General features: G+C 64.8%; 43 protein-coding genes and 3 pseudogenes (1 of these 46 running past the window's edge). 19 read left to right on the top strand and 27 right to left on the bottom strand.

The features are described from left to right. From F7R02_RS11910 to F7R02_RS11900, 3 genes and pseudogenes are all read right to left on the bottom strand, one after another. Positions 1-3,086: pseudogene (locus F7R02_RS11910) on the bottom strand (efflux RND transporter permease subunit) (it extends 12 nt beyond the left edge of the window). Then, entirely contained in the window at positions 3,083-4,237 is a 1,155-nt protein-coding gene (locus tag F7R02_RS11905; RefSeq protein WP_078590199.1) for an efflux RND transporter periplasmic adaptor subunit, read from the bottom strand. The pseudogene F7R02_RS11910 and the gene F7R02_RS11905 overlap by 4 nt, the downstream one beginning before the upstream one ends. A gap of 76 nt (positions 4,238-4,313) precedes the next feature. Beyond that, complete coding sequence (locus tag F7R02_RS11900; RefSeq protein ID WP_078590200.1) at positions 4,314-4,931, bottom strand: TetR/AcrR family transcriptional regulator; 618 nt, start codon at positions 4,929-4,931, stop codon at positions 4,314-4,316. An 86-nt stretch (positions 4,932-5,017) separates the two neighbouring features. Here F7R02_RS11900 and F7R02_RS11895 point away from each other — a divergent pair. Further along, positions 5,018-6,526 (top strand): annotated as a pseudogene (locus F7R02_RS11895) (efflux transporter outer membrane subunit). Positions 6,527-6,651: 125 nt separating this feature from the next. Here F7R02_RS11895 and F7R02_RS11890 read toward each other — a convergent pair. Together F7R02_RS11890 and F7R02_RS11885 are read right to left on the bottom strand one after the other, a co-directional pair. After that, the gene (locus F7R02_RS11890) at positions 6,652-7,083 is read right to left on the bottom strand and encodes a VirK family protein (RefSeq protein WP_003486419.1); all 432 of its coding nucleotides are present in this window, start codon (positions 7,081-7,083) and stop codon (positions 6,652-6,654) included. Positions 7,084-7,311: 228 nt separating this feature from the next. Beyond that, positions 7,312-8,721: an FAD/NAD(P)-binding protein gene (locus tag F7R02_RS11885; RefSeq protein ID WP_139371006.1), complete on the bottom strand. Its 1,410-nt coding sequence runs from the start codon at positions 8,719-8,721 to the stop codon at positions 7,312-7,314. Positions 8,722-9,098: 377 nt separating this feature from the next. On the opposite strand from F7R02_RS11885, the gene F7R02_RS11880 reads away from it, so the two are divergent. Beyond that, on the top strand, positions 9,099-9,857 hold the full coding sequence (locus tag F7R02_RS11880) for an SDR family NAD(P)-dependent oxidoreductase (protein ID WP_078518402.1): 759 nt from the start codon (positions 9,099-9,101) through the stop codon (positions 9,855-9,857). Between the two features lie 577 nt (positions 9,858-10,434). Here the strand turns inward: F7R02_RS11880 and F7R02_RS11875 are convergent. The 8 genes from F7R02_RS11875 to glgA all read right to left on the bottom strand — a co-directional run bounded on the left by F7R02_RS11875 (position 10,435) and on the right by glgA (position 23,695). Continuing rightward, the gene (locus tag F7R02_RS11875) at positions 10,435-11,067 is read right to left on the bottom strand and encodes an NAD(P)H-binding protein (RefSeq protein WP_139369196.1); all 633 of its coding nucleotides are present in this window, start codon (positions 11,065-11,067) and stop codon (positions 10,435-10,437) included. 16 nt (positions 11,068-11,083) lie between these two features. After that, positions 11,084-13,246: a glycogen debranching protein GlgX gene (glgX, locus tag F7R02_RS11870; RefSeq protein WP_003486432.1), complete on the bottom strand. Its 2,163-nt coding sequence runs from the start codon at positions 13,244-13,246 to the stop codon at positions 11,084-11,086. Between the two features lie 117 nt (positions 13,247-13,363). Further along, complete coding sequence (locus F7R02_RS11865; protein ID WP_003486435.1) at positions 13,364-13,549, bottom strand: DUF2934 domain-containing protein; 186 nt, start codon at positions 13,547-13,549, stop codon at positions 13,364-13,366. A gap of 22 nt (positions 13,550-13,571) precedes the next feature. Further along, complete coding sequence (gene treY, locus F7R02_RS11860) at positions 13,572-16,181, bottom strand: malto-oligosyltrehalose synthase (RefSeq protein WP_078590202.1); 2,610 nt, start codon at positions 16,179-16,181, stop codon at positions 13,572-13,574. Then, entirely contained in the window at positions 16,178-18,127 is a 1,950-nt protein-coding gene (locus F7R02_RS11855; RefSeq protein WP_078590203.1) for a 4-alpha-glucanotransferase, read from the bottom strand. The genes treY and F7R02_RS11855 overlap by 4 nt, the downstream gene beginning before the upstream one ends. After that, the gene (gene treZ, locus F7R02_RS11850) at positions 18,124-19,881 is read right to left on the bottom strand and encodes a malto-oligosyltrehalose trehalohydrolase (RefSeq protein WP_078590204.1); all 1,758 of its coding nucleotides are present in this window, start codon (positions 19,879-19,881) and stop codon (positions 18,124-18,126) included. Before treZ ends, F7R02_RS11855 begins: the two co-directional genes overlap by 4 nt. 2 nt (positions 19,882-19,883) lie before the next feature. After that, on the bottom strand, positions 19,884-22,115 hold the full coding sequence (locus F7R02_RS11845; RefSeq protein WP_078590205.1) for a 1,4-alpha-glucan branching enzyme: 2,232 nt from the start codon (positions 22,113-22,115) through the stop codon (positions 19,884-19,886). Beyond that, entirely contained in the window at positions 22,112-23,695 is a 1,584-nt protein-coding gene (gene glgA / locus F7R02_RS11840; RefSeq protein ID WP_007967777.1) for a glycogen synthase GlgA, read from the bottom strand. The genes F7R02_RS11845 and glgA overlap by 4 nt, the downstream gene beginning before the upstream one ends. Before the next feature lie 487 nt (positions 23,696-24,182). Between glgA and F7R02_RS11835 the strand changes: the two genes are divergently transcribed. Then, a complete protein-coding gene (locus F7R02_RS11835; RefSeq protein WP_078568479.1) occupies positions 24,183-25,811 on the top strand; it encodes a GGDEF domain-containing protein in 1,629 nt (542 codons plus the stop codon). 80 nt (positions 25,812-25,891) lie between these two features. On the opposite strand, the gene F7R02_RS11830 is transcribed toward F7R02_RS11835, so the two are convergent. Further along, positions 25,892-26,833, bottom strand: a complete 942-nt coding sequence (locus F7R02_RS11830) for a DUF808 domain-containing protein (RefSeq protein ID WP_078590206.1) — start codon at positions 26,831-26,833, stop codon at positions 25,892-25,894. Positions 26,834-26,891: 58 nt separating this feature from the next. Between F7R02_RS11830 and F7R02_RS11825 the strand changes: the two genes are divergently transcribed. Both F7R02_RS11825 and F7R02_RS11815 read left to right on the top strand, forming a co-directional pair. Next, positions 26,892-28,793, top strand: coding sequence for an ABC1 kinase family protein (locus F7R02_RS11825; RefSeq protein WP_170913532.1), 1,902 nt, complete (start codon positions 26,892-26,894; stop codon positions 28,791-28,793). Between the two features lie 430 nt (positions 28,794-29,223). After that, a complete protein-coding gene (locus F7R02_RS11815) occupies positions 29,224-31,332 on the top strand; it encodes a phosphoglycerol transferase I (RefSeq protein ID WP_078583563.1) in 2,109 nt (702 codons plus the stop codon). A gap of 96 nt (positions 31,333-31,428) precedes the next feature. On the opposite strand, the gene F7R02_RS11810 is transcribed toward F7R02_RS11815, so the two are convergent. After that, entirely contained in the window at positions 31,429-33,819 is a 2,391-nt protein-coding gene (locus F7R02_RS11810) for a DUF3772 domain-containing protein (RefSeq protein ID WP_235857426.1), read from the bottom strand. Between the two features lie 351 nt (positions 33,820-34,170). Here F7R02_RS11810 and F7R02_RS11805 point away from each other — a divergent pair, with 351 nt between their 5' ends. Together F7R02_RS11805 and F7R02_RS11795 are read left to right on the top strand one after the other, a co-directional pair. Then, a complete protein-coding gene (locus F7R02_RS11805) occupies positions 34,171-34,512 on the top strand; it encodes an HPF/RaiA family ribosome-associated protein (protein WP_007974834.1) in 342 nt (113 codons plus the stop codon). A 1,667-nt stretch (positions 34,513-36,179) separates the two neighbouring features. Then, positions 36,180-37,199 carry a hypothetical protein gene (locus F7R02_RS11795; RefSeq protein WP_172397255.1) on the top strand — a complete coding sequence of 340 codons (1,020 nt, stop codon included), beginning with the start codon at positions 36,180-36,182 and terminating at the stop codon, positions 37,197-37,199. A gap of 343 nt (positions 37,200-37,542) precedes the next feature. Here the strand turns inward: F7R02_RS11795 and F7R02_RS11790 are convergent, their stop codons facing one another. Further along, entirely contained in the window at positions 37,543-38,106 is a 564-nt protein-coding gene (locus F7R02_RS11790; RefSeq protein WP_033479223.1) for a lytic transglycosylase domain-containing protein, read from the bottom strand. Between the two features lie 373 nt (positions 38,107-38,479). Between F7R02_RS11790 and xopA the strand changes: the two genes are divergently transcribed. Further along, complete coding sequence (gene xopA / locus F7R02_RS11785) at positions 38,480-38,881, top strand: XopA/Hpa1 family type III secretion system protein (RefSeq protein WP_078590215.1); 402 nt, start codon at positions 38,480-38,482, stop codon at positions 38,879-38,881. 717 nt (positions 38,882-39,598) lie between these two features. Here xopA and sctC read toward each other — a convergent pair. The 9 genes from sctC to F7R02_RS11740 all read right to left on the bottom strand — a co-directional run bounded on the left by sctC (position 39,599) and on the right by F7R02_RS11740 (position 47,118). Then, positions 39,599-41,422, bottom strand: coding sequence for a type III secretion system outer membrane ring subunit SctC (gene sctC, locus F7R02_RS11780; RefSeq protein ID WP_033481560.1), 1,824 nt, complete (start codon positions 41,420-41,422; stop codon positions 39,599-39,601). A gap of 81 nt (positions 41,423-41,503) precedes the next feature. After that, complete coding sequence (gene sctT / locus F7R02_RS11775; RefSeq protein WP_003485764.1) at positions 41,504-42,334, bottom strand: type III secretion system export apparatus subunit SctT; 831 nt, start codon at positions 42,332-42,334, stop codon at positions 41,504-41,506. Further along, a complete protein-coding gene (locus tag F7R02_RS11770; protein ID WP_003485761.1) occupies positions 42,331-42,840 on the bottom strand; it encodes a type III secretion protein HrpB7 in 510 nt (169 codons plus the stop codon). Before F7R02_RS11770 ends, sctT begins: the two co-directional genes overlap by 4 nt. Further along, positions 42,833-44,161 (bottom strand): type III secretion system ATPase SctN, encoded by a 1,329-nt coding sequence (gene sctN / locus F7R02_RS11765; protein ID WP_078590208.1) that lies wholly within the window; start codon positions 44,159-44,161, stop codon positions 42,833-42,835. The genes F7R02_RS11770 and sctN overlap by 8 nt, the downstream gene beginning before the upstream one ends. After that, positions 44,151-44,852 carry a type III secretion system stator protein SctL gene (sctL, locus tag F7R02_RS11760; protein ID WP_005928357.1) on the bottom strand — a complete coding sequence of 234 codons (702 nt, stop codon included), beginning with the start codon at positions 44,850-44,852 and terminating at the stop codon, positions 44,151-44,153. The genes sctN and sctL overlap by 11 nt, the downstream gene beginning before the upstream one ends. Further along, complete coding sequence (locus tag F7R02_RS11755) at positions 44,837-45,466, bottom strand: type III secretion protein HrpB4 (protein WP_005928355.1); 630 nt, start codon at positions 45,464-45,466, stop codon at positions 44,837-44,839. The genes sctL and F7R02_RS11755 overlap by 16 nt, the downstream gene beginning before the upstream one ends. A gap of 7 nt (positions 45,467-45,473) precedes the next feature. After that, entirely contained in the window at positions 45,474-46,235 is a 762-nt protein-coding gene (gene sctJ, locus F7R02_RS11750) for a type III secretion system inner membrane ring lipoprotein SctJ (RefSeq protein WP_078590209.1), read from the bottom strand. A gap of 1 nt (position 46,236) precedes the next feature. Beyond that, positions 46,237-46,629: a type III secretion protein HrpB2 gene (locus F7R02_RS11745; RefSeq protein WP_033480122.1), complete on the bottom strand. Its 393-nt coding sequence runs from the start codon at positions 46,627-46,629 to the stop codon at positions 46,237-46,239. Positions 46,630-46,662: 33 nt separating this feature from the next. Next, complete coding sequence (locus F7R02_RS11740; RefSeq protein WP_078568491.1) at positions 46,663-47,118, bottom strand: HrpB1 family type III secretion system apparatus protein; 456 nt, start codon at positions 47,116-47,118, stop codon at positions 46,663-46,665. Positions 47,119-47,331: 213 nt separating this feature from the next. On the opposite strand from F7R02_RS11740, the gene sctU reads away from it, so the two are divergent. The 11 genes from sctU to F7R02_RS11685 all read left to right on the top strand — a co-directional run bounded on the left by sctU (position 47,332) and on the right by F7R02_RS11685 (position 55,800). After that, complete coding sequence (sctU, locus tag F7R02_RS11735) at positions 47,332-48,405, top strand: type III secretion system export apparatus subunit SctU (RefSeq protein WP_005920048.1); 1,074 nt, start codon at positions 47,332-47,334, stop codon at positions 48,403-48,405. Beyond that, complete coding sequence (locus tag F7R02_RS11730) at positions 48,399-50,336, top strand: FHIPEP family type III secretion protein (RefSeq protein ID WP_172397253.1); 1,938 nt, start codon at positions 48,399-48,401, stop codon at positions 50,334-50,336. The genes sctU and F7R02_RS11730 overlap by 7 nt, the downstream gene beginning before the upstream one ends. Next, a complete protein-coding gene (sctP, locus tag F7R02_RS11725) occupies positions 50,336-50,974 on the top strand; it encodes a type III secretion system protein SctP (protein WP_033485417.1) in 639 nt (212 codons plus the stop codon). Before F7R02_RS11730 ends, sctP begins: the two co-directional genes overlap by 1 nt. A 92-nt stretch (positions 50,975-51,066) precedes the next feature. Next, entirely contained in the window at positions 51,067-52,020 is a 954-nt protein-coding gene (gene sctQ / locus F7R02_RS11720; protein WP_033479221.1) for a type III secretion system cytoplasmic ring protein SctQ, read from the top strand. After that, positions 52,007-52,651 carry a type III secretion system export apparatus subunit SctR gene (gene sctR, locus F7R02_RS11715; protein ID WP_003485742.1) on the top strand — a complete coding sequence of 215 codons (645 nt, stop codon included), beginning with the start codon at positions 52,007-52,009 and terminating at the stop codon, positions 52,649-52,651. The genes sctQ and sctR overlap by 14 nt, the downstream gene beginning before the upstream one ends. A gap of 4 nt (positions 52,652-52,655) precedes the next feature. Beyond that, a complete protein-coding gene (gene sctS, locus F7R02_RS11710; protein ID WP_078590211.1) occupies positions 52,656-52,916 on the top strand; it encodes a type III secretion system export apparatus subunit SctS in 261 nt (86 codons plus the stop codon). Next, positions 52,913-53,728, top strand: a complete 816-nt coding sequence (locus tag F7R02_RS11705) for a hypothetical protein (RefSeq protein ID WP_005928338.1) — start codon at positions 52,913-52,915, stop codon at positions 53,726-53,728. The genes sctS and F7R02_RS11705 overlap by 4 nt, the downstream gene beginning before the upstream one ends. Continuing rightward, positions 53,725-54,663, top strand: coding sequence for an HrpD5 family protein (gene hrpD5, locus F7R02_RS11700; protein ID WP_078590212.1), 939 nt, complete (start codon positions 53,725-53,727; stop codon positions 54,661-54,663). The genes F7R02_RS11705 and hrpD5 overlap by 4 nt, the downstream gene beginning before the upstream one ends. Before the next feature lie 9 nt (positions 54,664-54,672). Beyond that, positions 54,673-54,915, top strand: coding sequence for an Hrp regulator HrpD6 (gene hrpD6, locus F7R02_RS11695; protein ID WP_005920045.1), 243 nt, complete (start codon positions 54,673-54,675; stop codon positions 54,913-54,915). Positions 54,916-54,993: 78 nt separating this feature from the next. Further along, positions 54,994-55,275 (top strand): HrpE family protein, encoded by a 282-nt coding sequence (hrpE, locus tag F7R02_RS11690; protein ID WP_139371008.1) that lies wholly within the window; start codon positions 54,994-54,996, stop codon positions 55,273-55,275. Positions 55,276-55,329: 54 nt separating this feature from the next. Then, complete coding sequence (locus F7R02_RS11685; RefSeq protein WP_078590213.1) at positions 55,330-55,800, top strand: CesT family type III secretion system chaperone; 471 nt, start codon at positions 55,330-55,332, stop codon at positions 55,798-55,800. 600 nt (positions 55,801-56,400) lie between these two features. Here the strand turns inward: F7R02_RS11685 and F7R02_RS11680 are convergent. Further along, the gene (locus F7R02_RS11680; protein WP_139371009.1) at positions 56,401-57,348 is read right to left on the bottom strand and encodes a hypothetical protein; all 948 of its coding nucleotides are present in this window, start codon (positions 57,346-57,348) and stop codon (positions 56,401-56,403) included. A 70-nt stretch (positions 57,349-57,418) separates the two neighbouring features. Next, positions 57,419-57,671, bottom strand: a pseudogene (locus F7R02_RS11675) (integrase core domain-containing protein); the annotation flags it as partial.

Below are 57,671 nucleotides of genomic sequence, written 5' to 3'. Positions count from 1 at the left end.
TGCAACTGCCGGCGCGCTGCGGCCCTTGTCGGGATCGGGCCGGATCTTGAACCAGATCGAATACATCGCCGGCAGGAACACCAGGGTCAACACAGTGCCGGCCAACGTGCCGCCGATCAGCGTGTAGGCCAAGGTGCCCCAGAACACCGAATGGGTGAGTGGAATGAATGCCAGGATCGCCGCCAGTGCCGTCAAGATCACCGGACGCGCACGCTGCACGGTGGCTTCCACCAACGCATGGAACGGATCCAGCCCCTCGGCTTGGTTGTGATGGATCTGCCCGATCAGGATCAGCGTGTTGCGCATCAGGATGCCCGACAGCGCAATCAAGCCCACCAGCGCGTTGATGCCGAACGGCTGCTGGAACAGGAGCAAGGTCGGCACCACGCCGATCAGGCCGAGCGGGCTGGTGAGAAACACCATCACCATCGCCGCGATCGAACGCACCTGCAGGATGATGATGAGCAACGTGGCCGCCAGCATGATCGGGAACAGCGGCAGCATCGCAGTGGTGGCCTTGCCGGATTCCTCGATGGCACCTGCTTGCGTAATTTGATAACCGCTGGGCAGTGTGGCGATAAGCGGCTGCAGCTGTTTGCTGATCGCAGCCGATACGTCCGGCGGCTGCAGTTGGTCGTCGACATCGCCGCCCACCGTGATGGTCGGCACGCGGTCGCGGCGCCGCATGATCGGCTCTTCCATGCGGATATCCACCTTGCCCACCTGCGCCAATGGCACGCGTTGGCCATTACCGCCAGCCAGCGTGAATCGGCGATGCGTGCCGGATCCAGCCGGGTAGTGCCGGCCGATCGCGCCACCACCTGCACGCTGCGGATGTCCTCGCGCACCTGCGTGATCGGCACGCCACTGAGCAGGAATTGCAGCTGCTGGGCGACCGCGGTGGAACTCAGCCCCACCGCCTGCAGGCGGTCCTGGTCCAGGCTGAAATACAGCGTTGGCGTGCGCACGCCCCAATCGGTGTCGACGGTGCGCAGCATCGGACTGCCGCGCATGACCTGTTCCACCTTGCCGGCGATGCCACGCACGACCTGCGGATCGGGGCCGCTGACGCGGTAGGCCACCGGAAAGCGCTAGTACGGACCGAAGGTGAGTTGGGTCACGCGTACACGCGCTTCGGAAGCCAGGCCTTCGGCGACGGCCTGACGCAGCCGCAACTTCAAGATGTCGCGTTGGTGCTGGTCGTCGGTACGCACCACGATCTTGGCGAACGACGGGTCCGGCAATTCCGGCCCCATCGCCAGGAAGAAGCGCGGCGCACCCTGCCCGATGTAGGCGGTGACGATCCTGGCTTCGTCCTGCTTGGCCAGCCACGCTTCCACCTTGGCCGTGGCCGCGCTGGTCTGGTTGATCGAGGTGCCGTACGGCAGTTGCACTTCGACCAGCACTTCGGGGCGGTCGGAGATCGGGAAGAACTGCTTCTTGACGATGCCCATGCCACCCATTGCGAGCGTGAACAAGCCGACGACCGCGCCTGCCACCAGCCACTTGCGTGCGATGACGTGCCCCAGCACGTTGCGGAAGCGGTTGTAGCGCGGGGTGTCGTACATCGCGGCATGGCCGCCTGCGATCTTCTTCATCTCCGGCAGCATCTTCACGCCCAGGTACGGCGTGAACACGACCGCCACCACCCAGGACATGATCAACGCAATGCCCACGATCCAGAACATGTTGCTGGTGTATTCGCCGGCAGTGGAAGCGGCGAACCCGTTCGGCATGAAGCCCACCGCAGTGACCAGGGTGCCGGACAACATCGGTGCGGCGGTGTGGCTCCACGCATACGCCGAGGCGGCAACGCGGCTATAGCCTTCTTCCATCTTCACCACCATCATCTCGATGGCGATGATGGCGTCGTCCACCAACAGGCCCAGCGCCAGGATCAGCGAGCCCAGCGTGATGCGGTCGAAATTCTTGCCTGTCGCCAGCATCACCACGAACACCGCGGCCAGCGTCAGCGGCACCGCGGCCGCCACTACGATGCCCACGCGCCAGCCCATGCTGACGAAGCACACCAGCATCACCACCAGCAACGCGACGAAGAACTTGGTCATGAACTCGCCGACCGACGCATCGATGTTAACCGCCTGGTCGGTGACCTTGCTCAGACGCATGCCCAGCGGCAGTTCGGCATTGATCGCCCCCACTTCGGCGTCGAGCGATTTGCCCAGGTCCAGGCCATTCCAGCCATCGCGCATGATGATGCCCAGCAACAACGCCGGTTCGCCGCCGCTGCGGATCAGGAAGGTGGACGGATCTTCGTAGCCGCGTTTGACCGTGGCGATATCGGACAATTTCAGCGTGCGGCCCTGTACCACCAGCGGGGTGTCGCGGATCTTCTGCAGGCTGTCGAGCGCGCCATCCAGGCGTATGAAGATCTGCGGGCCGCGCGTTTCCACCGAGCCGGCCGCATTCACCGTATTTTGCGCGTTGAGCGCGGCGAACACGTCCTGCGCACTGACGCCCAACGTGGCCAGACGCGCATGCGAAAACTCCACGAAGATGCGCTCGGGCTGTTCGCCGATGATGTTGACCTTCTTGACGCCTGGCACATGCAACATGCGCTGCCGCAGCATTTCTGCATCGCGCGCAAGCAAGCGTTGCGGCTCGCCCTTGGCTTTCAGTGCGAACAACGCAAAGGTCACGTCGGCATATTCGTCGTTGACCATCGGCCCGATCACGCCTGCCGGCAGGTTGGCCACTTCATCGCCCACCTTCTTGCGCGCCTGATAGAACTGCTCCTGCACCTGGCTGGGGGGCGTGCTGTCCAGCAAGGTCAAGGTGGTGAACGCAAGACCGGGGCGCGTGTAGGTTTCGCTGCGGTCGTACCAGCGCAATTCCTGCAGGCGCTTTTCGAGTTTCTCGGCGACCTGGTCCTGCATTTCCTGCGGCGTGGCGCCCGGCCAGGCAGTGACGATCGTCATCACCTTGACGGTGAAGGCCGGGTCTTCGGCACGGCCAAGTTTGAGAAACGCAACCAGGCCGGCCAGCGAGATCAGCACGATCAGAAACAGCGTCACGGCGCGCTCGCGTACGGCGAGCGCAGAGAGATTGAAGCGGCCCTCGCTCACGGCTGCGCTCCTGCCGCCTTGGCAGTGCCGCCAGCACTGGCGGCGCTGCTAACGGCCGCGTTTTCGCCGGCAATGCGCACCTGCTCGCCTTCGCGCAACAGATGCGCCCCCAATGCCACGATGCGCTCGCCACGGGCCAGCTTGCCGGCCACGTTGGCGTGCTCATCGTCCAGGCCCAGCACCGCCACCGGCCGCCAGCTCACCTTGGCCGGGTTACCGGCAATCACCCACACGCCCGGCCCCTTGCCCGCATCGAACAAGGCAGCCAACGGCACCTGCAGGCCGGGCCGGGCGTTGATGGCGGTGTCATCGGCAATGCGCAGGCTCACTGTGGTGCCGAGCGGTGCTTGCGCCAGCGCGCCATCAAGCACGTAGCGGGCCTCGAAGGTGCGGGTGAGCCGGTCGGCACTCTCGGGCAACTGACGCAAGGTGGCCGGCACGCTGACCGCGGCATTGCCGAACAAGCTGGCCTGCGCCACCGAGCCGACCCGCGGGCGCAGCGTTTCCGGCAGCTGGATGATCGCCTCGCGGCGGCCGGCGTACGCCAGCCGCACCACCGGCTGCCCGGCCGCCACCACCTGGCCCGGCTCGACCAACGTTTCCATCACCACGCCATCGGCATCGGCCAGCAGGTCGGTGTAGCGATTGGCGTTGCGTGCGACATCGGCCTGGGCCTGGGCCTGGGCGGCGCTCAGCTGCGCCCTGGCAGCGTCGGCGGCGGCCTTGAGCTGATCGTAGGCAGACGCCGAAATGGCGCCGGTGCCGCGCAGGTCGCGGTAACGGGCCTCATCGTCGGCGGTCTGCTGGGCGCGGGCACGCGCGGCGGCCACCGCATCCTGCTGCGCGCGCGCGGCCAGTTGCAGGTCGATCGGGTCGATGCGCAGCAGCCGCTGGCCGCGCCTGACGCGCTGGCCGGCGTCGACCACCCGCTCGGACACCTTGCCGGCCACCCGGAACCCCAGGTCGCTCTGCACACGCGCCGCCACCGTGCCGGAGAAGGTGCGCACCACAGCATTGGCATCGCCAACCGTGGCAACCCGCACCAGCGGTGCAGCGGTCCGTGGATCGGTGTGCGCCTTGCCACCGCAGGCACTCAGCCCCAGCGGCAGGACACACAAGAGGGTAGAGGCGACAAGGCGGCGGCGACGCATGGCAATCCCGGAGCGATCTGATGAAGGCTCGCATCCTGGGACTTGTGACTAAGTCAGTCAATAGTCACAAAGGTTTTTACGGCGATAGGCTCCGCAATACCAGGCCGGACAACAGCAGCGGCACGTCGCCGGCATGCTCCAGGCTGTGCTGCAGCAGCACCGGATTGATGTATGGGCGCATCACCAGATAGATGGCCTGGGTCAGTTCGTCCAGCGGCGTCTTGCGCTCGAAGTCACCGTTCTGGCGCCCTTGCACCAGGATGTCCTGCAGCAGTGCCTGGATGTGGCCCTCGTACGCAATGACCGGCGGCCAGCGCTCGGTCGCGGCCGAGGTGGCGATCTCGTACAACTTGCGCTCGCGCGAGTACAGCCGCAGGCTCGCCTCGATAATCGCCCTGAAAAGGCTACGCAATTTCTCTGGCGGCGATGACGCAGCAGACACCGCGGCCAGCACCTCGGCCTCGATCCCCCCCAGACAGTGCGAGCAGATCATTTCGCCGATGGCCTGCTTGGATTCGAAGAACTTGTAGATGTAGGCCTTTGAAAAACCGATCTCCTTCGCCAGGTCGGACACGGCTGTCTTTTCGTAGCCATAGCGGCTGAAATGCTCGGTGGCGGCCACCACGATCTGGTCGCGGACATCGTGGTCGGCCGGGCCGCGGCCCGACACGGGATAGTTGGATGCTTTGCTCATCGCGACAGCTTAGCGCCGTCGCTACCGACTTACAAAAGTGACTACTTCGTATTATAGTCACTGAACTTTCTCGGTCCGGCCCCGCCATGTCGTCACTCCGCACCCTCGCAGCGCTCGTTGTCGCCAGCCTCGTCACAGGTTGCGCGGTTGGTCCCGACTACGCCCGGCCGGAGGCGCCACTGCCGAACCGCTACATCGGCCAGGCGGATGTCGCACAGCGACAGGCCGCAGTGCCAGCCGAGCTGTCGACCTGGTGGGACGGCTTCAACGATCCCGACCTAAGCCGCTACGTCAACGCGGCGCTGGCACAAAACCTGGACTTGGCCCAAGCCGGCGCGCGCGTGGCCCAGGCGCGCGCCGGGCTGAGTGCCGCCACCGCCGCGCTGCTACCGGCGGGCAATGTGAGCGGCAGCGCCACGCGTGCCTACCAATCGCTGGAAACACCGTTGGGCCAGGTGCTCAACAGCACGCCCAACTTCGACCGCCATGCCAGTGTCTACGAAGCCAACCTGGGCGCCAGCTGGGAGCTCGATCTGTTCGGGGGGCCTGCGCCGCAGCCGCCAGGCGGCCTTGGCCGACTACCAGGCCACCGAAGCAGGTGTCGCCGCCACCCGCCTGGCAGTCGCCGCGCAGACCGCCGATATCTACATCAGCGTCCGCGGCTTGCAGGCGCGGCTGGATGTGGCGCAGCGCCAGGTGGCCACCCAGCAGGGCCTGCTCTCGATGGTGACGCTCCTGCACGGCAAGGGCCTGGCCGCCGAGCTGCAACTGCAGCAGGCCCAGGGCGCGCTCGCGCAGGCGCAAGCCGGCGTGCCAGGTCTGGAAGCAGGCCTGGTTGCGGCAATGAACGCGCTGGACGTCATGCTTGGCGTGCCGCCGGGCACCCACCGCGCCGAGCTGTCGGCGATCAAACCCATTCCGCCGGCCCCGCAGATCGCCGACAGCGGCCCCCCGGCGACCTGCTACGGCGCCGGCCCGACCTGATCGTGGCCGAGCGCCGGCTGGCCGCCTCCAACGCGCGCATCGGCGTGGCGATGGCCGAGTACTACCCCAAATTTTCGCTCAGCGGCCTGCTTGGCAGCGCCACGGCCATCTCCGGTGCGAACCTGTTTACCGGCGACGCCGCGCAATCGTCCGGCGTGCTCGGCCTGCGCTGGCGGCTGTTCGACTTCGGCCGCATCAATGCACAGATCGCACAGGCCAAGGGCCAGCAAGCCGAACAACTGGCGGCTTATCGCCTGGCGGTATTGCGCGCCACCGAAGACGTCGAAAATGCGTTCACCGCACTGATCAAACGCGAGCAGCAGGCAGTGGTGCTGACGCAAGGCGTGGACGCACTCGGCAAGGCGCGCGGCGCTTCTGCGCTGGCCTACGACAAAGGCACGGTGAGCCTGATCGAAGTGCTCAACGCCGACGACAGCCTGCTAAGCGCCTCCGACGCGCTGGTGCAGGCGCGTACCGACGCGGCGCACAGCGCGGTGGCGACCTTAAAGGCGCTGGGCGGCGGTTGGCAGGCCGGCGGGGCGGGTGCGGGTGCAATCGCTGTCGCAGTGGACAGCAATCGTCGACACGACGACACGACGGCAACCGAGTGAATGACGCGGCACGCTGCCGTTGATGGGTAACTGCGCACGTGGCACCCCACTGCTGCCGATGCCGCCGCGCGCATGCAACCGCAAGAGCTGACCAACCGCGCGAGCAGATGTCTTGTCAGCCATGCTCAATCGGCGTGGAAGCGCACGCCTGCATTGATCTTGCATTGATACGCCAACACCGGCCCGCGTTGCTGCAGGCCCGGCAAGTCGTACATGTAGGTGGTGAAGCGCAGCGTGTCATCCGGGCGCAATTGGTAGCGCATGAACTGCTGGATCGGCTTGCCGTCATTGGCCACGGTGAAATGCGCATCGGAAAAGGCCACAGTACCGTCTGCGGTGATGCGATAGGCATCGATGTGGCGGCCGCCGCGGGTCTGGGTGGCCGGCGTGCCCTCTTCGGGCGTGCAACGTGCAAGGTCGGTGCTCACACTGACATCGTATCCGGCGTCCAGGGCAGCGAGAACCTCGGCGCGGTTATTCAGCGATTCGGTGGCCAGGGCAGGCAGCGCACACGCGCAAAGCGTGGCGAACAGCGCGGCAGGAACAAGACGTGGCATAGCAAACTCCAGGCAGAGAGGGATGCGGCGGCCCGGGCTTGCATGCGCCCAGGACCACCAACATGACCCAGTTCGTCCTGCATGGGCGCGCGGCACTACGCATCGCGCGGCATGAGTGCGCTTGCGGGTGGACGCCGTGCACAGATCCACATGTCGGCCACCACTGCGCATGCGCGGGCGGTGCGATACGCAGTCGAGATCGTCAAAGACCTCCCCCAATCTCTACACCTACAGGCGCGCATTGACCTCGCGCCGCACTTGCTCGGGCGTGTGCTGTAACGCTGGCGTCGCGCCCAGCAACAAGCGGTCGGCCAGCGCACGCGTGGCCACGCGCAGCTCGGGCACGGCGGTGATTTCCCAGTACCTCCCCCGCAAGAGCGGTCCGACGCAATACAGTCCCGGCACGATTTGACCGGCGTTGTCGCGAACGCGCAACTGCGCATCGGTGTCAACGCCCAGGCCCAACGGATCGGCGCGCAACAGACCCGCTTCGCGCATGCCGGCGATCAAGGGATCGCTGGTGCGATCGATGTCGGTATCCAGCCCGGTGGCGCGAATCACTGCATCGTAATGACCAGTCTGCGCATCGGCAGAGCCGCGTGGGCGAATCACCGCTTCCACGCCATCGGGCACCCAGCGCGCACGCAGCAGGCGCGCAGAGACGATCTGCAACTGGCCCGATGCCTGCAACTGCGCCAGCTGTTCGGCGGCACCGGGCGCAACGCGATGCCGCGCCACTTCCCAATACGGGCGCAGGTGCCGAAGGAAGCGCGCACGCTGGCTCAACTCCAGACGCTGCCACAGCGACTGCAGATGCGGGCGCAGCGCATCCACCACGCGACGCCAGTCATCGACCACCGCGCTGAGTTGACGCACCCCGCGCAGCAGACCGCGCAGGTCGGCGTCCTTGAGCGCACGCTGCAGATGCGGCGGCAATTCGAGCGGCGCGCCGGGCTGGCGCAGATGCGCCTGCGGGGCCAGTCCGCGCCGCGAAATCGCCAGCAAACGGCCGCGATGACCGCGCATGTGCAAGGTCAGCGCCACGTCCACCATGGTCAGCCCGGTGCCGACGATCAATACATCGTCGTCCGGCGACAAACGCGCCAACGCCTCGCCCTGCCACGGCCAGCCGATATACCGCGGATGCACGCTCAAGCGTGGGCCGATACCCGCCAGCGCCTGCGGTTGCAGGGCGCCGACTGCGAGCACCACGCGATCGCTCTGGAAGGCATCGCCATTGGCCAGAAACACGCGGAAACCCTTGCGCACGCGCTCCACCGCCACTGCTTCCTGCGACAGCCGCATGATCGAGGCCTGCGCGCCGCTCACCGCCGCATCCAGCTCGCTACGCAGATAGTCGCCATAAGCCAGCCGCGGCAGGAACTCCAACCGGCCGCTCTCGCCCAGATGCAGGGTGTCGGCGAAGGCACCGGGCGCCTGCGCGTCGATGCCCAGATCCTTGGCACGCACGTTGAGCAGATGCTCCGGCCGCGCTGCGCCATAGGCGATCCCGCTACCAAAGGTCTCGGCCACGCCGACCAGCGTGATGCGTACCTGCGCATCGGCCGTCTGCGCCAGTGCACGGACCAGCGCGGTGCCGCAGAAGCCGGCGCCGATAACGGTGATATGGGTTTCCATGTGCAAATTCCGCTTGATGACTCGCACGTTGTGCCCGCAGCGCGCCGCCGGTGTGTAAACGTTTGGTTAGCGCCAAGCAATCAAAAACGCATGAGCTGATCGCCGGCAGTGATGAGGCAGGCGGGGCAGGCAACGCCGATCGTACGTGGCAGCGATATGACAGCGGTCGCCACCGTACGCGGTGTTACTGCGTGCGTTTGCGCATGCCTGTTTTCTGCGGCGCTGCGCAATGCGGCGATGCGAACCGCTGCAGCCAATGTGCCCGTACAGCGCAAGCGTGCAGCGTGATCGTCGTCCGTGCCGCGCTGGCGATACGCGTGGCGATCCCGAAGCGCGCGGCTATCGGATAATGCGGCTTTCCAAACCGAGCAGCCGCCATGTCGAACACCGCACTCCGTCCGCAACGCGTATTGATTGCTGGCGGCAGCCGTGGCATCGGCCTGGCGATCGCCGAGGCGTTCGTGCGTCATGGCGCGCAGGTTTCGATCTGCGCGCGCAATGCCGCCGGTCTTGCACAGGCTGCAGACGCACTGGCAGCGCAGGGCGCCCCGGTGCATACACTGCCTTGCGACCTGGCAGACGCCACGCAGATCGATGCCTACGTGCACGCCGCAGCACAAGCGCTGGATGGGCTGGACGTGGTCATCAACAACGCTTCCGGCTTCGGCCATGGCAACGACGATGCAAGCTGGCAGGCCGGCCTGGAGATCGACCTGATGGCCGCAGTGCGCTGCAACCGCGCCGCGCTGCCGTATCTGCGTCGCAGCGATGCCGCGGTGATCCTCAACATCAGCTCGATCAACGCACAACGCCCCACCCCGCGCGCGATCGCCTATTCCACCGCCAAGGCCGCGCTCAACTACTACACCACCACCCTGGCTGCGGAGTTGGCGCGCGAGCGCATCCGCGTCAATGCAATCGCGCCTGGATCGATCGAGTTTCCCGAGGGGCTCTGGGACACGCGTAGCCGCGAGCAGCCGGAGCTATACGCACGCATCCGCGACAGCATCCCGTTCGGTGGCTTCGGACAGGTGCAGCATGTTGCCGACGCGGCGTTGTTTCTGGCATCGCCACAGGCAAGTTGGATCACCGGGCAAGTGTTGGCCGTGGATGGCGGGCAGTCGCTGGGGGTGTAAGCACGATCTGCTGGCGGAGATACCGATCGGCTGTACGCGGATTCGTAGGAGCGTGCCTGCGCGCGACCAAGCGTCATCGGTAACCCCTCGTCGCGTGCAGGCACGCTCCTACGTACAGCAGGCAATCAGTTCATCCATGCGCAACGTCCTCGCGACGAACGCAAATGCTGATGGATGGTGGCCAGTCGTTGGGAAAGCGAGCGCGTATTAGGGCTGGCGCGACGATGCCCCTCGGCGGCACGCGGATCCCTAGGAGCGTGCCTGCGCGCGACCAAGCGTCATCGGTAATCCCTCGTCGCGCGCAGGCACGCTCCTACATACTGCAGGCAATCAGTTCATCCATGCGCAACGTCCTCGCGACGAACGCAGATGCTGATGGATGGTGGCCAGTCGTTGGGAAAGCGAGCGCGTATTAGGACTGGCGCGACGATGCCCCTCGGCGGCACGCGGATCCCTAGGAGCGTGCCTGCGCGCGACCAAGCTCCGTCGGCAACCCGTCGTCGCGCACAGGCACGCCCCACGACACGGCGGCTTGTCGCCTGTATCCGACGTCCTTGCAACAAAAAGCGAGACAGGGTTAGCCAGCCAACTCCGCCGCCTCGACGCTGTGCTCACCCCGCGCCGGTGCCAGCGCAGCAGACACCATCGCCGCCGCGATCCGTTCGGCCGGATTGATGCGAAAACGCCGCGGCAGGAGCGGGCCGAGTGCGCCAAGGACGATACTGCCGATGTGCTCGCCGGTGCGAGGTTCTTCGCGTTCGCCGCCAATCAGCCCGGGCCGTACGAAGGTGAGCGAGGGGAAGCCGATCTGGCCCAGATCGCGTTCCAGCTCGCCCTTGACGCGGTTGTAGAAGATGCGCGACTGCGCGTTGGCGCCGGCCGCGGAGTTCAGCACGAAGACCGAGGTGCCTTGCGCGCAGGCGGCGCGTGCGATGGCGAGCGGGTAATCGTGGTCGATACGATAGAACGCGTCGCGCGAGCCGGCCTGTTTCATCGTGCTGCCCAACGCACAGATGGCCGCTTCCATGCGCGGTGCCGTCCAGTGATCGAGCCGTTCGAAATCGATCACCTGGTTGCGCAACTTGGGGTGGATCTGCGCCAACGGCCGCCGCGTGATCGCGACCACGCCGGTGCAACGCGTATCGCCCAGCAATTGCTGCAGCACGTGCCTGCCGACCAGGCCGGTCGCCCCTGCCAACAGGACATCCATCAGGCCATCCTCGCCATCAGCGCGCTCCTTCGGAGACGATCCGCGCACTGCTGACGATGCGGTCGCGCTCCACGGCCAGCAGCGTCAGCGAATGCGCCGGGGCCTTCCATTCGCTGCCACCGGCCACCACGCGGCCGCCGTGGCGTGCGGTGTCCACCAGCACGCGCCAATGTTCGTCGTGCATGGCCGGCAGCGTAAACGACACGGCGGTGGAGGCGGCATTGATCAGCATCAACAGCGTCACGTTGGCGGCAATCTCGCGCAGGCCGGTGGTCGGCGAGCGGCCATCCAGACGCAGCATCAGCGCGCGCGCTTCCGGGTCGTGCCAGCCGGCTTCATCCATCTCGGTGCCATTGGGCGCCAGCCAGGTCAGATCCTTCAGGCCTAGCGCTTCGTCGAACTTGCCGTCGAAGAAACGCGCGCGATGCAGCAGCGGGTAGCGCTGCCGGATGCGGATCAATCGGCGCACGAATGCAGCCTGGTCGGCGGCTGCGGCCTTGGTGGCGGCGGTCCAGTCGATCCAGGTCAGCTCGTTGTCCTGGCAATACGCGTTGTTGTTGCCGTTCTGGCTATGGCCGAACTCATCGCCGGCCAGCAGCATCGGCGTGCCCTGCGACAACAGCAAGGTGGCGAGCAGGTTGCGCATCTGCTGGCGACGCAGCTGCTTGATCGCCGGGTCGTTGGTCTCGCCTTCCACGCCATAGTTGGAGGAGATGTTGTGGTCGCTGCCGTCCCTGCCGTCTTCGCCATTGGCGAGGTTGTGCTTGCCTTCGTAGCTGACCAGATCGCGCAGGGTGAAGCCGTCATGCGCGGTGACGAAATTGACCGATGCGGTTGGGCGGCGGCCGCTGTGATCGAACAGGTCCGCAGAACCGGTGAGGCGCGTGGCCAACTCGGCCAGCTGGCCGCCGTCGCCGCGCCAGAACGCGCGCACGTTGTCGCGGAACTTGTCGTTCCATTCCACCCAGCCGGGCGGGAAGTTGCCTACCTGATAACCGCCGGGTCCGATATCCCACGGCTCGGCGATCAACTTGGTCTGGCTGAGCACCGGATCCTGGCGCACCGCATCCAGGAAACTGCCGGACGGATCGAAGCCATAGCGTTCGCGGCCCAGGATGCTGGCCAGGTCGAAACGGAAGCCGTCCACGTGCATTTCCTGTACCCAGTAACGCAGCGAATCCATCACCATGCGCAGCGCGCCGACATTGGTGAGGTCGAAGGTGTTACCGGTACCGGTATCGTTGATGTAGAAGCGGCGATCGTCGGCCAGGCGGTAATAGCTGGCGTTGTCGATCCCCTTGAACGAGAGCGTGGGCCCGAGCTCGTTGCCTTCGGCAGTGTGGTTGTAGACCACGTCCAGCAGCACTTCCAGGCCGGCGTGATGCAGGCGCGCCACCATTTGCTTGAACTCGGCCACGGTGCGCGTGGACATGTAACGCGCCTGCGGGGCAAAAAAGCCCAGCGTGTTGTAGCCCCAGTAATTGCGCAGGCCTTTTTCCAGCAGATACTGATCGTCGACGAATGCATGTACCGGCAGCAATTCCACTGCGGTGACGCCGAGCGAACTGATATGGTCGATCAATTCGTCGGTTTTCAGCGCCGAAAAGGTGCCGCGCTCTTCCGGCGGCACCGCCGGGTGCAGCATGCTCAGGCCGCGTACGTGCGCTTCGTAGATCACCGTGCGGTTCCACGGCGTCTGCGGCGGGCGGTCCTGGCCCCAGGTGAAAGCCGGGTCGATCACCGCAGACTTGGGCATGAACGCGGCGCTGTCGCGGCGGTCAAAGCTCAGATCCTTGTCGCGATGACCGATGGTGTAGCCGAACAGGTGCGGCGCCCATTTGAGTTCGCCAACGATCTGCTTGGCATACGGGTCCAGCAACAATTTATTGTGATTGAAGCGGTGCCCGGCATCGGGCGCATATGGGCCGTGTACGCGGTAGCCGTACAACTGGCCAGGGCGTGCATCGGGCAGGTAGCCGTGCCAGACCTCGTCGGTGTATTCGGGGAGCGCAATGCGCTCCTGTTCGCGGCCACGTTCGTCGAACAGACACAGCTCCACCCGGGTGGCATTGCGCGAATACAGCGCGAAGTTGACGCCCAACCCATCCCAGGTGGCGCCGAGCGGGTTGGGACGGCCTTCGCGAATGCGCGAGCGCTGGGTGAACTTGCGAGTGGCCATCGGTGACTCCTTAGAACGGTGAACGCAAACGGTGCGCGATTTTGCACTGGCGGAGCGATCCGCAGCACATGGCCCGGCCCGCAACAGGCCGGCCCATGCACGCTGCCAGACACGCCGTTACTGGCGTGCAGCGATCGGTGTGGCCGCGTACTCGGCGGCCTGTTCGGCGGCGCGCTCTTCAGCCTCCACCAGCCGCTCGGCCATGGCCCAATGGCGGTCCGCGTGCCCGTCCGGGCGGCCCTCCGCCTCCCAAATCTGCCGTGCCAACTGGGCAAGCCGCGCCTGCCGTTCCATGTCATTCATTGCGTACGTTTCTCTCGGGGGGTCAATTTTCTTGGGACAACAACACTGCCACCGGCGCACGTGCAAACAGCGTAGATAGCGCCACGCGGCCGCGCTGCGATTGCAGCGTGCTGCCATCGAGCACATTACGGTATGTGCCCTCGCCCAATGCCAACGACGCCTGACCCCAGGCGGCAGGCGCCACCAGCAACGGCAGATCGCCCTCGCCCTCGACGCCAGCGCCCAGCCGCGTGACGGCCACCACCAGCGACTGACCGCGGTACTGGCGGCGGAACGCCAGCACCTGCGCATCGCCGCTGACGGTCACGGTCAAGGGCCGGTAGTCGCCCTTCGCAAACAGCGCTGGAAATTCGCGCCGCAACTGCAGCAACAGCGCCGTCAGGCGCGCCTTGACCGCGCCATCGCGCCAGCTGCGCAGCAACGTGTTCCAGTCGCGCGCTTGCTGCAGCCACTGCTGGCGCTGGGCGTAGTCGACCGGGCGGCGGTTGTCCGGGTCCACCAGCGACAGATCCCAGCCTTCGGTGCCCTGGTACAGGTCGGGCACGCCGGGCACGGTCAGGCGCAAGGTGGTTTGCACCAGGCTGTTGCGCGCGCCAGCGGCAGCGATGTGGTTGCTGGCGCGCAGCAGCGCGCGCCGCAGCGGCAGCCCGGCACGGCTGCACAGCACCTGCTCCACGGTGGCCTGCACGGCGTGCTCATAGGCCGGCGAGCCGTCGGTCCAGCTGGTGTGCAGCTTGGCTTCGCGCACCGCCTTGAGCAGCCATTGCGCGATGCGCTCGGCGTAGTCGGCAAGCGGTTCGGTTTGGTCGGCGCCCAGGCCGATCGGCCACGCCGCCACCAGGGTCTGCCATAGCATCTGCTGGTCGCCACCGGCCAGGGCCGGCGATGCCAGCACGTCGGCCAGCGCATCGAACTGGGCGCTCTGCTCGATCCACCAGCGCGGTTGCTCGGACAACACCGCCAGCCGCATGCGCAGGTCTTCGCCGCGCTTGTGGTCGTGCGTGGCGGTGGCCAGCAACGCGCGCGGGTAATGCTTGGCACGCTCGAGATTCTGCGCGTGGAACTCGGCCGCTTCGTTGGCGAAATGGGTGGGGTGGCTGCCGACCTCGTTGCGCGAGAGCAGCACGCCATGCCGGTAGAACGCGGTGTCTTCCACCGCCTTGGCATTGAGCGGTGCGGACAGCTGCTCCACGCGACGGCGCAGGATGCGCCGCAAGGCGATCTGCGCACGGTCTGCGCCGGCATCGTCGAGCAGCCACCGCTCGATCGCATCCACGGCGGCCACGATCGACTCCGGCATCCCGTCGCGCGCCTTTGCAGCGGTGGCGCGCAAACGCTCCGCTTCGCTGCCGGTGATGCCCTTGGCACCGGCATAGGTGCGGTACACCGGGAACCAGCGCAGCAACACGCACAAGCCGCGCGCCAGCATCTGCGGGCTGAACTCGCGCGTGGGCGGATCCAGCCGCGCCAACGCCGACAATGCACCCACGGCGCGATTGAATTCGCTCTGCAGCGGGCCACGCAGGATTTCATCGCGGGCGGTGCGTTCTTCCTGCGCGAAGTCGCCACTGCGCCCGCTCACCTTCTGCCAGGCGCGCGCCAATGGCTTGAAGCCGGCCGCGTCGTGCAGCACGCCGCCCACCTGGTCCATGAAGTCGTAACCGGTGGTGCCATCGCACGGCCAGTCGGCCGGCAGGTGCTCGCCCGGTGCGAGGATCTTTTCCAGGTATAGGCCCAATGTGCCGGGCTTGAGCCCACGCGTGCGGCCGGCCGCATCCAGCCGGCTGCGCAACTTGCGCACATAGCCGGTGGGGTCGGTGAGCCCATCCACATGGTCGATGCGCAAGCCGTCCAGATGGCCTTCGGCCACCAGCCGCAGCGGCAACGCGTGCACCGCGTCGAACACCGCCGGCAATTCCACCCGCAAGGCCACCAGCGAGGTGATATCGAAGAAGCGGCGGTAGTTGAGCATGTCATTGCCCACGCGCCACCAGTTCAGGCGATACGGCTGGCGTTCGATCAACTTGTGCAGGCGGCCGTCGCCGCGTTTGGCGCCGTCGTTGTAGTCGCGCAGCCACTGCGCACGTGCGGCTTTTTCGGGGATGTCCAGCGTCTGCGGACGAATCGGGTAACGCTGGTCGTAATGCGCCAACGCTGCGCTGCCGTCGTCTTCGATCACCAGCGTGATCAGGCCTTCGGCCAGCGCCGTCGCATAGGGGCGATCCAGGACTGCCAGCCACAGCTTGCCGTCGCGCCCGGGCGCGCGCCAATCGATGTCGAACCAGTCGGCGTGCCTGGCGCTGCGGCCATTGCGCAGCACATCCCACCACCACCCATTCTGCGCATGCGTGGCCATGTGGTTGGGCACGATGTCGGCGATCAGGCCCATGCCGTGTTCGCGCGCGGCCTGCGAGAGCGCCACCAAGGCGTCTTCGCCGCCGAGTTCGGGATTGACCACGGTCGGGTCGATATTGTCGTAGCCGTGCGTAGAGCCCGGCACGGCCGTGCCGATCGGCGACAGGTACAGGTGACTGATGCCCAGGCCTGCGTAGTACGGCACCTGCGCGAGCGCATCGTGCAGGGTGAAGCCGGCATGCAGCTGCAGGCGGGCGGTAGCGCGGAGGTCGATCATGGATGCGGTTCCGAAACGGCCGCGACGCGACGCGCCTCGGCAAAGCCCTGCAGCGCCGAACTCAGGCGCGCATGCGGCAGGGGATCGGGCAGGCGTCGACGCCAGTTGGGATGCACTTCGACGGTGCCCGGCAGGTTGGGTTGTTCGTCCAGGGCCAGTGCGTCTTCCACCGGCAACAAGGCCAGCGGCGAGACACTGCTGGCGGTGAAGCGCAACGCGCCCAGCAGCGGGTCGCGCGCATTGCTCAGGCCGGCGTGTTCGACAGCGGCATCCAGCCGTGCCACATCCTTGTCGCGCGCGGCGGCATCGTCGCTGGCCTGTGCAGGCTGGATCAATTCCAGCTTGCGCCGCCATTCGATATCGCGGCCGGTGCGCCAGCCGGTGAGCGTGGGCAGATCGTGCGTGGTGGTGGTGGCGATCGCGTCCGGCCGCCACAGCGCCGGCGAGACGAATGCGCCATCTTCGTTGCGAGTGAACATCAACACATCGATGCCCATCACCCCACGCTGCGAGAGTTCTTCGCGGATACCCGGCGGCACCACGCCCAGATCCTCGCCGATGACGATCGCCCGGTGCCGCCACGATTCCAGCGCGAGCAGGTTGAGCAGATCGTGCAACGGGTAGGCCAGATACGCACCTTCGTTGGAGCTGGCGCCATCGGGCACCACCCATAGCCGCATCAGGCCCAGGATGTGATCGATGCGGATGCCGCCGCGGTCGCGCAGCACCGCGCGCAGCAGCGCGATATACGGCGCGTAGCCGCTGCGCCGCAGCGCGGTGGGCGAATACGCACCGATGCCCCAATGCTGACCATCGGCATTGAAGGCATCCGGCGGCGCGCCCAGTACCAGGCCGCGCAGCACGGTGTCGGCTGCTGCAGCGGCTTCGGCGCCGTTGGGGTCGAAACCCACAGCCAGATCGGCGATCAAACCGATCTTCATGCCGCGCTCGTGCGCCTCGCGTTGCGCATCGGACCAGCTGCGCGCTGCCAGCCATTGCGTGAACACATGCAGCTGCGGATCGTTGTCGCCGAAATCCTGCGCAGCAAAGCGTGCAAAGCCCTGCAGCGCTGCGCCGCCTGCGTTGCGGAAGGCGACCAGATCGGCATGATCGGGCGAAACACGCGTGTACAACTGGCGCAGCAATTCCCACTTGGCGTGCGCCGAGGCCTGCCAGTCGATCAATGCAGCGTTGTGCAAGCCATCGAAACGTTCGCGCAGGCCGGGCACCGCGTTGATTGCATCCAGCGCCAGTTCGCCAAGGATGCGCACCGGTGCGGCATGCAAGGGATCGAGAAAGCGGCGATCGCTGGGCGAATACGGGCTGTAACCGCCCGTCACCGGGCGCGAGGCGTGCACCGGACTCAATGCCAGGGCGTCGGCGCCGGCCAAGGCCGCGTACCGCAACCATTCCACCGTGCCGGCGGCATCGCCGATACCGCCGTCATCCAGGCTGCGTGCCGAGTACACCTGCAGCGCCATGCCCCAGGCACGCGGCGATGGTTGGCCACAGGCATCGGCCACGCTGAAGCAGCGTGGCGGCGCCACGGCCACCTGCTGGGTGATCGCGCCGATCTGCAGCGTCCAGTAACCGAAACGCTGCGGCGCGCGCAGGTGTCCTTGCGCATCGGCGCGTGCGTCTTCGCTGGCGCCACTGTCGTCGGTCCAGCGGCCACCGGCGTGTGCCGCCACGCGCAACGGCAGCGGCTGGCCCACCTGCACCGTCAGCAGCGGCGCCGGCTCGTCGGCCTGCGCCTGGCAGCGGCGCAGGCTATCGGCGCGTTGCGCCGCGGTGGCGGCCGGCAGTTCCAACGCGCTGAGCACTGCATGTACCGATTGCTCGCAGACCTGCCGCGGCTGGTCGCTGGCATCCACCCAATCCACCATCACCCCGGCCGCGGCGGCCAGGGTACCGAGGTCGTCCCCACCGTGATCGCGCGCACTCATGCCTGCGCCTCGTGCCAGGCGATGAAGCCATCGACCGGCAATTGCTGCGCATCGGCAGCCACGTTTTCGACATGCGCCACGCGTCCGCGCAGCGGCGGCAATGGCACCGGCTGTGTGCCGACATTGAAGGCGATATGCCACAGCCCGTCCGGCAACTCCCAGGTGGCGGTCACCGCGCCATCGGCCAGCACGCTGGCACGCACGGCGCGCGCTTGCGCCAGCCCCGGCACCAGCCACTGACGACGCACGTCCAGCAGCGCCTTGAACCAGCTTGCCCACTGCGCGCCGTCGCCATGCGCGGCATCGGCAATCGGCGAACGCGAGGCCGCGAACGTGGCATGGCTGTTCGGGTCCGGAATGGTGGCGCGCTGGGCTTCATCGGCAAACGCGGCGAAGTGCGCGAACTCGCGCCGACGCCCTTCGCGCACCGCCTCGTCCAACGGTGGGCCGAAGTCGGTGAAGAACAGGAACGGTTGCTTGGCACCCCACGGTTCGCCCATGAAGAACAGCGGAATCATCGGCGTCAATGCGGTCAGCGCCAAGGCCGCGCGCAAACGTTGCGGCGACACCAGCACGGTCAGCCGCTCGCCGCGGGCGCGGTTGCCGATCTGGTCGTGATTCTGCGCAAACACCACGAACTTGTGCGGTGGCAAGGCGCCACTGGGTTCGCCCCGCACATGGCCGCGCGGGTCTGGCTCGCCCTGATAGGCAAACCCTTCGCCCAGCACGCGCGCCAGGTGTTCAGTCGGCTTGTCGGCGAACGCAGCGTAATAGCCTTCCTCTTCGCCAGTGAGCAGCACATGCAGTGCGTTATGGAAGTCGTCGTCCCACTGCGCGGTATAGCCACGCTGCAGTTGCGAGGCCTGGTTGGCCTCGTTTTCCAGCACCAGATGCACGTGCCGCCCGGCCGGCAGGCTGGCCTCGATGGTCTCGCGCAAGGTATCCAGGAACGCGTTCGGCGATATCGCATGCACCGCATCCAGGCGCAGGCCGTCGAAACCGTATTCGTGCAGCCACATCAACGCGTTATCGAGAAAATACCGCTGCACCGGCGGCTTGCGGAAATCGATCGCCGCGCCCCACGGGGTGGGCTTGTCTTCGTTGAAGAACGGCGCGGCGTAGCTGTGCAGGTAATTGCCGTCCGGGCCGAAGTGGTTGTAGACCACATCCAGCAACACCATCAGGCCGTGTCCGTGCGCGGCATCGATCAGCGCCTTCAGTTCGTCCGGTGTGCCATAGGCTTCCACCGGTGCATACGGCAGTACGCCGTCGTAGCCCCAGTTGTGCGCGCCGGGAAACGCGCTCAACGGCATCAGTTCGACGGCGGTGATGCCCATTGCCGCCAGCTGCGGCAATTGCGCCTGCACACCGGCATAGCCGCCGCACGTGCCGACATGCACTTCATAGATCACCGCCTCGTCCCACGGCCGCCCCTGCCACTGGGTGTTTTGCCAGGCATAGCCGTCGGTTGGCTGTACCGCGCTGGGGCCGTGCACGCCTTCGGGCTGCCAGCGTGAGGCCGGGTCCGGGACCGGCTCGCCGCCGTCGACGCTGTAGCGGTAACGCGCATCGGCGGCGCAGTCGATGAGGGCGCTGAAGAAACCGTCCTGTCCCGCCTGCAGCGCGCTGCGCGCGCCGTTGGCGAAGACCACGTCCACGTTCTTGGCTTCTGGAGCCCAGAGCGCAAAGCGCACCTGTCCCTCACCCGCCGGCCAGGCGCCCCAGGCCGGTGTGATCGCATCGCGCTGGTTCATTGTTATTTCTCCGCTTGCAGATAGATCGTGGCCAGCGGCGGCAGGGTCAGGCGCAGACGTTGCGCATGCCCATGCATGCCCACCGGCTCGGTCGCCAAGCGACCGCTGTTTCCGAGGTTGCTGCCGCCGTAATGGGCACTGTCGGTGTTGAGGATCTCGCGCCAGAGGCCGGCACGCGGCACCCCCACGTGATAGTCGTGGTGCGGTTGCGGGGTGAGGTTGCTCACTGCCAGCAACGGTGCGCCACCGTCAGGATCGTGGCGGACGAACGCCAGCACGCTGTTGCGCGCATCGTCGGCCACGCTCCAGTCGAAGCCTTCAGCGCGATGGGTGCCGCGATACAGCGCCGGCGTGCGGCGCAGTGCGGCGTTGAGATCGCCCACCAGTTGCTGCATGCCACGATGCCGCACGCCATCCAGCAGATGCCAATCCAGCGACTGGTCGTGATTCCAGTCGGCCCATTGCCCGAATTCGGCGCCCATGAACAGCAGTTTGTCGCCCGGGTGCGCCCACATCAGCGCCAGATAGGCGCGCAGGTTGGCGAAGCGGCGCCAGTCGTCGCCCGGCATCTGCCCGAGCAGGCCACCGGTGCCGTGCACCACTTCATCGTGCGAGAGCGGCAACACGAAGCGTTCGTCGAATGCGTACACCAGCCCGAAGGTGAGCTGGCTATGGTGATGCGCACGTTCGGCCGGGTCGCGCTGCATGTAGCCCAGCGTGTCGTGCATCCAGCCCATGTTCCATTTGTGCGTGAAGCCCAGGCCGCCATCGCTGATCGCGGCGGTCACGCCCGGCCAGGCGGTCGATTCTTCGGCGATGGTGAGCACGCCGGGGAACTGCGTGGCGATGTCGCGGTTGAGCTGGCGCAGGAACGCGACCGCCTCCAGATTCTCGCGGCCGCCATGCGCGTTGGGCACCCACTCGCCTTCGGCACGGCCGTAGTCGCGATACAGCATCGAGGCCACCGCATCCACGCGCAGGCCGTCGAGGTGGTAATGCTCGATCCATTCCAGCGCGCTGCCCAGCAGGTAAGCGGTCACTTCCGGCCGGCCGTAGTTGTAGATCAGCGTATTCCAGTCGCGATGCATGCCTTCGCGCGGGTCGGCATGCTCATACAGCGCGGCGCCGTCGAACTGGGCCAGCCCGTGCGCGTCATCGGGAAAGTGCGCGCTGACCCAATCCAGGATCACGCCGATACCGGCGCGATGGCAGGCGTCGACGAACTGCGCAAAGCCGTCCGGGCTGCCATGGCGCGCGGTGGGCGCATACAGGCCCAGCGGCTGATAGCCCCATGAACCGCCAAACGGGTGTTCGGTGATCGGCAGCAATTCGATATGGGTGAAGCCGAGCTGCTGCACATAGGGAATCAACTGCTCGGCCAGGGTCGGCCAGTCCAGCGGCTGGTTGTGTCCGTCGCGACGCCAGGACGCGGCATGCACCTCGTAGATCGACAGCGGCGCCGGCACGGCGCCGGGGTCGCGGTTGGCCATCCAGGCCGCATCGGTCCAGGCGAATGTGGCGGCGCTGGGCACCACCGATGCGGTTGCCGGCGGCAATTCGGTCTGCCGCGCCACCGGGTCGGCCTTGAGCAGCACCCGCCCATCGGCTGCGGTGACGGCATATTTGTACCGGGCGCCAGCGTCCACGCGCGGCAGGAAGAGTTCCCAGAAGCCACCGATGCGCTGCCGCATCGGATGCCGCCGCACGTCCCATCCGTTGAAGTCGCCGACCACCGCCACGCGCTGGGCATGGGGTGCCCACAGCGCGAAGCGCACGCCCGGCACGTCGCCACAGTGGAGATGCTGCGCGCCCAGCGCACGGCGCAACGCCTGGCCGTCGCCTGCAGCGATCTGCAGCAACAGCGATTCGTCCAGCGTGGCCGCAAACGCGTACGGGTCTTCGACCTCCTGCACCCGGTCTGGCCACACGATACGCAGCCGGTACGGCCCATCGACCGCCAGAGTGCCTTCGAAGACGCCATCGATGGCGCTGGCCTGCATGCGCGCGAGCAGCTTGCCGCGGGGGTCGATCAAGCCCATCGCCTCGGCACCCGGGGCCAACACCCGCACCTGACGGCGGCCATCGGCCAGCAGCTTTGGTCCAAGGACCGCAAAGGCATCGGCCGGCAAGCCGTCGGCCAGGGCTTGCAGGGTCTGCGACATTTCCGAGATCCCTTCCGTGGTCACGCCGTCCGCTTCCGTGCGCTGCTCCTGCCCGCCCTGCCGTTCGCTCATGGCACCGTCGCGAGCGCGGGCGCGGTGGCAGCGGTGTGTTCGTAGAGCGAGAGGTATTTCTTGCCTGCCACGTCCCAACCGCTGGGACGCAGCATGGCTGCGCGCCGCATCGCAGACAACAGGCTGGGCAGGCGGAAGGTGCGGAAGGCGCGCTCCAGGCAGCGGCGCAGGGCTTCGACGCTGGCGTGCTGGAACAGGAAGCCGGTCACGCCGTCGTCCACCGTGTCGATCAGCCCGCCGGTCGCGTGGGCGATCGGCAGGCAGCCGAAGCGCTGCGCATACATCTGGCTCAGGCCGCAGGGCTCGAAGCGCGAGGGCATCAGCAGGAAGTCGGCACCGGCGAACATCCGCCGGGCTAGGCCTTCCTCGAAGCCGATGAAGGCGCCCACCTGGCCGGGATAGCGCCTGGTCAGCTCGGCCACCTGCTGTTCGATCTCCGGCTCGCCGCCGCCGATCACCGCGATCTGGCCGCCAGCGGCCACGATTTGCGGGGCAACCTCGCAGATCAGATCAAGGCCCTTCTGATGCACCAACCGCGAGACCACCGCAAACAGTGGGCCAGTGCTCTCGCGCAGCCCGAATGCCTTGCGTACCTGCGCTGCGTTGGCCTGGCGGCCCTGCCATTGGTTCACGCTGAAGTGCGAATCCAGGTATTGGTCGGTGCGCGGGTCCCAGCTGGCGTCGATGCCGTTGACGATGCCGGTGAGCGCGCCCTTGGCGGCGCGCCCGGCCAACAGCCGGTCCAGGCCGCAGCCCTGTGCCGGGCCGGTGATCTGCTTGGCGTAGCTGACGCTGACCGTGTTGACGTGGTCGGCATTGACGATGCCGCCGCGCAGGAACGACATCTGCCCGTAGAACTCCAACTCGGCCACCCGCTCGGCGGGGATGCCCAGCGCGGCGGCCATCGAATACGGCACCAGGCCCTGGTAGGCCAGGTTATGGATGGTCAGCAGGCACGGCGTGGTGCCGCCGGACCAGCGCACATAGCCGGCCGCCAGCGCGCACGGCCAGTCGTTCAGATGCAGCAGGCGCGGCTTCCAGCCCAGGCCGGCATGGCCGGCCGCGATCTGCGCGGCGGCATGCGACAAGGTGGCAAAGCGAATCGCGTTGTCTTCGAACTCCGAACCGCTGGTGCTCACATAGGGCGAGCCGTCGCGCTCGAACAGTTCCTTGGACAACAGGATGTAGATCGGCAGCCCGTCCGATTGCACGATGCGACCGATGTCGCAAGCCGGCAGCGCGGCATGCGCCAACACGCGACCAACGATCTCCACCTTGCCTGCGCGCTCGAGCACGGCACGGTAGCCAGGAATCAGCACGCGGACGTCGTAGCGGTGGCGCAGCGCGCGCGGCAGCGCGGCCGCCACGTCGCCCAACCCGCCAGCCTTGATGAAGTCCGCCATTTCCGACACCACGAACAAGGCGCCGCGCGTGTCTGCCAACGAGACCGGCAAGCGCTCGTGGTGGCGGATGAAGCGGCCACGCGCATCACGCGGCCGCCCGCTCTTCTTCAGAGTCGGGAGCAGCGTACTGCGCTCTAAGCGTGCGGTAGTAGCGTGAAGCGGCATCATGGCAACCATCTAAACGTCCGTCGTAATGTGGGTGGAGACGGAAAAACGGCGAAGCGAAAACCGCCGTCTGCCGATTCAGCCAGACGACTTGCTACGAGTGAGGAGCGTGGGCAACGCGCGTACTCCACGTCGCCCTTGCAGAGGAATCTACACCCCGACCAAATAAAATATGCGTGAACACGTGCTGACTTTTCTGCGACAGCCCACATTCCTTTACGCACAGTTGCGCATGCCGCAAGGCATAAGTGCCACATTGCAGTGCGATGACATCCCCGGATCGGTGCGTGGGCCGTGACATGCACCGAATACGGGAACGTTCGGCTGCGCTCGCCCTCATCTGGCTAACCGGTTCATCGACGTCTCGCTTCGTTTATCGCGACCGCGCTTCGCCACTGGCCTGCAGGTCGTCGGTGCGCGCTATGGCCCGGCTTGCTCAAGCGCCCCTGCTGCGCGCCGATATCGAGCGTTAGCACAAGACCTCTCGAGACCCTGGCGCATGGCAGACCAGCCCGAACACCCAAGCCGCCCCCGTGGCGGGCTGCGCCGCCTGTTGCCCTGGGGCGGCACGGACACTGCGCGCCCTGCCGCTGCCCTGCCGACGGTGATCAATGGCGAGCGCAGCGGTCACGGCCTGGCTGCGCACCAGCTGGTGCCGGCCAAGGCCAAGTCCGGCGCACACGACCCGGCTGCCGCCACTGCATTGCTGATACGGCTGTTCTCGCATGCCGCGCATCCCGAAGCGCTGCTGCTCGCGTTCGCCGAAGGCGTCGCCAGCCTGCATGGCGAGCTCGGCGACATGGGCGTGCGCCTGAGCGCGGCGTATGCGGCCGGCGATTGGCCCGGCTATGGCCGTGCGTTGCGACAACTCATCGACAAATACATCCGCACCATCGACATCGGCGATTCGCTGGCCGAAGGCCGCACGGAGGCCGAGCAACTGCGCGACCTGCTGCGCCACGCGCTGGGCAATGCCCTGGCCACGCTGCTGCAACGCAGCCCCGAGCTGGCCGAAGAGGCGCAAACGCTGGCATCGGCACTGCGCCACTGGCGCCCGGGACACGAGCTGATCACGCTGGAACAACGCCTGCGCGAACTCAGCCACCAGATCGGCCTGCGCGCCGAAGATGCCAGCGAACAACAGAACCTGTTATTGGGCTTGTTCGACCTATTGCTGGAGAACGTCGGCGAACTCCTCGACGATCGCAGCTGGTTGCAGGGACAGATCACGGTGGTGCGGCAACTGATTTCCGGCCCGCTGGACGTCAGTTCCATCGAACAGGCACGCGGCACCTTGCGCGAGGTGACCTACAAGCAGGGTCTGCTCAAGCAGGGGATCGCCGAGTCCAAGACCGCCATGCGCGAAATGATGGTGTCCTTCGTCGACCGGCTGGACGGCATGGCCACGAGCACTGGCGAATACCACGACCGCGTTGCCGGGTATTCGCAGGCGATCGGCGAGGCGCGCGGCATTCCCGATCTCAACCGGCTGCTGCAGGATCTGCTGCAGGACACCGCCGGCGTGCAGGCGCAGGCCCTGGCGGCGCGCGACGAACTGCTCGCGGCACGCCGGCAGGTGGAAGATTCCGAACAGCGCATCGCCTCGCTCGAACAGGAGCTCAAGGACGTCGCCGGCCTGGTGCGCGAAGACCAACTCACCGGCGCGCTCAACCGGCGCGGCTTCGAAGAACTGTTCCAGCGTGAGGCTGTGCGCACCCAGCGCAGTGGCCAGCCCTTGTGCGTGGCGATGCTGGACCTGGACGACTTCCGCCGCCTCAATGAGACCCACGGCCATGCCGGCGGCGACGCCGCGCTGCGCCATACCGTGGAGGTGGCCAAGGGCGTGCTGCGCACCACCGACGCCATCGCCCGCTTCGGCGGCGAGGAATTCGTCCTGCTGCTGCCGGACTCGACCATTTTCGAGGCCAGTGCGGCAGTGATCCGTCTGCAACGCGCACTGTCGCAGCGCTCGCTGCTGCATGACGACGTGCGCGTGTTCATCAGCTTCAGCGCCGGCGTGGCGCTACGCGGGACCGACGAGACCCAGGACGAGGTCATCCGCCGCGCCGACCGCGCCATGTACGACGCCAAGGCCGCCGGCAAGAACCGGGTGATCAACGCCGATTAGACCGGCGGCGAACCCCGGTGCGCCCGAGCAATCGCCGCACGGTGTTTACCGTGCTGGCTTGTCTGGCGGCTCGCCGCGCATCAATGCGCGGGCTTGCTCCCGCGCAGCTTCTGAAACAGCATCACCGCGCCCAGCACGAGCGCACCGGCGACCACGCCGACCAGCATGTTGCCCAGCGCTTCGACCAGCCAGCCCATGCTGCCGGACGACTTGGCCAGGTCCACCACCAGGTGATGCAGCGCCGGGATGTTGTGCACCAGGATGCCACCGCCGACCAGGAACATCGCCAGCGTGCCGGCCATCGACAGGAACTTCATCAACCACGGCGCCGCCACCAGGATGCCGCGACCCAGGGCCGCCAGCGCGGCACCCTTCCTGGTCAGGTACAGGCCCAGGTCGTCCAGCTTCACGATCGCGGCGACCACGCCGTAGACGCCGATGGTCATCGCCAGCGCAATGGCCACCAGCACCGCCACCTGCTGCCCGAAGGACACCTCCGAGACCACGCCCAGCGAGAGCACGATGATCTCCGCCGAGAGGATGAAATCGGTGCGGATCGCGCCCTTCACCTTGTCCTTTTCCAGCGCCACCACGTCCACGTTCTGGTCGGCCAGCGCGCGGGTGCGTTCGGCATGCCGCTGCGCTTCCTGCTCATCGTTGTGCAAAAACTTGTGCGCCAGCTTTTCCACGCCCTCGAAGCACAGGTAGGCGCCACCGATCATCATCAGCGGCATGACCAACGGGACGTTGTAGCCGCGCCCGCGCAGCCACGCTTCCAGCGCGCTGATCGCCAACGCCGCCGGCACCAGGATCATCTTGTTGACCAGCGAGCCCTTGGCCACGGCCCACACCACCGGCAGTTCGCGGTCGGCGGTGACGCCGGTGACCTGCTGCGCATTGAGCGCCAGATCGTCGCCCAACACGCCTGCGGTCTTCTTGGCCGCAACCTTGGTCAGGATGGAAACGTCGTCCAGCAGCGTGGCGATGTCGTCGAGCAGGGTGAACAGGCTGGCACCGGCCATGCGGAGATCCTTCTAGGGTGGTCGCAAATTCTCGCCGATCCCGCACCTGCGTGGGGTGATGAGCGGCCATTGCGCGGTCGTTGCATGCTGTTGGCGGGGCGATGCAGGCACCGCCGCGCCTGCGCTTGCGGCCGTTCGTACTCGCCTTGGGCAGGTTTGCCTGCGGTGTGCGGGAGCGCGCGGATTCACTACGCGACGACCCGTCGCTGGCCACACTCGCCGCCTGCATGACGCCCCGGAGATGGCCTTGAGTCAGAACGACCCGCACCGCGCCCCGGCCGCAAGCCCAGCAGATCATGCCGTGGTTGGCGGCATGAGCCGGCGCACGCAGATCCTGCGCTTGTTGTTGCGCTATCGCGGCTCGGGCGTGTTCGCTGGCATGAACCTGGACCCGGCGGCCATCAACGAATACGAGGTGCCCGCAGAAGGCACCCCGGACCAGTTCGTCTCAGACCTGGAATCGCTCGGGCCCACCTTCGTCAAACTGGGGCAGATGCTGTCGACCCGGCCGGACATCGTGCCGCCGGAATTTGCCACCGCGCTGGAGCGCATGCAGGAGAACACCAGCTCGGTGCCGGTGGAGCGCATCCGCCAGATCATCGAAGAAGAGCTCGGGGTCTCGGTCAACAAGGCGTTCTCGTTCTTCGACCCGGTCCCGTTGGGCTGCGCCTCGCTGGCGCAGGTGCACCGCGCTGCGCTACGCGACGGCACGCCAGTGGCGATCAAGGTGCAGAAACCCGAAGTGGCCGCGCAGGTGCGTTCGGATCTGGACGTGCTCAAGAGCTTCGCCACCGCCGCCGACCGCCTGACCGGCATCGGCCGGCGTGTGCGCTTTGCCGACTGGCTGGGCGAATTCGGCAAGACCCTGCGCGCCGAGCTCAACTACGAAGACGAAGCCGAAACCCTGGCGCGCTTCGGCAAGCACCTCAAGCCGTTCCCCTTGCTGTGGGTGCCGCAGCCGGTGTGGGACCTGAGCAGCCGCAAGGTGCTGACGATGCAGCTGGCCGAAGGCGTGCGCGTGGACAAGATCTCCGGCCTGCGCCGCACCGAACAGCCCATGGACGAGCTGGCCGCGGAACTGGTCAAGGGGTATCTGGACCAGATGTTCGTGCATGGCGAAATCCATGCCGACCCGCATCCGGGCAATTTGCGCGTGCTGCAGGACGGGCGCCTGGCCATCTTCGACCTGGGCATGGTGGCGCATGTGCCGCCGCGCCTGCGCGAGCGCCTGCTCAAGTTGCTGTTTGCCGCGGTCGATGGGCGCGGCGAGGAAGTGGCCGAAGAGACCATTGCGCTGAGCACGCGGCTGGAGGATTACGACGAAGAGCGCTACCAGCGCGAAACCGGGCAGATGATCGCGCGCTACGCAGCGCACGATGCCACCTCCGAAGGCCGGGTGGTGCTGGATCTGGTGCGCATCGCCACCTCGACCGGCCTGCGGACGCCGCCGGAGTTGAGCCTGCTCGGCAAGACCTTGCTGAACCTGGAGGGCGTGTGCCGCGCGTTGTCGCCTACGCTGGATACGCGCCGCATCGTCGAGCGCCATCTGCAGCACGTGATGCGCGCGCGCCTGAAGAAGTCCCTGTCCGCCGCCAACCTGGCCAGCGAGGCGATGGAACTGCAGCATCTGGTGCGCGAAGGACCGCGCCGCATGTCCGAGATCCTGTCGCTGGCTGCGGAAAACCGCCTGCAGATGCGCGTCACCGGGCTGGAAGAATCGCACCTGATGGAAAGCCTGCAGAAGATCGCCAACCGCGTTGCGGCGGGCATCGTCACGGCCGCGCTGATCATGGCGTCGGCGCAGATGATGCGCATCGAAACCGGCTTGAAGCTGTGGGGCTATCCGGCCATTGCGATGGTGCTGTTCCTGCTCGGGGTGGTACTGGGCCTGGGCATCGTGGTCAGTGCGCTGCTGTTCGACCGCCGCGTGCGTGCGCGCGAAGAGCGCGGGCACCGCTAGTCGTCAGGACCAGCTGCAGCATGTGGGCGCCTTGGTGCCCCGTAGTCAGGTGTTTGTGACCATCGCGCGCGTTGCATCGTGCTCGGTGCAACTGATTGCAAGCGTCCTGCGCGCACCATCGCTTGCGCACATCTTCTCGCTAAGGGTGGCAACGCCGCAGCGAGCACAACCACTATCACGCATGGGCGCAATGCATCTTGGCGCCACCTGCGTTTCAGCAGCGCCGCGCGGCTTGGTACGTGGCTATGCGTAACCGCTGTCCGGCGATGCGGGGCCAGAGGTCACGCCGGGTCTTGGCCACAACAAACATTTCAGTCAGCTTGGGCGCGGCATAGTCCATCATCCGGGTGTCACATGGCAGGTGGTGCACAGGACATGGCGAGCAAGGCGTCCGGTACGCGCTCGCATCATTCCCCCACGGACGCTGCGCATGCATTGGATGTTGTTGGTTTCTTTGTTGCTCTTGCTGTGGCTATTGGTCGCCTCTCCGCGTCTGGCATGGCTCAAGGCTGGCCTGTTGTCGCTCTTTCTGCTGCTGCTCAGCGCCTGGGGATTGGTCGACCGGCTCAGCGGCGACGGCATCAATGCAGCCACGCTGTATCACCTGCGCGCCGACATGGACGGCGCCGGCGTGAGCGATTTTTCCGGCTATATCGCGGTTTTCGTCGGCATGCTGTTGCTCTCGCTGAGCCCGCTGTTGCTGGTGCGGATACGACGCTTCCAGCGTCCGCGTGGTGGCGGCGCCGTGTTCGCAGGCTTCGTGGGCATGTTGCTGGTCGGCATCGCCGCAAGCCCGCTGTATCGCGATGGCAAACGCCTGTACTACCAGCTGCGCCCGGTCGATTACGCCACCGTGGTGCCGGAATACCAAGTGCCGCAGCAACCGCTGCACAAGCGCAAGAACATCGTCTGGATCTACGGCGAAAGCCTGGAGCGCACCTACTTCGACGCACAGGTGTTTCCAGGCCTGATGCCCAATTTGCGCGCGCTTGCGACCGAAGCGGTGGACGTGCGCAATCTCGCCTCCACCGAAGGCAGCGGCTGGACCATCGCCGGCATGGTCGCCTCGATGTGCGGCGTGCCGCTCACCACCGCGCCGGGCGATGAAAACAGCATGGATCGCATGGGCATGTTCCTGCCCGAAGCCCGCTGCCTGGGCGATTACCTCAAGGACCAGGGCTACCGCAATCATTACGTGGGCGGTGCCGATGCCAGCTTCGCCGGCAAGGGCCGTTTCCTGTCCAGCCATGGCTTCGACGCGGTGCATGACGTGCACTATTTCCAAGACCAAGGTGTCGCGCCGAAGCATTTTTCCGCATGGGGCGTGCACGACGATGTCCTGCTGGACGATGCCTGGGATACCTTCCAGACGCTGTCGCGTGCCGGCCAACCCTTCCTGTTGACCACGCTGACCATGGACACCCACCATCCGGCCGGCCACCTGCCATCGGCGTGCAAAGGCCAGCAGTACGACAGCCCACTGGGCGATATCGGTCTGCTGCATGCAATCAAATGCAGCGACCGTTTGATCGGCGAACTGGTCGCGCGCATCCGCAACAGCCGGTATGGCAAAAACACCATCATCGTCATCGCCTCCGATCATCTGGCCATGCCCAACGACCTGAGCGACGTATTGGCCAAGCAGAAGCGCGAGAACCTGCTGCTGTTCCTGGGCGAGGACATTGCGCCACAACAGGTCGTCACGCGCGCGGGCAGCACGCTCGATTCGGGCGCAACGCTGCTGCAGTTGCTGGAACCTGGCATGCGCACGCTGGGCTTTGGCCGCTCGTTGCTGGCCAGCGATGCCCCACCCAGTGCCAGCGCGGCCGCCAGCCGCGACAGCGGCAAGGACTATCCGCGCTATCTGGCCTACGCGCGCACGCTGTGGACCGGGCGTAGTACGCGCATGCTGCGCATCAATGGCAATGGCGATGTGGTGGTCGGCGTGCAACAGGTGCGCCCACCGGTGCTGCTGGAATACGACAAGGACACCAACCTGAAAACGGTGTACCTGGAAAACACCTCGCGTCAGTTCGACCGCACGCATTCCAAGGGCACGCTGGCCTATGTGGATCGCTGCACGGCGTTCGAAGACGGCTCGGCCGATGGCGACTGGTGCGCACTGGTGGTGGACCGCCACCAGAGCATGAAGCTGTATCGCGACCCGGACCTCGCCCGCGGCATCGCCATCGACGCGCCGCTGGAGGCCACCCAGCAAGGCCCGCGTCCACGCGTGCGCCAGCCCATCATGCTCACCCAGGCAGCGCGCAAGACCGATGCCGGCCGCTACATGCTCGAGCTCTACGCCAAGCGCCGGCCCACGCGCGCGTTCTGGGTGGAAGCGGTGTCCTCCGAACGTAAGGTCGTGCTGGCACAGCAATGGGTCGTGCCCGACGCCGCCGGGCGCATCCGCATGCCGGTGGGCCTGGAACATGCGGTGGAAGACCTGGAGATCCGCGCCTGGCTGGACTACACCGAAGACGTCAGCGTGGACGACCTGGCCTTGGTCAAGGACATCCCGGTGGCGGATCGCTCCTGATGCGCCCAGATGCATCCAGCGATAGTCAGGCATGGTTGCGCAATCAGCGCAAGCCGATCGACTCGCCGTTGCGCAGCCCTGGCAGACCTCGCCAGCTCAGTCATCGGACGCAGGCGCACCATCTCCCGCCTCGCGCGCCACGGCTGCACCTGCACGACTGAAACGGATCTCCTGCGGCGACTGCAACGCAATGCCCACCGTCGCCATGCGCTGCAGCAGCGCGAAGAACAACTGGCTGCGCACGCCATAGGAATCGCGCGGGCTGCTCACGTAGGCGAACGAATTGAAATTTACGTGCCCGCCGGCCAGCGAATCGATGAACACCGATGGCGCCGGTTCGGCCAGCACCTTCTCGTGCTCGGCAAACAAGGCCAGCAACATGTCGCGCACCTTGGCCACGTCGGTTTCCAGCGGCACCGAGAACTGCAACTGCACACGGCCCATCGGATTGGACAGCGTCATGTTGCGCACACTCTTGGTGATCAACTCCGAATTGGGCACGATCAACGTGGAGCGGTCGCCCACCTGGATTTCGGTCGCACGCACGCTGATCTTGCGCACGTCGCCTTCCTGATCGCCGATACGCACCCAATCGCCGATCTTCACCGGCCGCTCGGCCAGCAAGATCAATCCCGACACGAAGTTCTGCGTAATCGCCTGCAGACCGAAACCGATACCCACCGACAGTGCGCTCAATACCAGCGCCAATCGCTTCAAATCCAGACCCAGCGCCGTGAGCCCCCACACCGCCACGATCAGCCAACCCAGATAGCGCGCCACCGTGCTGATCGAATTCCGCGCTCCCGCATCCAGTTCGGTCTTGGGCAGATAGGTGTTGAGCAGCCACTTCTGCACGATATGGACCAGGCCCATGCTGAGCAGGAACACGCACAGCGCCCTGGCCACGTCGCCGGGCGTGATGACAAGTTCCTTGCCAATTGCAATACCGTGCGAAACGTTTTCCAACCAGCCGGTCACTGCGGCGAGGTTGGCGCCGTACGGCGTCACCAGCGCGGCAATACCCAGCAGCACCAGCAGCACGCGTACTGCCGCAGAGATCAATAACCCCACCTGCACCAACCGCCCGCTGCCGACATTCAGTGCATGCGACAGCGCACGGCTGAAACGGCTCTCCGGCTTGAACACCCAGGTCGTCAGGTCGTCGGCAAACATCACCAGTAGCGCGAGCACGCTGCACACCAGGGTGATCCAGATGATCTGCTGCTCGACGAACAGGGCCAGATTGATGTAGCCGAACAAGGCCGCCACCAACGCGAAGATCACCGCCAGATGGCCCAGCAGACGGATCAACACGATGTAACCGCCGCCACGCGACACCACCGGCGGTGGTGCGCTGCTGTCCGCATCGGCCGCACCCACGTTTGCGGCATGAGCGCGCAACGACAGGGTCAGGCCAGCCAGTGCCGACAGGATCAATCCCGCATACAACAGCGCCGCAACCGCATCGGTAGCGATCGTCAATGCGCCGCTGCTGCGCGCTACGTCGTTGATTCTGATCGCCATACCGCTAAACCAGCTCACCGCCGCCGTGGCAAGACAATGCAGGCGCAAACGATCGACAGTTGCATCGTCCAACGGGAACAGACGCCAGGTGGGCTGGTGCTTCATCAACAGGCTGGCGCTGAGCGAACCGACGAAGGCCGACACGCAACTGATCACTACAAATGCACTCAGCAGCTGCTCCAGATCCGTCGGCAGCTCACTCAGTGCGCGAACGCTCTCGGCCAATGCCCATGCCGCCATGCCCAGCGTCATGGTGCCGACCAACAAGAACCACAGTGCAAGGCCGGAGCGCCGCAAGCGGCCGCCGGGCGCACGCGAGGCCGCATACCGCCGCCCCAGATGACGCAGGAAGATGCGCAACGGAAATGCCAGCATCAATGCCGCCAGCGTCCCGATCACCAGACCGGCGATACCGTTGGTCGCTGTGCCGGTGCGCATCGCCTGTACGGCCTTGTCGGACAGCGCCTGCAGGCGCGCGCGGTCGTCGGGCCATTCCTGCGCGATCTCATTCCACAACGCGGGCGACAGCGGCGAGGCAGCGCGCGCGGAGAGCTTCTCGCTGAAGCGCTGGGCGCGCTCGCCTTCGAGCCGGTCGGCGAGATCCTTGGCATCCAGTGCCAGCAGGTTCGCCCGCTTGAGCTCGGCATCCAGTCCGTTGCGCTCGCGCGTGAGCGCGCGGCGTTGGTCGCGTAGATCTGGTGGGTCGGTCTTCTGCTCTTCGCCAAGCCCGGCCAGCCGCACAGACAGCTCCTTCAACGGAGGCTCCAGCGAGCGCGCCAGATCCTGGGCCTGGCGCTGCGCGCCGGTGACATCGTCAGCCAGCTTGCGCAACTGGTCGGTGTCGGATTTTTCCATCCCCGCTTCGGCTTGGGTCAGCACCTTTTGCATGCTGTCCAGTTGGGTCTGCGCGGTCTCCAGCACCGTGTCCTCGTCCTGGGCCACAGCCGTGCCAATACAAACCATCCACAGCGCGGCCAGCAACAATAGACGCCGCAACAAGCCCTGGCGGGCACCACAGGTAAATCGGAATTCGGACACAGGCAGGCATCGAACAGGCGCGGGCAACCGCGGGTGCCGGCATCTTAAGGCACCGCCCTTGATCGAGCCGATCGCCCGGCGCCGGTGATTCAGCCGCGGCAGTCTGCGTCCGCGAACCGATCGGACGATCTCGCCGCACCGCGGCGATGGCGGAGGAGGACCCTGCTAGCGCATGAATGGGCATGCCGCGTTGTCACTTTGCGACAACACGCCGCTGACGCAGAATCAAGCCACCGCTGCGGCAGACGCAGCGGATGACCGCGAAGGAGATCCTCTATGCAGATTCAGATCCAGACCGACAAGCACGTGCCGCACGATCCGTCTGTTGTGGCGCATGTCGAAAAGACCTGCACCGCCCAGCTGGCGCATTTCGCCAGCGACATCACCCGGGTGGAAGTGCATTTGCGTGATGAGAACGGCCAGCGCGGCGGCGCGGCGGATCGAACCTGCAGCATCGAAGCGCACGTCGCCGGCCTGCCGCCGATTGCAGCCACCAACAGCGCCGAAACGACGGCCTCTGCCGTGACCGGAGCTGCGCGCAAGCTGCGCACTGCCATCGAACATGCACGCGGCAAGCAGCACTCCAAGGCCACCGCACCGCCGCCGGACATGCTTTGATCTGATCTGGAAGTTGGCACATCGCCCCGGCTGCTGCCAACCTTTGCACCGATGGCATCGCGGTACGTCATCCGCGATGCGCGGAGCGCCACTCCAAACGCTGCGACCCCTAAACGGCATCGGTTCGTCGCACTCACCCTGCGGCGGGCCGAATGCTCTGAATAAGGGGGCCTGCGGAACGCTTCCAATCCTAAGCACCAGGCCCGTTTATAAAGCATATCGATCTACGATCTGGCACTTATGCAGCGGCGGCCCAGACTTCCGGCCACTTACCGGCGACTCGGATAACCCGCGTAGCGATAAGCTGAGCCCACCCGGCCGGGTGCAATGTAAGCCTAGACGCCTTACCCCATTGCGCAGGCAACGCTGAAGATACGCGTCTGGTTTGCTGCCAACAGCAGCACTGCATTATGTAGTGGGCCGGCTGCAGACGAATCGGACTCGCCTTGAACCGTTCGGGCTTCGATATCCCTTGGAAGTCTGAAAACTTGGCGGGATTGCAGCTTGCTGGCTTAGCGATCTCATGCAGCCACCTGCTTTGCAGGTCCGCACCACGCGCCCCGGACGATCGCTCAAACAAGCGAACCCCGCCACACCGCCATCGATCCGCACCAGAGCGCCGGCGTCGGCCCCACTGATGCATCGCGCGACGCTGCCAGGACGCGCACGCCTGTCTTCGGCCGTGCGAAGACGGCCGCGGCACCAAACATATTTGGCCCGCACACGCGAATTGGTTGTTCGGATGTGGAATGAGCGTTTCGCAAGGCGCGCATCCAGATTCCCTGGATTTATGCGAACTTCAAGCTCGCCGACGACGATGATACAAACCACAAGGCGGCGCTGGATAGCAGGTACGCCTGGCGCCTCGATTGCGAGCGAAGAAGTCACGCCGTCATTGCAAGGGCAGCTGAGCACAGCATATGCACCATGCCGGGTCGGCGTGCCGCACATCACGCATGATCGCCCGATCGACGCGTCTGGCTGCGAAGCGATCTTACACTGCAATCGGGACGCTCGCCGCCACGCCCGTCTTGATGAGGTACCCATCGTCCGGCGCCATCGATCAGTCGGCATGCGAGCCGAGGGCGACGCATGCCGATATCCCACCAACGCGAGGACATGCCGTGATGAAGATCGCCTCAGCCAGTACCTCCCAGCAACCGCAGGCGACAAGCGGCAACATTGTGATAGAGATACCGGCATAATAACGCAACGATACATCGACGCCTAGGATCGATTCCCCCTTATCCGCCCTGCCGCCCAGACCTTCGGGACGACGCAATAGCGCAGGCAGCGACAGCGGTTATGAAGCCGCCACCGACGCAGACCTGTCTGCCCCCTATGGAAGTCCGCGGCCGCATGCTTCGCTGCGCGGGGAAGACAGCAGCAGCGAGCGATTCTATGACGCTGAAGACTCCTTTGAACCATCGGCTCCACCGTCACGTACCCAGCAACACGCTGCACAACGTGGTTCCCAAGCGCATGCATCGACCTCAGCGACGGGCGCTGCGCGCTTAGGCACACTGGCCGCTTCGATCCGGGCAGGTGAAACCCGTGGAGTCACCACCATCCTTGGACCCAGCGCGATGGCGGTCGCAGCTGCGGCGCGTGGTGTACTGCCGATCAGCTTCGACAAACAATACCTGGGCGCTGCGCTGGGACATCTCGTGCACCAGACCACCTCCGTGGGCCCAACCACGTTCGTGCGCGAGTTGCTGGGCAAAGGACTGTTTGCCGCCCTTCGCCAGTTCCCACCCGAAGCGGTCGTCGCCATGCAGGCGGTGTCGGGTACGCTGCATCTGGCGCTGCATACGCTGCGGCGCAACCGCGAGAACCGCAACCCCGACGCCGCCGCCCGAGGCTTTCACAACCTTAATCTTGAGCAGTGGGAAGCGCTGTCCGAAGACGAACGTCACCACAAGAGGAGCGAGCAGCAGCATTACTCGGATCTGGTCACCCGGCTCGCGCCGGCCGGCATCTTGAGCAATATCGCCATAGGCGCTGCAGGCAAGGCCTCCGGCCGACCGGAGCTGGCGGCCAGGCTGCTGGCCGGTGAGCTCAAGATCGCCCCCTATGCAGCGGCCCGCGATGCCATCCAGGCGACGTTCCGCATGGTGGGAATGCGGGCACCGACCAACGGTGGCGTCAGCGATCCCCACGTCACCAGTGCAGGCAGGTTTTACGCCATGGCCAACGTCCTGACCAACCTGGCATCCAATGAGCTGGAGTTACCAGACTTTGCATCGGCCAGGCAGCGCTGGGCGGGATTGATGTCGCCCTTCAACATGGGAGAGGCGACCAACGTCGTCTTTCGGCAAGCGGCAGTGAACGCGGCCTTGAATGTCGGCCTGGAGACAGCAGACTGGCTCCATGTCACCCAGCACGAGGCCGACGAAGCCGGTACGCAGCAGATCTGGGAACCAACCTTGAAGGCCAGGCGCGAGGACTATGAGCGGGTCATGGACCATTCTGTCGCGCGCACCGCCGCCATCAATTCCAGCATCGCATTTGGTACAGCCGTCAACATGATTGGCACCTGGCTCGGTTTGTCGCCAGCACGCAGCGCATTGCTCTCCAATGCGTTGTCCGGCATGGCCGCCGGCATGCAGTACAAGATCATTGCCGGCACCTGGCAGGCTGCAGCGGCAGTCCGCGAGGCCGAAGCAGCTCGCACGCAAGCTGAGTAAGCGTGACCGCGCGCCGCGGTGGCCATCGAGCAGCCGTCGGTCAGGCCAGCATCCGACCGCCGCACACGCACTGCCGGATTACCGGCAGTGCGTGTGCGGCAGCTATGTGATGGCTCCACGCGCAGCCTCCAGCACATACTGAGATCCATTAGGTGGCGACGAACGGCGGAGATTGACCTCACTTCAATCACCGCATGCGCGACGACAAGGTAAACGCGCTATTTCCGCAGATATTTTCGTATCAGCGTGTCGCCGCCTTGCACGATCCTGCGCCACCTCATGCCCGGGCCTCTCCACACACCTGGGCTGCACCTATCTACGCACGCCTGCAGTGGCACTCGCGCTATTCGGCAATCACACCGCGCCTGAGCAGAATCGAGTGAATGGCATGCGCATACTTGTCGCGTTCCCCCGGCGTTTCGGAATGGTAGGCCCCTACTGCAGCCCAGGTATTTCCGTATTTGTTGGTCATCTCGCGCAACCGCCACGCTGCCACATACACACTGATGCACGGATGCATCAATGCGTCCCTGGAGATTCCGTAGCTGGATAAGCGCCGCAGATGGATGGAGTTGATCTGCATCTTCCCGTAATCAACCGTGCCGTTGTTGTTGCGATGGATTGCGTCGGCACGACCGCGCGATTCCTGCCAGGCAATGGCACGCAGCACCCAAGGGTTGACGTGCTGATATCCGGCGGCCTCCTCGAAGCAATCCGCGCGCGCGAAAGGCGCCGCGCATGCCAGTGCTGCTGCAAACAAAATACGCTGCGGACCAGCTCCTGCCCGACGACCACATCCGGACCTTTTCGCGCGCACGCGTCGTTTTGGCGAAGGCCCGGACGAGAACCCCAACTGCCAATTGGAGTGCTGATCGACATGCTGGTACGCGATCGTTGAATCGCTCATTTGCCGTTACCTCGATCTCGATTGAATACAGGTCTCCAGGTGAGTAGAGCGCCGGCACACAACCACCCACAGCGCTCGACGGCGGCACCATAACGCCACCTGTACGTGATTTACTCAGGGCCGACGAAACACTTAGCAGGCAAGCGAAAAAACGTCCTTCAGCCACGCGCCCGGAATTTTTTTATCGATCCCAAAACATTTTTCACTGGCCTTCTTCGCCCGTACAAGCGCAATTTCGCAAAATTTCTGGCGATACCGGGCTGCCGCTTCTACTGTTCATTCGGGGCGAAAAACGCGCCCCACAACTGCCGTTGCTTACGCCCGGCAGTTGAGCGAAAAACAAATCCCAGTTAATCAGAGAGGAATCGTCATGATGAATTCTTTGAACACACAGCTCGGCGCCAACTCGTCCTTCTTTCAAGTTGACCCCAGCCAGAACACGCAATCTGGTTCGAACCAGGGCAACCAGGGCATCTCGGAGCAGCAACTGGACCAGCTGCTGACCCAGCTCATCATGGCCCTGCTTCAGCAGAGCAACAATGCCGAGCAGGGTCAGGGTCAAGGCCAGGGTAGTGACTCTGGTGGTCAGGGCGGCAATCCGCAGCAGGCCGGTCAGTCCAACGGCTCCCCCTCGCAATACACCCAGATGCTGATGAATATCGTCGGAGACATTCTCCAGGCGCAGAATGGTGGTGGCTTCGGCGGCGGCTTTGGTGGTGGCTTCGGCGGCGGCCTCGGCACCAGCCTTGCGAGCGACACCGGATCGATGCAGTAACGAACTGTTGGTCGCCCCTACCGGCCACGGCCTGCAGGTTGTCGCTTCATGCGCCAGCCTGCAGGCGCTCTCATTGCTGTAACCGCGTACATCCGCTACCAATTCTCGCGCTTGTCTTTTTCGCGCAACAGGTGCCCGACAGACAGCCATCGGCATGCGAGCAGCGCCGTTCCGGCGTCAACGCGTCAGTCAATCGCCAGATCTTTTGTTCTGGGACACGCCTTCTCAAGTGAACCTTCGTTGCTGGCGTGATTTTTTCGGCGTGCGATCGCAGACCATCACGCCATCATCGCTCGACTGGAGGCTGCTGCGCCCACGCACCGGCCATGCGTAATGATGTCGGCTCAGGCCGTCGATATGCGCCCGCTCGCAATCGCGCTCAGTTCAAGGCATAGACGGCCCCTCATCGTCTACCCCAGATACCGAGCTGACTGCCAGCAACCCGCCTCTCGTAGGCGACACGACTGCCATGTGATCGCTCAGACAGGCTGGGGCACGTATAAAAACCAACATGTGCGAGTGACACATACAGATTCCCAGCGCCGCCCGATTATCATCCAGGCGGTGGTCTTGGGCGCTCTGAGTCGCTACACACGCACGCCGATTGCATCGCCCGTCTGATGATTTCTCAAACAATCCCGTCCTTATTCGGGCTTTGGTATTCACCGAGTATCAGACACTCGCAGCTGCCACCGATGGCTTTTCGCACACCATCCATCAGGGCGACACCACATGCGGGGTCAGCAGAAACAGCCGTTGCATGCGTGACCCACTTTTTTGGCGGTGCTTGAACAGGTTACCGAGCAACGGAATCTTCGACAGGCCCGGAACCGCATTCAGATCGGTCTCGTCAGCATCGTAGGCGTACCCTGCAATTAGCAGGCTCTGCCCTTCATTGACGAAGGCCTGGGTCGTGATCTCGCTGGAGGTAATGACCGGGATGCCGTCCACGGTGTTGGATCCAAGCTGGCCATCCTCAATACGCACATCCAGCCGCATCTGACCGTTCGGCGAGCCTGGCACCACGCTGGGCAATACCCGCAACGACACCCCGGCGGAGAGGTTATAAAGATCGGCCGATGCGTATCCGCTGACCCGGACGAATGCCTGTTGCTTGTGGTCCATGACCGCCTCGACGTTGTCCAGCGTCGCAACCTGGGGCGAAGACACGATCTTCGCCTTGTTGGTCGTCTCCAACGCCGACACGCGCGTCATCAGGTAGCGTCCGGCGTCTCCCAGCACGGCCGTCAAGGTGCCCCCAGCCGGCGTGGTCGCGCCATCGGTGGCAGCGCCGCTCAATGCGCCGTTGAAGCCCAACTGACTGCCACTGCCGTTGCCGGTCTGTATGTCCGTGTGCTGGCTGTGGAAGCGCCAGTCGACACCGAGATCCTGCATGGCGCCATCGCGGATCTCGATGATGGTGGCATCGATCTGCAGCAACTTGGGCCGGTTATCCAACTGTTGGATCAGGGTGCCATAGCTCTGCATCCGCTCGGGTCGATCGCGGATCAGGATGGTGTTGGTGCGCGGATCGGCTTCGATCACCGGCGCATCGGAGGCCAGCTCCGCGCCGCCACCGGCGTCGATCGGAGTGGACTCGTCGCGCCGTCCCTTGCTGAGCTCCGGCCAGACGCTGGCGGGCGAGCCCGCAGTCGCAGCAGTTCCACTGCCGGGCAACGGCGGGCTGACCGGTACGCGATCGGACGACGAGGCCCCGCCGAACCAGGACGAAGGCAGCCCGAGGATGCCGCTGGCTCCGCCGCCTTGCCCCTGTGCGGCATTGCCGAATGTGTTGGAGGACCCGCCGCCGATCGGCTGTACCCGGCCAAAGTTGGCGCCAGGCCCCGGTATTGCCGCGACCGGTGCGCCGCGTGCGCCGTACATGCTGCGCAACAGACTGGCCATGCCTGGAATCTGCACGTCCTGACCGCCGATGCGCGTCGTGTGGTCGGCCGCTTGCGCATAATGCAGCTGAAACACCTGCACTTCGGTGGCATCGCGCTGACGCGCGCCCTGCTCGACCTGCTTGGCAATCGCCGAAACGGTATCCACATACCCTGGCGGTCCGGAGACCACTGCCACATGCGCGGTCTCGTCGTAACGCACCGGAAAGCGCGGATCGTCCAGGCGCATGCGCGCAAGCGCGTCGCGCAGTGACTTCGTCGATGCGGTCCCCAGACTCAAGGTCGCGCTCTTGGATTCGTTTGCGCCCCAGATCCTGAGCACGGCGCCATCGTAGTACCAGACGAAGCCGTAGGTGGCCGCCAGGTCGTCGAGGAATTTCTGCGGAGATGTTTCGAATTTGCCGCTCAGCGTACCGGTGACTTCTGGCGAGATCCAGGTGGCGATGGACTGGCTGGCGGACAAATCACGCAGCACCTCTTTGAGATCCTTGTTGTCGGCGACGTATTTGAACGTGCGCGAATGCCACGGGACCTGGGCGGCGTCGGCATGTGGCGACAACACTGGCAGGAGGCTGAGCATCAGGACGGCGGCCAATGGAGCACGTCGGCGGTGGACTGTGGTACAGGCAGGAGCCATGGCGTTCCCTCTGCTAGGCAAGTGAAGAAATCGGTAGCGATCAGTGTAGGAAGTGCAAAGCCGGGAATGTCTCAATAAAGATCAGTGCGACGCGGCTCTCTTGCCACCCACGTTGGCGGCATCGTGCAATTGCTGCTGGAAATGCAGGAAACCAAGCGCTTCGCCGAATTGCGCGATGAAGACGCTGGTCAGCAAGGCGAGCAGCAACAACGCCAGCACCCCACGGATTGGCTGACTCAAATTCGACGGTTCGAGCTTGTCGGCCGCACGCGCCACCAGGCCGATCGCTAGATCCACCAGCACAAGCACCAGCATCACCGGTGCGGACAGTTTGACGACCGCGGCCATCATGCTGTCGGATTGCTGGATCACGAACGATTCGGCAACCGCCCCCATGTTCGGCCCAAGCTGGGTCAGCGGCCACCAGCGAAACGATTCGAACAACGCGCCGAGCAACATCAACATGCCGCCCAGCGCGTAGAACGACACGATGGCCAGTTGCAGCAGCACCGTGGACACCGGCGTGCTTTGCTGGCCGCTGAGCGGGTTGGTCATCTGCACATTGTTGTAACCGGCAAGGTCGTCGATCAGCAGGCCAACGCTCTCGGCGATCCAGAACACCGTCGATGCGGCAAACCCGATCAGCAGACCGATGAACGCCTCCTTGAACACCACACCGACCAGGCCGACCGTCTGGATCTTCGCCAGCGCATCGGCCGGCTGCCCATAGGCGATGAACGAGCTCAGGACGTAGATCACGCCGTTGCGCGCGATTCCGGGCAGACTGTCCTGCGCCGTTGCCGGTAGCACGATGAACATCACGAACACGCGCACCCCGCACAATGCCAGCAGGGTCAACAGCGACACGCCCTGCGAGGAAATGGCCAGCAAGGCATCGGTGGCGTCGTTCATCGGGCGCCCCGCTGCGCGGTGCGGTGCGAACGCAGCGCGACCAGCGCCTCGATCGCGTCTTCTTCTTCCGCTGCCTCGCGTTGCGCCTGTCGGGCGCGGCGTGCACTGGCGGCTTTGTCTGCATACACCTGCGCCTGTGCCTGCAGCTTGCTCAGCGCCTGCTGCACGGACCCCAGTTCATCGCGGGCGCTTTGCAACGACTGGCTCGCCGCTGTCTGCGCCTGCTCGGCAGCGCGACAGGCCTCGACCAGCACGGTGCGGAAGCGTTCATGCTGCAGGATCGTGTCGATATCGATCGAACCACCCACACCGGCCTTGTCCATCAGCGCGGCGTCGCAACTGGCCAAGCGCGTGGTGCAAGCCTCTGCCTCCTGTCTGCACCTGGCGAGCTCACGGTCGCAGTGTTCCAATGCACGCCTGCAATCGCTCAAACGTTCCTGCATGCGCTCGCAGCGACGCGCCTTGAGCTGATGCAGCACCGACCAGGTGTGGGCAGGCTCACGCATCGTCGGTCACGCTGGCCAGCTGCTCCAGCGTACTTTCGTACGCACTGAGCTGGTCGGTCGGTTGGCTGAGAAAGTCGCGGATCGCATCGATCCTGTCGATCGCTTCGTCGGCAACGGCATCGCTTCCCTGACGGTATTCGCCCACCTGCACCAGGGTTTCCACCTCGTTGTATTTGGCGAGCAGGCGCCGCAACCGGCCGGCGGCCTGGGAGTGGTCCGATGGGACGATCTGGCTCATCACCCGGCTCAGGCTGGCCAACACGTCGATTGCCGGGTACTGGTTCTTGGCCGCGATCTCGCGGGAGAGAATCAGGTGCCCATCGAGGATGCCGCGCACTTCTTCGGCGATCGGGTCGCTGCCGGTGTCGTCCTCGGCCAGGACGGTGTAGAACGCGGTGATCGACCCGCTCTCGCCCATGCCCGCGCGTTCGAGCAGGCGCGGCAACTCGGCGAACACCGATGGCGGAAAGCCCCTGCGCGTGGGGGGCTCGCCGGCGGCCAGACCGATCTCGCGTTGCGCGCGGGCAAAGCGCGTCAGCGAGTCCATCATCAGCAGAACGCGCAGGCCCCGATCCCGGAAATACTCGGCGATGGCGGTGCCGACGTAAGCGGCCTTCGCGCGCTCGATCGACGAGCGATCGGAGGTTGCGCACACCACGACGCTGCGCGCCAGCCCATCGGCGCCAAGAATGAGCTCGATGAACTCCCGCACCTCGCGTCCGCGCTCGCCGATCAGCACGATCACGTTGACATCGCACTGGGTACCGCGCGCGAACATTCCCATCAAGGTGCTCTTGCCGACGCCTGCTGCGGCGAAGATGCCCATGCGTTGGCCCTCGCCCAGCGTCATCAGGCCATCCACGATCCGCACGCCGGTCGGCATGGGTTGTTCAATCAGCCGCCGACGCATCGGGTCCGGTGCCTGCGCCTGGATCGGTACCCAGGTGTCGCAGGCGATTGCTCCTTGCCCGTCCGACGGCTCGCCCAGGCCGTCGAGCACGCGCCCCAGCAAGGCCGGTCCAACAGGCACCGCCAACGGGCGCCCCAATCCGATCACGCGCGTCTCGCGCGACAGCCCGACCAACTCCCCGAACGGCGCCAGCAATGCGAGATCGCGGCTGAAGCCCACCACTTCGGCACGCTGCAACAAGCTGCCATCGCGTTGGCGCAACTCGCAGACCTCGCCCAGGCTGACCTGCACACCGGCCACCTTGAGCATGGTGCCGACGAGTTCGACCACCTTGCCATAGCGACGACCGAACGCGAGCGTGGCCAGCTCGCGCTCGAGCGCTGTCTCCAGCAGGGGCATCTCAGCCAGCATCCACGGGCTCCTGGGGTGCGGCCAACACGCGGCGAATGACGCGCCGCAGACTGCGCAGCTGGTCGCGCAGATCGGTCTCGAACACTCCCGTATCCCACTCGCACACGCAGGCGCCCACGGCCAGATCGGCATCGCCGCTCAGCTCTACCTGCAGGGTCCAGCCCGCCTCGGTGGCGGCCGCGTCGAAGGCGCGCCGCGCAGCGTCCACCGCGTCGGGGTGCACGCTCACGCGCAGGGCCTTGGCCTCGTCCAGGGCACCTTCCAAGGCCTGCGCCGCACGCGCATACAGCGCCGCAGGGTCGTGTCCGAGGATGATGTGCTCGCAGGTGCGCGCGACAATCTCAGCCAGGCGCTCGCGTGCCCGCTGCGCGGCCGTTTCGGCGGCAAAGGCATGGCGCAGGCCGGATTCGTTCCACTCATCAAGCTGACGTCGCAGCCCGGTTGCATATCCCAGGCGTGCGCTGCGCTCGGCCTTTTGGCGCGCATCGTGAAGGATCGCCTCGGCCTGCTGTTGAGCCTCGTCGATCAGCGTCTGTGCACGTGTCTGCGCCTGGCTCAGGGCCTGCTCGCAGCGTGCGTGCACCTCGGCAGTGGCAGCATCCAGCGCCAGCACCGAGGCCAGCGCCTCGCGCGGAATGACATCGCAATCCAGGCCGATGGCATCGGGCGTTGACCTCAACCAGAGACGCATGACGCCTCCGGCATCAGGGTAGGAAGCGCGGCCAGGAATGCATCGCTCGCACCGTCTGCTGCGAGAGCCGCCACCTGCGCGGCGCCCAGGGGCAAGGACAGCGCCAGCAGCTTGGCAACAACCGGGTTGGGCCAGACGCCATCTGCCTGCATCCGACGCCAACCGTCGCCGACCCACGCCGCTTGATCGGCATCGCGCGGTAACAGCGGCACAGGTAGGCCGGCGGACGCGTTCTGGCGCACGTGCTCAAGCACGGCAGGACCCACGCACTGTTCGAGCCAGTCCAGACGCTCGCGCTCGATACAACGACGCACTGCCAACCCGCGCGAGAACAGCGCACGCGCGATCAGGACCTTGGCCAATAGCGCGGGCATCAGGACGGCGAGTTGGTTCGCATGCAGGCCGAGCGCAGACGGCGACAATCCCGACCATCCCGACCACGCCTGGATCACCCGCATACGACGGTAGACGGGCGCCGCTGCCCAGCCCGACGCCGCCACCGGGCCAAGCCAATGCGCCACCCGTGCGGCGTCCAACGATTCGGCCAGGTGCGCCAACGCGTCCGTCCAGCGCTGAACACATCGTGCCGCATTGTCGATCCGCGTGTTGTCCATCCCGCGCTCACCCGGCTTTGCCTTTCGTCAACTCGCGCAGGCGCTGCCAGCCGCCCCAACGGCTCGCCTGCGGGTTTGGCCACCAATACAGCGCCGCTGCAACCGCCAGACACAACGCCAACGCACACCCGGCCAACCACGGCCACGGTGAAGGTCTCGGCGGTGCCGATGCGGTGAACTGCGCATCGCTCTCCGCTCCGCCCGGCACCATCGTGACGCTGACGTTCTCGTAGGTGAGTCCCTCCACGCTGTGCATGACCAACGTCTTGATGTTGGGCACCAGACTGGTCAAATCGCTACCGACGCGGAACTTGATGAACACCGCAGCGCTGGAAGGCTTTACCGAGGTGGAAAGCGGGTCGTTGTTGGGCAGCACGATTTCCACATCGGCCGAAATGACCCCATCGATATTCGACAAGGTCTGCGACAGCTGCTGGGACACGCCGTAGATGAAACGTACGCGTTCTTCGGTGGGTGTCGAGATCAAGCCATCCTTCTTGAACATCTCGCCGAGATTGGCGTGCCGCTCATGCGGCAACCCGTGCGCGCGTAGCACCTCCAGCGAATAGGACACCTGATCGTGCGGAGCGTTTATCGCCCAGGTCTTGCCGTCGTCTGGCGTGACTTTGGACGCGTCCACGCCCGCATGCAACAGCACCTCGAGCATGTCGTTCGCATCGTTTTCGGTGAGCCCGGAATACAGCTGCTGACTGCACGCAGACAGCAGCAGCGCCACCAGCAGCACCACCAGGTATCTCAGCGCGCGCATGCTACTGGTTCTTGACCAGTGTCTGCACGGCGTTCTTTCCCGATTGCGCCACGCCGACGCTGACATTGAGGTTGAAGCCGACCATGGTCAGCTCGTGCATCAACTTGATCTGCTGCGCTGCCATTTCCTGCAGCCCCATGGTCGGTGCCTGCATGCTGAAGGCATCGATATGCTCGGCGATGGTCCGCACGCCATCGTTCTGCACATCGACCACGCGGCTCATCATGCTCGGGTTGCCCACCCGCTGCATGGCGGGCGGCAAGGGGCTCGAGGACTGCATCAGCGCTTGAAAGCGATTCACAAGCGCTTGGTTGGGCGCTGCCACCGGCGACAGCGCTTGAGTGGAGGTAATACTGGTGCCGGAAATCGCTTGGACAGGAGGAATGAGCGTCATCGCATACTCCTATGGGGTCGGGACTGGCGTCACTCAGGCACGCAGGTATTGCGAATTTGGAACTTCCATCGGTGCTGAGGATTCGACCGGCACTTCCGCCGACGCAGCCGTTGGGGTTCGTCGTCCGGACAGCGCCTTGACCAGGGCCACCGCGTCGGCATCGGCGTCTTCTTCGATCAGCCCGTCCGCGACGCCATGCCACGACTGGTCGCCCATCGCGAACAGGCAGCAGGCGTACAAGGCCCTGCACAGCGGCTTGGAGCCGGCGTCGCCTTCCAGCTCGCGCAGCAGGCGCGCGCCTTCCACGTAATTGCCGCGCTTGATGGAAATCCATGCATCGAACGTGTCCAGCGCCTTCAGCTCTGGCCGCAGTACTCGGACTGCGGCAAGGACAGCGGCAGCGTCCTGAATCTTTTCATGGGTGAGTCCAACCGTGATCAGTTCGATGAGCCCACTCACGACCGACCCGGGACATTGAATCTTCTCCACACTGCACCTCGTTTTAATGACATGCGGACCGTACACGTTGAGAAAGCTACGCTCGCCACGTCGGCCGGATCCTTTCGGAAGCGAATATCGGAATTCGCTGGCGAACAAACCATTCCGGCTTCGCCAGGCTACCCACACATTCGCCTGTCAAGCGGATCGTTCCACCACAGCTCACCACAATCAGGGGCGCAGCGATCGCGGAAGGAGAGGGCAATGTCGGAAGAAAAAACCGAGAAGCCGACCGAGAAGAAACTGCGGGATGCGCGCAGGGACGGGGAAGTTCCGGTCAGCCCGGACGTCACTGCAGCCGCGGTGCTCTTTGGCGCGCTAATGGTCATGAAATCGGCCGGCGACTACTTCTCCGACCACATGCGCGCATTGATGACGATCGGCTTCGATTTCCCGGAAAATACACGCGATGCGACGGCAATAAACCGCGCACTCGGCCATATCGGCATCCAGGGATTGCTGTTGATGCTCCCCTTGCTGGTTGCTTGCCTGGTGGCTGGCGTGGCAGGCGGTGCTTTCCAGACCGGGCTAAATGCCTCCCTCAAGCCGGTGGCGCCCAAGTTCGATTCCCTCAATCCCGCAACCGGGGTCAAGAAACTCTTCTCGTTGCGAAGCCTCATCAATCTACTGAAGTTGATCATCAAGGCCATCTTGATTGGCGTGGTGCTGTGGGCCGGTATCCGCATCCTCATGCCGATGATCATTGGCCTTGCCTACCAGACACCACCTGACATTGCCCAGATTGCCTGGCGGACGCTGGGGATGCTATTCGCATTGGGCGTACTGCTGTTCGTACTGGTCGGCGCCGCAGACTGGAGCGTGCAGCACTGGCTGTTCATCCGCGACAAACGAATGAGCAAGGACGAGCAGAAGCGCGAAGTCAAGGAGAGCGAGGGCGACCCGGAAATCAAGGGCAAGCGCAAGGAATTTGCCAAGGAGATGGTGTTTGGCGACCCGCGCGAACGCGTCGCCAAGGCCAAGGTGATGGTGGTCAACCCGACCCATTACGCGGTGGCACTGGCCTACGAGCCCGATGACTTCGGCCTACCGCAGGTCGTTGCCAAGGGCGTGGACGACGGCGCGCTGGAACTGCGCGCCGTCGCGCATAACCAGGGCATTCCGATCGTTGCCAATCCGCCACTGGCACGTGCGCTGTATCAGGTTGAATTGGGCGACGCAGTGCCCGAGCCACTGTTCGAAACGGTTGCAGTGGTGTTGCGCTGGGTCGATGAACTCGGTCGCGACCACAGCGACGGCGATGGAGCTCTGCCATGCTAGGAGATCGCGTGCGAGCGACAAGGTATTTCGCTTACAGCGGCGAAGTAGCCATCGCCGCCTTGGTGGTGGCGGTCATCGGGCTGATGATCCTGCCGCTGCCAACGCCGCTGATCGATACGCTGCTGGGCATCAACATCACCCTGAGCGTGGTGCTGTTGATGGTCACGATGTATGTGCCCGACTCGATCTCGCTCTCGTCGTTTCCTTCCCTGCTGCTGTTCACCACACTGCTGCGGTTATCCTTGAATATCGCCTCGACGAAGTCGATTCTGCTGCACGCCGAGGCGGGCCATATTATCGAGAGCTTTGGCGAGTTGGTGGTCGGCGGCAATCTGGTGGTAGGCCTGGTCGTTTTCTTGATCATCACCACCGTGCAGTTCATCGTGATCGCAAAGGGCTCCGAACGCGTTGCCGAGGTCGGTGCACGCTTCACGTTGGACGCAATGCCCGGTAAGCAGATGAGTATCGATGCCGACCTGCGCGGCGGCAACCTGACCGCAGATGAAGCACGCCGCAAACGCGCGCGGCTGGCCATGGAAAGCCAACTGCACGGCGGCATGGACGGCGCCATGAAATTCGTCAAGGGTGATGCGATCGCCGGCTTGGTAATTACCATGGTCAACATCCTGGCCGGCATCGTGGTCGGCGTGACGTACCACGGCATGACCGCGGGCGAAGCCGCCAACCGCTTTGCGATCCTGTCGGTGGGCGATGCCATGGTGTCGCAGATCGCCTCACTGCTGATATCGGTGGCTGCCGGCGTCATGATCACCCGCGTGGCCAACGAGAACGAGACAAGGCTCAGCTCGCTCGGGCTCGATATCGGCCGTCAGCTCACCAGCAATGCGCGCGCCCTGATGGCAGCGAGCGTGCTGCTGGCCTGCTTTGCGTTCGTCCCTGGATTCCCGGCCGTGCTGTTCCTGCTGCTGGCAGCGGCCGTCGGCGCCGGCGGCTATACGATCTGGCGCAAGCAACGCGATATCAGCGGCACCGATCAGCGCAAACTGCCTTCGACGAGCCGTAAAGGCGCCAAGGGCGAGGCGCCACATATTCGCAAAAACGCCCCTGATTTCGCCTCACCCCTGTCGATGCGTCTGTCGCCGCAGCTGGCCAATCTGCTCGACCCCACGCGGCTTGATCAGGCGATCGAAAGCGAGCGCCGCAAGTTGGTCGAGTTGCTGGGCTTGCCGTTTCCCGGAATCGCGATATGGCAGAGCGAGTCCCTGCAGGACATGCAATACGAGGTGTTGATTCACGATGTCCCCGAGACACGCGCCGAATTGGGGGACACCGACGACATGCAAGCGGCGCTGGCCCGCCAGGCCATCGCACCCCTGCACGCGCGCGCGCACCTGTTCGTCGGCATCCAGGAAACCCAGTGGATGCTGGAGCAGGTGGCTGTGGACTATCCCGGGCTGGTTGCGGAGGTCAACAAGGCGATGCCCGCACAGCGCATTGCCGATGTGTTGCGGCGCCTGCTGGAAGAGAGGATTCCGGTGCGCAATATCAAGAGCATTCTGGAGAGTCTGGTGGTATGGGGGCCGAAGGAAAAGGATCTTCTGATGTTGACCGAATATGTGCGCTGCGATCTCAGCCGTTATCTTGCGCATACCGCAACCGCAGGCACCGGGCAGCTGCCTGCGGTGATGCTCGACCATGCTGTGGAACAACTGATCAGGCAATCCATTCGCGCGACCGCGGCCGGCAATTTCCTGGCCCTTCCGCCCGAGCAGGCGAACCAGCTTGTCGAACAGGTGGAACGCATCGTGGGCGACCAGGCGCAGCATCCGCTGGCGGTGGTCGCATCGATGGACGTACGCCGCTATGTGCGCCGCATGATCGAAGCACGGCTGACGTGGCTGCAGGTTTATTCGTTCCAGGAACTGGGTTCGGAGGTGCAGTTACAGCCGATCGGCAGGGTGGTGGTGTGATGCGCAAGCCGCCCCTCCGCCATGTGCGCATCCTGCCGGTCAGCGGCGCACTGCAGCGGCCGGCGGCTCCTGCCACGCCGGCCCGGTCGGCGCAGCGCTCCAGCTTCCTGCAACTGCGCCAGCGACTGCGCAGCGCGCAGCTCGCGCTTCCCTGCATGCTGTTGCCGCCGCAGTGCGACGAGGATCGACCGGAGCCCGATGCCGAGGACAGGTTCACCGAAGCCCATGACGGCGCGCCCGCAACAACGGACCCGGCATTACCTGTCGATGGCACGAAATACCAAGAGCCACTCCAAGGCACCGACAATGGCGCAGTTGGGCGACATATCGCCACCGAGTGGATACGCACGCAGCGCGCCCACATGGCGATCGACCACATCGCGCTGCGGGTGGCCGAGTTCTGCAACGCCACGCCAGTGCGCAGCGCAGGGAGCTGGGAAGCCTGGCTGGATATCGATCAAGGGCTCGTCGCACAGACGACGTTGTTTTTGCGGCTTTCGCCGGACCAGCTATCGCTTCGCTTCAATACCAGTTCGCCGGACGCGCGCGAGGTACTTTGGTGCGGAAGGCAGCGTCTGGAGGCTGCACTGAACTCCACGCTGAGTAGCACGCTCCAGATCAGCATCGAGGTTGTCTAACGCGGCACTGGCGACAGAAAGCCATTTGGAGGAACTCCATCTTGCTAACCGAGCAGAGCCAGGCTCCACCGGCACGTGCACTCTCTCAGGCGTTGAGGCGCGTTGCGCCCGAGCGCGCACAGCTGAGCAGGGTGCTCGGCGATCCACGCGCCGCACGGCAATGCGGCTTCGCCACGCATTGCCGTCGCATCTCACCGAATGAGGCGGCCCGCCTGCGCCTGCAGTTGGACACCGGCCAGATGGATGTGCGGATTGCCGCGCGCGACGGCCTGGCGCTGCTACTGAACGAGGACGACCACGCACTCCGCGTTTCGATCGCGGGGATATTGCTGGCCGATCGCCTCGGCGCTCTTGCGCCGCTGGGCTTGGGTGCTGCCGAGGTCATCGCCTTCGAGCGCGATGCAGAGCCAGACGATTGCCACGGCATCGGCATGACACTGGGCGATCTGGATGCGATTGCGCTGACGGCAAGCGCCCCCCTGCTGGCCACGCTGCGGACTGCAGTTGCCGCACTGGCGGCGCCCGCGCCACTGCCCGCCTGGCTGGCTGCACTGCGCGTCAACACGCGCCTGCGCATCGGCGAGCGCACTGCATCGGCGGCGCTGCTGCAATCGCTGCGGCCTGGCGATGTCTTGCTGCATTGCACGGCCTCGGCTGCGGCCACCAGCGGCGAGGTGCTCTGGGGTATCGCCGGGGGCGCGGTCTTGCGCGCTCCGGTACGCCTGAACCTGCAACAGATGATTCTGGAGGCAACCCCCACCATGCAGCACGATACGTTTGAGCCCGAAGTCGCGCAGTCCGCCAGCAACGTGGCGGAACTGGAACTGCCGGTGCAGCTGGAAGTGGACCAACTTGCGCTGTCTCTATCGACCTTGTCGGGTTTGCAGCCCGGGCAGATCCTGGAGTTGTCGGTGCCGGTGGATCAAGCCGACATCCGCCTGGTCGTTTACGGCCAGACCATCGGCATCGGCAGGTTAGTGACAGTGGGCGAACATCTTGGCGTGCAGATCCTCAGCATGTCGGAGAGCACGCATGCAGATGCCTGACGTTGGCTCGCTGCTGCTGGTGGTCATCATGCTGGGCCTGCTGCCCTTCGCAGCGATGGTGGTCACCTCCTACACCAAGATCGTGGTGGTGCTCGGTCTGCTGCGCAATGCGATCGGGGTGCAGCAGGTGCCGCCGAACATGGTCCTCAATGGCGTTGCGTTGCTGGTGTCGTGCTTTGTGATGGCACCGGTGGGTATGGAGGCGTTCAAGGCCGCGCAGAACTACGGTGCCGGGTCCGATAACAGCCGTGTGGTGGTCCTGCTCGACGCCTGCCGGGAGCCGTTTCGGCAATTCCTCCTCAAACACACACGGGAACGCGAAAAAGCCTTTTTCATGCGTTCCGCACAACAGATCTGGCCCAAGGACAAGGCCGCCACGCTCAAGTCGGACGACCTGCTTGTCTTGGCGCCGGCCTTCACGCTCAGCGAATTGACCGAAGCCTTCCGCATCGGCTTTCTGTTGTATCTGGTGTTTATCGTCATCGACCTGGTGGTGGCCAACGCCCTGATGGCGATGGGCCTTTCGCAGGTCACCCCGACCAATGTGGCGATCCCATTCAAGCTGCTGCTGTTTGTCGCAATGGATGGCTGGTCAATGCTGATTCATGGCCTGGTTCTGAGCTATCGGTGATGCCATGGACCACGACGATCTAGTGCGATTTACCTCCGAAGCGTTGCTGCTCTGCCTCAAGGTCTCCTTGCCGGTGGTCGGTGTCGCTGCGCTGGCAGGGCTGCTGATCGCCTTGATCCAGGCGGTGATGTCGCTGCAGGACGCATCGATTTCGTTCGCGCTCAAGCTGGTGGTGGTGGTGGCCGCCATTGCGGTGACGGCGCCGTGGGGCGCGTCGGCGATCATGCAGTTCGGCCAGGCATTGATGCAGGCGGCGTTCCCATGATCCGTCGCATTTCTCCCGGCACCTTGCCGCCCTCGGTTTCGACCGAGCATGGTACCTCGCATCACCATGCGAACTCCGCAGGCACTGGCGCAGCTTCGCCTACCGACGCTGCAACACACATACCGCGGCTGCGTCCTGCGCCACCGCGCAGGCGACGACGCGGCGTCCGTTCGCTGGACGGCCAGGAAGATGAGCTCGATGCCACCGAGCAGGAAGAGATCGAAGCCAAGCGCGAGTGCATACTGCGCGGGCGGGTGAGCGTGGCCGTCGCTGCGGCCCAAGGGCGTGAGCAGGGCCAGGGCGATCAGCACGGCAGTGGCCGCAACGCGCATGCCGACGATCCGCAGACAGGACCGTGGCAGGCTGGCGCGCCAGCGGCTTTGAGCGACGGCGTCGATGCACGCATCGACGGAATTCTCGATCGCTATGTGATGACCCGCGACGCCGACCCAATGGTCAGGCGACACGCGCTTGCCGCTGCGCTTGTCGAGTTGCGCGCCATCGGCGTTTCGCATCCTGCCATCGCCTCGTTGACCACGACGGTGTGGAGGTTGATGCGCGAGCATTTTCGCTCGTCCGGCAGCGCCACCCCAACAGAAAACCTGCAGGCTTTACGGAAACGTTTGATGGAGCTGATGCCGTCAGAGTTGGAACCGGTGCCGGCGCTACGCAATTTTCACCTATTGCTTCCACTGATACTGCTGAATGCGGAAAAGCCGCGCAGGCAGGTCGATCGTACACACGCCGTCACACGTCTGAACACACTACTGATTGAGCTACCACAACAGGCGGCTCAGGAGGTTCGCCCATGACCATGCAGCTTCGCGTACTGACAGGAACCCATGCAGGCGCACGATTAGATTTGGCACAAGGTCGTTACACCCTGGGGAGCGATCCCCAAACCGATATCCGAATAGACGATTGGCCTGGTTGCTCACTCATTATCGAGGTAGACCAAGATGGTCAGATCCGCTATAGCAGCGACACGGTGCCAGAAACGTCCTTTGTTGCGTTTCAGCCAGTCCGCTTCGGTCCCCTGGTGCTGTGTATTGGCGATGCTGGTGCCGATTGGCCAGACGATGTGGCACTGCTGGAGCAGCTGCTTTCCCCAGCCCCCACGCCGGCGCCGCGCACGTCCAGGCGCAAAGTCTTGCGTACTGCGGTGGGTGCCATGCTAGCGCTTTCTGCAGCAGCGTTGATCCCCTCGTTGCAACCCGCATTTCTATCCAATGCCGCCACCGGGCAACGTCCAGAAAATGCTGTCAATCAGGCCAAAGCCTTGTTGAAACAGCTCGGTTTTCGCGAAGCGCACGCTGAACGCGTCGGCACGCGCGTGCTGATCGAGGGGCTGGTCCCCAGCAGCGCCGATGCTGCCCGCTTGCGCACGCAGGTGCATCGTTACGATCCAGGCGTTGCCGTCAATGTGGCCGTGGTGGACGAAGTACTGGCGACGCTGCGCGACACCCTGGCCGATCCCGCGCTCAGCGTCCGTTACAACGGCAATGGCGTTTTCTCGGTTTCCGGCAGCAGCGACAATGCCGAACGTGCAAGCCGCCGCATTGCCGATGTGCGTAGCGACCTCGGCCCTGAAGTGCGTTCGTTACACGTGGAGATCAGCCAGCAAGACCCGTCCGTGAAACTACCGGAAAACTACGACGCGGCATTGCTCGCCGACGGCCTGCATTATGTCGAAACACCGGACGGTACCAAACACATGACATCCCTGCCGCAGCAGGCGGCGCAATGAGAGTCCACTATGTTCGATGCCATGACCGATACGGTCACCCAAGATATGAGCAAGATTTTGCAGACCAAGGCGGCGGATCCTTCTGGCGAGCGGCTGCGCAACCTCGAGGCAGCGCTCGATGCCACCGCGCAACAGATTCGCGTGCGCTGGTCGGCGGCGAGCGACCAGACCTCACGCAACGACTTCAATGCCGTGCATGACGGTATTACTGCAGCACGCAACATCGTCGCGCACATCGCCGGCATGTCGTAAATCGATTTCTTGGTCGCTTCGACCAAGCACAACGCGCCAGCAGGCGCATCACCACATGTAATACGAAGGAGGCTTGGTATGGAACTATTTCCGCAAATGAGTTCACTCAAATCGCGTTTTGACCAGGGCACGGACGCCTACACCGGAGGTGTGTCCGGTGGAATCTCTGGAGCGTCTGCACTGTCTGGCGCGAACAGGCAGATGAGTTCGTTGATCAGTGACTTGACCGCCTCGGACGAGGCACAGAAGTCCATGAACAACAAGATCACGATGCTCAAAAACGATCTGGACTTCAACGTGGCGCTGAACAAGTTCATCGGCAAGGCCGGCGACAACGCCAAGCAGCTCGTTGGCCAGTAATCGCCATTGGCATGCGCAGGACTTGTAGGGGGTCCTGCGCATGTACCGCCACTGATGAGCAGCGCGCGATTCGAAACCATCGTTCGACAGATGTGCGAGGCATTGGACCTACCGGATGTGCAGTCTGTGCTCAGCAGGCGTGTGCTTTGGGTAGAAGGGTTTGAGGTCTATCTCCACGCGCCGACGCCACAGCCCGACGACGAGGTGCAAGAACAGGCACTGTATCTGCGCATCTCCTACGGACTGCCACCTGCCGGACGGACATTGACGGTTTACCGGCTGTTATTGGAAGCCAATCTGTCCGTGTACGCGCAAGACCAGGCACAGCTTGGACTCAATGATGCCGGCGTCATCGTCCTGATCGTGCGCGTGCCGCTGGACGATGATGTGGATGGAGCATGGATATGCGATCTGCTTGCCCACTACGCCGAGCACGGACGTTACTGGAATAACAATATCTTCGTTGCGCACGATGAAATGTTCGAAGGAATCGCGACGGGGAATTATCTGTGGTTGCGCGCTTGATAAAGGCTGGCAAACACCTTGCCGCCAGAGCCAATCATCGCTCCAGCAACGCTGATCGGCCATGGCACGACAAACTGGCTTGGTGCGCGATCTAGACGATCTCACGAATAGCGCCCACTGAATGGTGCAATTGAGCATGTCGAGGGTGACGCGCCTGCATCTTCCCCGGCAGATACTCTGCAGGGAACCATCGCCTCTCTCTCCTGCGCCAAAACATCGGTGCGCTCGCTACCGTAGGAGAAATGCGTGGTCGGGCAGCTCAGTCCCGCACCTGTCCTGGATCTGTGCAGTGCCAGTCGTCGCGGCGATCTTGCAGGGCAAAGACACGGCGACCTTGCTGGCGAGTTCTCTGTCCAGTTCGAGTTCCGCAGTGGCATCGATGCAGACCGAAGCGGCTGCGCAACCGGTTCACAGAGTCAGCGCCTGCCTCCGTGCACTGATCTTCCTGTCACGCTGCTTGGAGGACGAGGCGACGGTATGCTATCTCTACGGGTAGCTGTGCACCTTGCGGACGCCACCACCAGGCCACAGACGCGATGGCGAATACGTCTGTGACGACGGTGTGCGAGGCGCACAAGGATCAACGCATTGGCTGAGCGCTCATGCTCGCCCGGTTTCCCACCGACACAGTTCCTCGCTTTCTTGCAATGCACGCTTGAGCGTTTTCAGCCGCTCATCCAGCGCTTGGGTGAGCGCGTCGCGTGGCAATGCGCTAGACGTTTGCCTCCAATGGTCACGCAGCGCGGTGCGTACGGCCTCGGTGGTCGCAGTCGAGAGGGACTGCGTGCCGATCTCCGTGCGTAATGTCTCCAGGGCCGTACGCAATGCCCGACCGCGCGCCCCAGGCCCAGGCGCAGCAAGCGTCCCCTCCTCCATGGCACGCGTCTGGGCAGGTGTGGGTCCGGAAAGCGCGACGATCGTCTGGTCGATGGGCTCTGCCAGAGCCTCAAGCGTCTGTGCGATGGTGCGTTGATGCTCGGCTGCAAGCGCGGCACGCGCGTTATCCAGTCGCGTCGCCTGAGCGGTATTGGCACCGTTCCTGGCCTTGAGCGCATTCCAGGACGTATCGTTGAACAGGGTTTGGACGGCCTGCTGCAAGACAACGGGCAAGGAATTGACTGGCTCGCCAGCGACAAGGATGTGGCTCCCTCCACGCAACGGTGAGACGATCATGCGCGAGGCCCCAAGCGAGCCGAAGCTGGCAACGACATTGCTCAGCATGTGGCGGGCAAAGAGGTCACGTACCGTCTGGGAGACCGCATTGGCGCTGTTGAAACCTTGCTTTGCCAACGCCAGGGCTTCCATCCCGCTTTCCAGCAGATAACGGAGCGGAAAATGGACAGCGTCGGACCATTGTGCAAACCGACGTGTTTTGTCGGGCAGTGCCAACGAAAACAGGTTCAAGCGTTGCTCTCCGCCAAGCAGATCCGGCACGCTCATCTGGCCGGTACGCGCCCCGGCTTTGCTCGTCTCAAGCAGTGCCTTTTGCACGATGCCAGCTCCGCCAATGGCGAGCGCACTCAAGCCCAACCGGCCGACAGGCCTCAACAGACCCGCTTCACTGCCGGTCCGCCGAGCGGAATTGAACTATGGACACGGCACAGCGTAAGCTCCCCCGTCAAGCAGGCACTTTAAAAGTAGAGCTTTCGGCGTACTTGTTGCGGTACTCGACCGGGGTCATTCCGCCGAGCGAATCATGGGATCTTGCTTGGTTGTAGTCGATCATCCACCAGTGGGCGGCTTCGCGCACCTCGTCGAGGCAGGCGAAGAGATTCAGGTCGAGCACTTCCTCGCGGAACGTACGATTGAAGCGCTCAATGAAGGCATTCTGATTTGGCTTTCCCGGCTGGATGTACTGTAGTGCGACGCCA

Origin of the sequence: Xanthomonas cissicola, assembly GCF_008801575.1 — a bacterium.
GTDB classification, from domain to species: domain Bacteria; phylum Pseudomonadota; class Gammaproteobacteria; order Xanthomonadales; family Xanthomonadaceae; genus Xanthomonas; species Xanthomonas cissicola.
This window is presented reverse-complemented; position numbering and strand designations above follow the sequence as displayed.

Bases quoted from the DNA above. Each gene is read 5' to 3' on its own strand.
- F7R02_RS11905 (WP_078590199.1), bottom strand. From the start codon at position 4,237: ATGCGTCGCCGCCGCCTTGTCGCCTCTACCCTCTTGTGTGTCCTGCCG.
- F7R02_RS11900 (WP_078590200.1), bottom strand. From the start codon at position 4,931: ATGAGCAAAGCATCCAACTATCCCGTGTCGGGCCGCGGCCCGGCCGAC.
- F7R02_RS11890 (WP_003486419.1), bottom strand. From the start codon at position 7,083: ATGCCACGTCTTGTTCCTGCCGCGCTGTTCGCCACGCTTTGCGCGTGT.
- F7R02_RS11885 (WP_139371006.1), bottom strand. From the start codon at position 8,721: ATGGAAACCCATATCACCGTTATCGGCGCCGGCTTCTGCGGCACCGCG.
- F7R02_RS11880 (WP_078518402.1), top strand. From the start codon at position 9,099: ATGTCGAACACCGCACTCCGTCCGCAACGCGTATTGATTGCTGGCGGC.
- F7R02_RS11875 (WP_139369196.1), bottom strand. From the start codon at position 11,067: ATGGATGTCCTGTTGGCAGGGGCGACCGGCCTGGTCGGCAGGCACGTG.
- glgX (WP_003486432.1), bottom strand. From the start codon at position 13,246: ATGGCCACTCGCAAGTTCACCCAGCGCTCGCGCATTCGCGAAGGCCGT.
- F7R02_RS11865 (WP_003486435.1), bottom strand. From the start codon at position 13,549: ATGAATGACATGGAACGGCAGGCGCGGCTTGCCCAGTTGGCACGGCAG.
- treY (WP_078590202.1), bottom strand. From the start codon at position 16,181: ATGATCGACCTCCGCGCTACCGCCCGCCTGCAGCTGCATGCCGGCTTC.
- F7R02_RS11855 (WP_078590203.1), bottom strand. From the start codon at position 18,127: ATGAGTGCGCGCGATCACGGTGGGGACGACCTCGGTACCCTGGCCGCC.
- treZ (WP_078590204.1), bottom strand. From the start codon at position 19,881: ATGAACCAGCGCGATGCGATCACACCGGCCTGGGGCGCCTGGCCGGCG.
- F7R02_RS11845 (WP_078590205.1), bottom strand. From the start codon at position 22,115: ATGAGCGAACGGCAGGGCGGGCAGGAGCAGCGCACGGAAGCGGACGGC.
- glgA (WP_007967777.1), bottom strand. From the start codon at position 23,695: ATGGTTGCCATGATGCCGCTTCACGCTACTACCGCACGCTTAGAGCGC.
- F7R02_RS11835 (WP_078568479.1), top strand. From the start codon at position 24,183: ATGGCAGACCAGCCCGAACACCCAAGCCGCCCCCGTGGCGGGCTGCGC.
- F7R02_RS11830 (WP_078590206.1), bottom strand. From the start codon at position 26,833: ATGGCCGGTGCCAGCCTGTTCACCCTGCTCGACGACATCGCCACGCTG.
- F7R02_RS11825 (WP_170913532.1), top strand. From the start codon at position 26,892: ATGAGCGGCCATTGCGCGGTCGTTGCATGCTGTTGGCGGGGCGATGCA.
- F7R02_RS11815 (WP_078583563.1), top strand. From the start codon at position 29,224: ATGCATTGGATGTTGTTGGTTTCTTTGTTGCTCTTGCTGTGGCTATTG.
- F7R02_RS11810 (WP_235857426.1), bottom strand. From the start codon at position 33,819: ATGGTTTGTATTGGCACGGCTGTGGCCCAGGACGAGGACACGGTGCTG.
- F7R02_RS11805 (WP_007974834.1), top strand. From the start codon at position 34,171: ATGCAGATTCAGATCCAGACCGACAAGCACGTGCCGCACGATCCGTCT.
- F7R02_RS11790 (WP_033479223.1), bottom strand. From the start codon at position 38,106: ATGAGCGATTCAACGATCGCGTACCAGCATGTCGATCAGCACTCCAAT.
- xopA (WP_078590215.1), top strand. From the start codon at position 38,480: ATGAATTCTTTGAACACACAGCTCGGCGCCAACTCGTCCTTCTTTCAA.
- sctC (WP_033481560.1), bottom strand. From the start codon at position 41,422: ATGGCTCCTGCCTGTACCACAGTCCACCGCCGACGTGCTCCATTGGCC.
- sctT (WP_003485764.1), bottom strand. From the start codon at position 42,334: ATGAACGACGCCACCGATGCCTTGCTGGCCATTTCCTCGCAGGGCGTG.
- F7R02_RS11770 (WP_003485761.1), bottom strand. From the start codon at position 42,840: ATGCGTGAGCCTGCCCACACCTGGTCGGTGCTGCATCAGCTCAAGGCG.
- sctN (WP_078590208.1), bottom strand. From the start codon at position 44,161: ATGCTGGCTGAGATGCCCCTGCTGGAGACAGCGCTCGAGCGCGAGCTG.
- sctL (WP_005928357.1), bottom strand. From the start codon at position 44,852: ATGCGTCTCTGGTTGAGGTCAACGCCCGATGCCATCGGCCTGGATTGC.
- F7R02_RS11755 (WP_005928355.1), bottom strand. From the start codon at position 45,466: ATGGACAACACGCGGATCGACAATGCGGCACGATGTGTTCAGCGCTGG.
- sctJ (WP_078590209.1), bottom strand. From the start codon at position 46,235: ATGCGCGCGCTGAGATACCTGGTGGTGCTGCTGGTGGCGCTGCTGCTG.
- F7R02_RS11745 (WP_033480122.1), bottom strand. From the start codon at position 46,629: ATGACGCTCATTCCTCCTGTCCAAGCGATTTCCGGCACCAGTATTACC.
- sctU (WP_005920048.1), top strand. From the start codon at position 47,332: ATGTCGGAAGAAAAAACCGAGAAGCCGACCGAGAAGAAACTGCGGGAT.
- F7R02_RS11730 (WP_172397253.1), top strand. From the start codon at position 48,399: ATGCTAGGAGATCGCGTGCGAGCGACAAGGTATTTCGCTTACAGCGGC.
- sctP (WP_033485417.1), top strand. From the start codon at position 50,336: ATGCGCAAGCCGCCCCTCCGCCATGTGCGCATCCTGCCGGTCAGCGGC.
- sctR (WP_003485742.1), top strand. From the start codon at position 52,007: ATGCAGATGCCTGACGTTGGCTCGCTGCTGCTGGTGGTCATCATGCTG.
- sctS (WP_078590211.1), top strand. From the start codon at position 52,656: ATGGACCACGACGATCTAGTGCGATTTACCTCCGAAGCGTTGCTGCTC.
- F7R02_RS11705 (WP_005928338.1), top strand. From the start codon at position 52,913: ATGATCCGTCGCATTTCTCCCGGCACCTTGCCGCCCTCGGTTTCGACC.
- hrpD5 (WP_078590212.1), top strand. From the start codon at position 53,725: ATGACCATGCAGCTTCGCGTACTGACAGGAACCCATGCAGGCGCACGA.
- hrpD6 (WP_005920045.1), top strand. From the start codon at position 54,673: ATGTTCGATGCCATGACCGATACGGTCACCCAAGATATGAGCAAGATT.
- hrpE (WP_139371008.1), top strand. From the start codon at position 54,994: ATGGAACTATTTCCGCAAATGAGTTCACTCAAATCGCGTTTTGACCAG.
- F7R02_RS11685 (WP_078590213.1), top strand. From the start codon at position 55,330: ATGAGCAGCGCGCGATTCGAAACCATCGTTCGACAGATGTGCGAGGCA.